The following is a 57,671-nucleotide window of genomic DNA, read 5'->3' as shown; positions in this document are numbered from 1 at the left end:
ACTGGCCGGGCTGCTGGACCGGATCGTGGCCCGCGACTTTCCGTTTCTGGGCGCCTGCTACGGCGTGGGGACTCTGGGCAGGCACCAGGGCGCCGTGATCGACAGGACCTTCGGCGAACAGCTGGGCGGGGTGGAAATCGAGCTGACGGAGGCGGGGCTCGCGGATCCGCTCCTGCACGGGATGCCACGGCGTTTCACCGCCTTCACCGGGCATAAGGAGGCTTGCACCAGTTTGCCCTCCCACGCGGTGCTGCTGGCATCCTCCCAGGCCTGCCCCGTCCACATGTTCCGCATCAAGCAGAACCTGTACGCCACACAGTTTCACCCGGAACTGGACGCGGAGGGGCTGGTCACACGGATCGATATCTACCGGCATGCCGGATATTTCCCGCCGGAGTCCGCCGAGGAGCTCATGGCTGACGCGCGGACGTACACCGCCACGGAGCCCATGAAGCTCCTCCGGAACTTCGTGGCCCGCTACGCCGGCTGAGCTCCCCGCAATAACGGGGAACACGCCGGGCAGTTCTGTCAGCAACCGGGCTGGAACGCCCGACGGCGGGGCGTCAGGCTACGTTGTTCTCGTAGTCCAGGTCGCGGGTTTCCTTGCTCACGAACAGCGCGATCAGCGTCAGCACCGACATCGCGGTCAGGTAGACACCCACCAGGACCGGGCTGCCGTCAGCCAGCTCCCAGAGCGCGACGGCGATGAACGGAGCCACCGCAGCGCCCAGGATGCTGGACACGTTGTAGCTGATGGCGGAGCCGGTGTAGCGGACGTTGGTGGGGAACAGTTCCGGCAGCAGCGCACCCATGGGACCGAACGTGAGCCCCATCAGCGAGAAGCCGATGACCAGCAGGGCCATGGTGCCCACGAAGCCGCCGCTGAACAGCGGGACGAACAGCAGGCCGAAGACGAAGATGCCACCGGTGACGGTCAGCAGCATCTTGCGGCGGCCGTATTTCTCTGCCAGCGGTCCGGAAACCAGGGTGAAGATGCCGAAGAAGACGACGCCGGCAATCAGCATCCAGAGGAAGTCGTTGCGGGTGAAGCCCAGACCGGGAACAAACGCTGCCGCGGCGGCCTCGGACATCGGCTTGCCGGCCTTCTCGGCGGCAGCCTTGGCGGTATCCAGGCTGGAGGCGCGGGTGCCGTAGGTCAGTGTGAACGTGGTCATCAGGTAGAAGAGCACGTAGGTGGCGAGCATGATAAACGTGCCCAGGATGAGCGGACGCGAGCTGGTCTTGAAGACCCGGGCCAGCGGCAGCTTGGCCACCTCTTTGGATTCGAGCACCTTGGTGAAGGCCGGCGTTTCGATCAGCTTCAGGCGGACGTACAGGCCGATGATCACCATGACGGCGCTGAGCAGGAACGGCACGCGCCAGCCCCAGGCCAGGAAGTCGGCCGGTGTCAGCGCATAGCTGGCCACCAGGAAGATCACGTTGGCGATGATGAAGCCGATGGGTGCACCGAGCTGCGGGAACGTGCCGTAGATGGCGCGCTTGTTGGCGGGGGCGTTTTCGGTGGCCAGCAGGGCAGCGCCGCTCCATTCGCCGCCGAGGGCGAGGCCCTGGGCGAAGCGCATGACAACGAGCAGCGCCGGAGCCCAGAATTGCCAGCCCGGGACCAGCGCAGTGGGCAGACAGCCGATCAGGAAGGTGGCAATGCCCATGGTCAGCAGCGAGGCCACCAGGGTGCCCTTGCGGCCGAACTTGTCGCCGAAGTGGCCAAAGACGATGGATCCCAGGGGGCGGGCAACGAAGGCCACGCCGAAGACAGCGAAGGAGCTGAGCAGCTGGGTGGTCTCGTTCTGATTGGGGAAGAACAGCGCCGGGAAGACCAGTACGGCGGCGGTGGCGTAGACGTAGAAATCGTAGAACTCAACGGTGGTGCCGATCAGGCTGGCCACAATCACGCGGCCGCGTGAGTTCACCGCCTTGGGGGATCCTGGCTCCACGGTGGTTTGTATGGATGACATAGGAACTCTTTCCTGAGAACCGGCCGGACCTTGTGAGACCCGGCGCGCAGTAGTTAGAGTCCGATAGTAGTTCCAGCCGTCCATTCAATGGACAAAAGGTCCGCCATGTGGACTTGTGGCCCATGTCTCATCCTTCGGCCGTTAACGCTCCTCACGCCGCCGGCCGGCTGCCGATAGGCAAATGTCACAGCACGTTAACAAACCGCGACTGTCCGCGAAACGCGCCTTCTCTACCGTGGAAGAACAACATCCCCCATGAGGAGGTCCACCGTGACTGTTGACCGCAACGCAGATGCCGGCACCGGCAATTCCGTAGATATAATAGACACCGATCCGCTGCACGGAGGCGTGTCCTCATCCGCCAGCGCCCAGCCCTCCACCCGTACAACCGACGCCCCCGCCCTTGAATTCCGTCCTGGCCGCTGGATCGCCAACTGGAACGCCGAGAACAAAGAGCAGTGGGAGTCCGCCGGCCGAACCATCGCCCGCCGCAACCTGAACTGGTCCATCTTCGCCGAGTTCCTCGGCTTTGTGGTCTGGCAGCTCTGGTCCATCGTGGTGGTCCAGCTCCCGGCAGCCGGCTTCACGTTCACCACCTCGGAAATCTTCTGGCTGATCTCGATGCCCAGCCTGGTAGGCGCCACGCTCCGGATCCCCTACACCTTTATGGTTCCCCGCTTCGGCGGCCGGAACTGGACCATCGTGTCCGCGCTCCTCCTTCTGATTCCCGCCGTCGGCCTGGGACTCTGCGTCTCCAATCCGGAAACCCCGTTCGGTGTGATGCTGCTGGTGGCTGCACTTGCAGGCTTCGGCGGCGGCAACTTCGCCAGTTCCATGGCCAACATCACGTTCTTCTACCCGGCACGGGAGAAGGGCTGGGCCCTCGGCCTGAACGCCGCCGGCGGCAACATGGGTGCCGCCGTCGCGCAGCTCGCCGTCCCGATTGCGATCACCCTGCTCGCCGTCGGCAGCGCCAACCTGCCGATGGCCGGCTGGATGTGGATCCCCTTCATCCTGATCGCCGCCTTCGGTGCCTGGAAGTACATGGACAACCTCACCAGCGCCAAGGGTGACGTGGCCGGCTCGGTCGCAGCACTGAAGGAACCGCACCTGTGGATCATGGCGCTGCTGTACATCGGCACCTTCGGTTCGTTCATCGGCTTCGCCGGTGTGTTCCCCAAGCTCATCAAGGACTACTTCCCGGCCTTCTCTTCCATCGGAGTCGGCACCGTGGCACTGTCCCTCGCGTTCCTCGGCCCGCTGGTCGGTTCACTCGCCCGTCCCTACGGCGGACGCATGGCTGACCGTATGGGCGGGGCACGGATGACTGTTGCAGCGTTTGCCGCCATGGCCGTGATCACCCTGACCATGATCTGGACCCTGCCGCTGAAGAACTTCTGGCTCTTCCTGGTCCTGTTCCTGATGCTCTTCACCGCCAGCGGCTTCGGCAACGGCGCAACCTACCGGATGATCCCCATCATCTTCGCCACGTCCAGCCGGGCGGCGAAGTCCGGCGCCAGCACGGTGCAAACCCAGCGGCTCGCGTCCTCGGCCCTCGGACTCATCTCGGCCATCGGCGCCTACGGCGGCTTCGTTATCCCGCAGGTGCTGAACGCCTCCAACACCGCCAGCGGATCCTACACACCGGCCTTCTACGGTTTCGTGGGAGCCTACGTAGTAATGCTGGCCGTCTGCTGGTTCTGCTACATCCGCAACGCCAACCGAAACGCGATGGGACACGTCTAACATGACCAAAAGCGCCGACACGCACTGCCCTTACTGCGCCCTGCAGTGCGCCATGACGCTCACATCCCCTGCGGTACTGACCCCGGCTTTCGAGCCGGGGTCAGTCCCCGTGCCGGCTGAATCCGCGGCACTGGCCGCTGCGGAAGCCCCTCTGAAAGCCCCCCTCCTCGAAGTGAGCGGCCGGGACTTCCCCACCAACAGGGGCGGGCTGTGCCGCAAAGGCTGGACCTCAGCCACGCTCCTCAACCACCCCGGCCGGGTCACCGAACCCCTTCTTAAAGGGGCCGACGGCGTCCACCGCCCCATCGGCTGGGACCAGGCCCTGGCGCTGGTCACCACCGCCGTGAAGGACACGCAGGCACGCTACGGAAAGGACGCCGTCGGGGTCTTCGGCGGCGGTGGCCTCACCAACGAAAAGGCCTACATGCTGGGCAAGTTCGCCCGCCTGGCCCTTGGCACCTCACGCATCGACTACAACGGCCGGTTCTGCATGTCCTCCGCCGCGGCCGCCGGGATGCGCGCCTTCGGCCTGGACCGCGGCCTCCCGTTCCCGCTGACAGACCTGGACTCCGCCAGCACCATCCTGATGCTCGGCTCCAACGTCGCCGAAACCATGCCGCCGTTTGTGCAGCACCTCCAGGGCGCCCGCGACGCCGGCGGGCTGATCGTGGTGGATCCCCGCCGTTCAGCCACAGCAAAGTTCACGGCCGACGGCGGCGGCCTCCACCTCCAGCCCCTGCCGGGCACGGACCTCACCCTCCTGCTGGGCCTCTCGCACGTGATCATCCACGAGGGCCTGGCAGACGACGACTTCATCGCGGCGCGCACCACCGGCTACGAGGCCGTGGTACGCAGCGTCAACGCGTTCTGGCCCGAACGCGTCCAGTCCCTCACTGGCGTCCCGGCGGAGCTCATCCGGGAAACGGCCCGCAGGCTCGCCGACGGCGCGGGCAAGGGCGGCAGCTACATCCTTACCGGACGCGGTGTGGAGCAGCACGTGGACGGCACGGACACCGCAACCGCCGCGATCAACCTCAGCCTCCTCCTGGGCCTGCCCGGCTCGCGCCGCAGCGGCTACGGCACCCTCACCGGCCAGGGCAATGGCCAGGGCGGCCGCGAGCACGGCCAGAAGGCCGACCAGCTCCCCGGCTACCGGAAGATCACCGACCCCGCCGCCCGCGCCCACATGGCCGGCGTCTGGGGCGTCCCCGAAGAAACCATTCCCGGGCCGGGACTCCCAGCCGTCCAGCTGCTGAAGTCGCTGGGACAGCCCGACGGCGTCCGGTGCCTTTTTGTGCACGCCTCCAACATCGCGGTGGCCTCCCCCGACGCGAACGCCGTCATCGCCGGGCTCCGCAGCCTGGACTTCCTGGTGGTCTGCGACTTCTTTATGTCCGAAACCGCCGCCGAAGCCGACCTCATCCTCCCGGTCCTGCAGTGGGCCGAGGAGGAGGGCACGCTCACCAACCTCGAGGGCCGCGTCCTCCGCCGCCGCCGGGCCCTGCAGCCGCCCGCCGGCGCACGCAGCGAACTGTGGATCATGGCCCGGCTCGCCGAAGCGCTTGAGGCTCCGTCCACATACAGCGAAGATCCCGAAACGGTCTTTGAGGAACTGCGCCTGGCCTCGGCCGGCGGGCACGCCGACTACTCCGGCATTGATTACGCCATGCTGGATCGCGGCGAAGCCGCCTACTGGCCCTACCCCGTGGGGAGCACAGGGACGCCCCGGCTGTTCCTGGACGCGTTCGCCCACGCCGGCGGCAAGGCGGTCATGACCCCGGTGACGCCCCGCCGTCGTCGTACGCCGGCGGCCAACCCGGACCCGGACGCGAAAACCATGACCCTGATCACCGGCCGCCTCCTGGAGCACTACCAGTCCGGCGCGCAGACCCGGCGGGTGTCCGAGTTGCTGGCCACCCAGCCCGAAGCAAAAATGCAGATCCACCCTGCTGCCGCGGCCGCCATGGGCATCACCGAAGGCGCTTTCGTCTCGGTGGCCAATGAACGCGGCGAGGTGGTCTGCCGGGCCGAACTCAGCACCGCGATCCGTCCCGAGACGGTCTTCCTGCCGTTCCATTTCCCCGAACTCGAAAGCGCCAACCGCCTCACCGAGGCGGCAACGGATCCCATTTCCGGGATGCCCGAATTCAAGTTCAACAAGGTATGGGTCCGTGCGGTCGCAACCGGACTTCAGAACAGTGTTCTTCAGACATCGGAGGCCTCATGAGTGAGCAGATTGTCGTTGTTGGTTTCGGTCCGGTGGCTGCCCGCCTGATCGATGAACTGCTGCCCGCGGTCCGCGACGGGCACGTCAGCCTCACTGTCGTGGGCGAGGAAGCCGAGGCCGCGTACAACCGTGTGCTGGTGGCCGACCTCGGCGTCGGACGCACCACTGCCGATGCCCTGGCCCTCTCCGACACCGCAGCCCTGGCCGCGGATGGCGTGGACGTCCGGCTCGGCGTGCGGGTCCGCCGCGTGGACCGCGCCCGCCAGCAGGTGATCCTCACCGACGGCACCTCCGCCCACTATGCGCGGCTGGTCTTCGCCACGGGTTCCCGGCCCGTCATCCCCAACCTGACCGGCATCAACCCGGATCCGGCCTCCCCCGTCCTCCCTGCGGGCGTCACGGCGCTCCGGGATCTCCGCGACGCTTCGGTTCTGCGCGCAGCGGTCGACGGCGGCAAGCGTGTTGTGGTGCTGGGCGGCGGCGTCCTGGGCCTCGAGACAGCCCTCGCGGCGGCGGAAGAAGGCGCCACCGTCACGGTGGTGCACAACGGGCCGCACCCGCTGGGACGCAACATCGACCGCGGCGGCGGGGCGGTCCTCGCGGCCAGCCTGCGCCGGTGCGGCGTCCGGATGGCCGGCAACGCCCGGTCCACGGGTGTGGAGCACAACGCGCCCGACGGCGGGTTCTCGGCGCTGCTGCTCAATGACGGTTCGGCGATCGACGGCGACCTCCTGGTCATCTCGTGCGGTGTCCGTCCCCGGACCGAACTGGCCGAAGGATGCGGACTGTCCACCGGCACCGGCATCCTGGTGGACCACCGGCTGCGGGCCCACCACGAGCCGCACATCTTCGCGATCGGCGACTGTGCCGAGGTCCGCTGCCCGGACCCCGCCTGCGGCGAATGCCGCACGGCGAAGGGCCCGTCCGGCCTGGTGGGACCCGGGTGGCGGCAGGCAGAATGGCTGGCCGAATACCTGACGCTGCTGGCCACCGGCACGCAGGAGGAGGCCGACGCGTTGCAGGAGCTGCCGCAGGAACAGGCCGCCGTGATTGTGCTGAAGGCCCGTGGCATGAACATGGCTGTGGCCGGCGACAACGGTGCCGAGCCGTGGGATGAAGAAGTGCTCACCGCAGGCGCCGTGAACGGCCGGCCGCGCCTTCAGATCGCCCAGTGGGCCGATCCGGAACACGGCCGCTACGTCAAGATGACCACCCGCGGCGGAGTACTGGAAGGTCTGGTGGCCGTGGGCATGCCGCGGACCGCCGCCGAGCTTGTTGGACTGTTCGAACGCGGCGCGGAACTGCCGGCCGACAGGTCACTGCTCCTGCGCCTGGATGGCCCGGACCAGCTGGCCGCGTCCCGTCCCGCGGATCCGGCTGGCACCGTGTGCCGCTGTGCCGGAGTCAGCGGGGCCAAGATCCAGGGTGCCGTGGCGGATGGCTGCTCCACCGTGGCCGAGGTGTCGAAGGCAACCCGCGCCGGCACCGGCTGCGGCGGCTGCCACGAGGACATCAAGGGGCTCATCGAAAAACACTTCCAGGCGGCTCCCGCCGCCTGAAATAGCCGGTGGTTGAGCCTGTCGAAACCCCCGGCAGGCCGGACATGTGCGCGTCACGGAATCGAACTCGGATCTGATGGCAGGTAGCATCGGGGCCATGAATGCCGACGAAGAAGACGACATCACCGAAGAACTGCTGGCCGACGCCGGGAAGCTGACCGGACTGAGCCTGGAACTCTTGGGCCTTGATCCGCACCCGGATGACATGACGCCGGAACAGAGGCTGCAGTTCGAGCCGGAAGACCTGGACGAAATGGCGGCTGTCTCGCCGGAAGACCGGAAAATCGCTGTGAGCCAGACACTCCTGCTGGCAGGCCTTCTGTGGAACTCGTCGGGCCTGCTCGTGGACCAGCTCTTCCGCGATCTGGGGACCCTGACCGCACTGGATGCCGTCACTTCGTCTGACGTCGCCGGTTCCGCTGTGCTGTCCTCGCTGCCGCCCCAGTTCGCCGCCAGCTACGACGCGACGTTTACCCGGAAGTTCATCGTCGTCGCTTCCGATGTGACGGCGTCTCTGGTCCGCGGCTGGACAGCCCCCGGATGCCTCGCAGCCGAACTCGCCGTCCGCTGCCTGCTCGATCAGGCGGAAATCACCGAGGACATCTATGAACTCGACCTCCCGGAAGACTGGCGTGCTCAGGTCGAGGAAGTCCTGTTGGAGGAGGCGGAGAGTCCAGCCCTCTACTCGGACAGCCCCGACATCCCGGAAATAGACGCCGGGAAGCAGCGTATCGAGGGCTGGTTCACCCCCTTTACTTCCGGCAGCACCGTGCCGCCCTACGCCCTGGCCTAGGCGTCGAGGCCGGGAATCCGGGCGGTCTTTAGGCCGGGGCCTTGGGGATCATGATCCACAGCGCGATGTAGACCAGCTCGCCGATCCCCACCAGGCCAAAGATCACAAAGCCGAGCCTGACCAGGAACTTCGGGATCCCGAATCGGGCTGAAAGCGCGGCGCACACGCCGCCGATGATTTTTCCGCGGCGTGGCCGCTCAAGTGCTGTAGTCATGCGGCCACGCTACCCGAGAATGCCGGTGGTTGGGCCTGTCGAGTTCCCTCGGGTTTCGGTTTCGACAGGCTCAACCACCGGGCAGACGGGTTTCGACAAGCTCAACCACCGGGACCTGCTACATGCGGACGTGCAGGCGGCGCGCAGCTTCCGAGATGGAACCGCTTAGTGACGGGTACACGGTGAAGGTGCTGGCGACGTCGTCCACGTGGAGCTTCTGCTTCACGGCGATGGAAATCGCGAAGATCAGCTCGGAGGCGTTCGGACCCACCACAACGCCGCCGATGACCGTGCCTGAGCCCTTGCGCGCGAAGATCTTGACGAAGCCGTCCTTGTGGTTGCGCATCTTGGCGCGGGCATTGCTCTTGAGCGAGAGCTTGATGATGTCGCCCTGGTACTTGCCGGACTCGATCTCGGCTTCGGAAACGCCAACCGAGGCGATCTCCGGTGAGGTGAAGATGTTGGACGCCACCTGGTGCAGCTTGATGGGTGTCACGGCGTCGCCCAGGAAGTGGGCAATCGCGATCCTGCCCTGCATGGCGGCCACCGAGGCCAAGGCCAGCACCCCGGTGCAGTCGCCGGCGGCGTAGATGTTCGGCGCGGTGGTGCGGGAGACGCCGTCGACCTTGACATGGCCGCTCTCGGTGAGGGCCACGCCGGCAGCTTCCAGGCCGATGCCCGCGGTGTTCGGGATGGAGCCCACGCAGACCAGGCAGTGGCTGCCGGTGACTTTCGATCCGTCACCCAAGGTGACCACCACGCCGTCGTCGGTCCGCTCCACGGTCTCAGCTCGGGCGCGGGACAGGACGCGGACGCCGCGGCGCTCGAAGACTTCCTCCAGCACCTCCGCGGCATCCGTGTCCGAACCGGGCAACACCCGGTCGCGGCTGGAGATCAGGGTGACTTTGGATCCCAGGCCGTTGTAGGCGGAGGCGAACTCGGCACCGGTCACACCGGACCCCACCACAATCAGTTCCTCGGGAAGCTCGTCAAGGTTGTAGATCTGGGCCCAGTTCAGGATGCGTTCCCCGTCCGGCCGCGCGGTGGGCAACTCACGAGGGTGCGCGCCGACGGCCAGCAGGATAGTGTCCGCTTCCACGATTTCGGTGCCGTCAGCGGTCACGACTTCGATGGTGTGGCTGTCCAGGAGCTTGCCCGAACCCAGCAGGATGCGGACGTTCTGGTGTTCCAGACCGGTGGTGATGTCTCGGGACTGCTGACGGGCAAGGCCCAGGAGACGGTCGTTGATGTGCTTGAGATCTGCCCGCATCACGGGCACAAAGTCGCCGCCGTCGACGTCGAACTTCACTCCCAGCTCCCCGGCCTCACCGACGCGGGTCATCAGGTCCGCGGTGGCGATCAGGGTTTTGGAAGGCACGACGTCGGTCAGCACGGCGGAGCCGCCCATGCCCGCGCGTTCGATGATGGTGACCTGAGCCCCCAGCGAGGCAGCGACCATAGCGGCTTCGTATCCGCCGGGGCCACCTCCGAGGATTGCGATCCGGGGTGAGCTGAAATCAGGGTGCGTAGTCACAATCAACCATTCTCGCGCATCTGCGCAGGGACCACCAATAAAGAGTGCCCCGTCACGGTGCCGTCCGCGGCCCGGCGCGACGCTGCTGCCACTGTGCACAGCGGCACCAGCACGATAACTTGTACCAGTGAGTAATACAGACTTCCAGACCACGGACCCTTTCGCCGCCGCGCGCTCCGCCGCTGAGTACATCGCCCAGCAGACCGGGGTGGACCGCCACGACGTCGCCCTCGTCCTGGGCTCAGGCTGGGCCGAAGCCGCCGACCTCATCGGCGAGACCACCGCCACCCTGACCGCCGACACCGTCCCGGGCTTCCATGCCCCCGCTGTCGAAGGGCATGTGGGCACCATCCGCTCCGTCCTGACCAAAGAGGGCAAACGCGCGCTGGTCCTGGGCGCACGAACGCACTACTACGAGGGCAAAGGCGTCCGCGCCGTGGTCCACGGCATCCGCACCGCTGCCGCTGCCGGCTGCAAAACCCTGGTCCTCACCAACGGCTGCGGAGGGCTGAACGAAAGCTGGACGCCGGGCACCCCGGTGCTGATCAAAGATCACATCAACCTCACCGCCACCTCCCCGCTCGAAGGCGCAACGTTCGTTGACCTGACAGATCTTTACAGCTCGCGCATCCGTGCCCTCGCCCGCGAAGTGGACGCCTCGCTGGAGGAAGGCGTCTACGCCCAGTTCAGCGGGCCGCACTACGAAACGCCGGCCGAGGTCCAGTACGCCAAGCGGATCGGTGCCGATCTGGTGGGCATGTCCACCGCATTGGAAGCGATCGCCGGCCGCCACGCAGGCATGGAAGTGTTCGGAATCTCGCTGGTCACCAACCTTGCGGCCGGCATCAGCGCCATGCCGCTGAGCCACCAGGAAGTCATCGAGTCCGGCCAGGCCGCCGGACCGCGCATCTCCAAACTGCTTGCGGGCATCATCGCCAAACTCTAGGACAACGCGGGGTCACTTAGCGCCCATCCGAGGCTTTCCCATGGGCGTTTAGTGACCCCGCGTTGCTGTGGGGCTGGTCAGGTTCGCGGACCGACGAGCTGCAGGACGGTGGACTCCCGGGCATCGGGAAAGCGGCGCTCGATGGACTGGGCGATCCCGGCAATGCTCTGCCGGGACAGCTCAGTCCGCCAGGTGACTTCGGCGTGGCGCATAGTCTGCGAAATGAGGCACGTGCGGGCGTAGTCGGCGTCCATGCTCCCGCCCGGGGCGTCCTTGGCGATGCCTTCGCACCGGAAGGCATGGTCATTTCCTTCGATGGCGAGGACCACGTCAAGGACGGAAATCCGGTCCGGACGCCTGGCCAGCGAGAAGCCGCCCCGAGGCCCGGACACCGAGGTCAGGATCCCGGCCCGCACCAGGGCCTGGAGCTGTTTGTTCAGGTACGCGGCGGGAAGCTTGTAGAACTCGGCCAGCCGTGCGCTGCTGACGGCCTCCCCTGGTGCGGTCCAGGACATATTGACGCAGCTATGCAGTCCCCACTCAACACCCTGCCCCAATTTCATATTCGCGACATTACTTGTCCAGAAAATTTACTGCAAGGATTTCGCTGCTTTCCGCTGTCACGGGCGAGTGTTCAGGCACATTTCCTGAAGCAATGACGATAGCGTTGACCGCATGACGTCCTCCGATGCCGCTTCCTTGTTCCCCCACGCCCGTGAATGGGCGGCCAAAGATCCGGATCCCGCCACAGCCGCAGAGCTCACAGAGCTGCTGCAACTCGCGGAGGAGGGCTCCCCGGCAGCATCACAGGAGCTGGCCGACAGCTTCAGCGGCACCCTGCAGTTCGGCACCGCAGGCCTCCGCGCCGCCCTGGGCGCCGGGCCGAACCGGATGAACCGCGTGGTGGTGCGCCGCGCCGCCGCCGGCCTCGCCGACTTTCTGGTTGATGCGGTGGGTGAGGCCGCGCCCGGGACCCGGCCACGCGCCGTCGTCGGCTATGACGCCCGCTATAACTCCGACATCTTCGCCGAGGAAACGGCGGCCATCTTTACGGCCGCCGGGATCGAAACGTTCCTGATGCCGTCCGCGCTGCCCACCCCGCTGCTCGCATTCGCCGTGCGGGCCCTCGATTGCGACGGCGGCGTGATGGTGACCGCCAGCCACAATCCCCCGCAGGACAACGGTTACAAGGTGTACCTGGGCCGCCATGCCGTGGAGGACAGCGGCCGCGGTGCGCAGATCGTGGCGCCCTACGACGCCCGGATCGCCGCGCGGATCGATGCCGTGGGCGCCCTGGAAACCATCACCCTTGCCGCGGACGGCTGGACGGTACTGGATCCGTCGGTTGCGGCGGATTATGAACGCGCGACGGCGGCACTCGCCGATGCGGCCCGCTTCCCGTCCCGTGACCTGCGGATTGTCCTGACCCCCATGCATGGCGTCGGCGGCGAGACTGCCGTGGCGGTGCTGAATGCTGCCGGCTTTGCCGATGTGACCCTCGTGGCCGAACAGGCTGAGCCGGATCCCGACTTTCCCACGGTGAACTTTCCCAATCCGGAAGAACCGGGCGCGCTGGACCTGGCCCTGGAGACCGCCGCCCGCGTCGACGCCGATATTGTCCTGGCCAACGATCCGGACGCGGACCGCGCTGCAGTGGCGGCGAAGGATCCTGACACCGGCGCGTGGCGCATGCTGCGTGGCGACGAGGTGGGCGCGCTGCTGGGGGCACACATTGTGGCCCGGCTGGCGGCCGGCATTGACGGCGCATCGGGCAATGCTGACGAAGCCGCCAGTGGTGAAGGGGCCGGCCTCTTCGCCAATTCGATTGTCTCCTCGCGCCTGCTCTCGCGCATCGCCGCCGCGGCGGGATACGAGCATGAGGAAACGCTGACCGGGTTCAAATGGATTTCCCGGGTGCCCGGGCTGGTCTACGGCTACGAGGAAGCCCTGGGCTATTGCGTTGCACCGGAACTGGTCCGGGACAAGGACGGGATCTCTGCCGCTGTCCTCATCGCGGAAATGGCAGCCGCCGCAAAGGCAGACGCAAAAACCATCTTCGACACCCTGGACGAGCTCTACCTTCAGCACGGGCTGCACGCCAGCGACCAGCTGAGCATCCGGGTGGCGGATCTGGGCCTGCTGGACGCCATGATGAACCGGCTCCGGGTCAGCCCGCCCGATTCGTTCGGTTCGTCCGCTGTTGAAACCTTCGTGGACCTGGCCGAAGGGAGCGAGCACCTGCCGCCCACCGATGGCCTGCTGTATCTGACCCGGGACGAGACCCGGGTCATCATCCGGCCCAGCGGCACCGAGCCCAAACTCAAGTGCTACGTGGAAGTCATCCTCCCGGTTGAGTCAGCGGCCGAACTGCCCGAAGTCCGCCAGTTGGCCCGAACCGCCCTCGATAATGTGCTCGACGACGTCCGCGAGGCCCTCGGACTCTGACGTTTCAGCCCGCCCTTCGCGTAAGGACGGCCCCGCCCCGCATGACCGTTGCCGGCCCACACCGCTTATGCGGGGCAGGGCAGCTCAAGACCGTTCGGCCTCGCGCTAGACCTCGACTTCGATGAAACCGTCGGAAATGCGAGTGCTGAACGTTTCCAGGCGCACCGCGGCGGTTGCAAAGCATTCGCCGGTTTCCAGATCGTAGACCTCTTTGTGCAGCGGCGAAGCGATGGTGGGGCGCGTGCCGCGTGAGCCCAGAATGCCGCGGGCCATTACGTGGGCGCCGGTGGCCGGATCTTCGTGGGCCACCGCAAAAACCTCACTGGGCCCGGTCCGGAAGAGTGCCACCTGGCGGCCCGCAATGAGTGCGGCTTCGCCCCAGGCAAGCTCAAGCTCGTCCACGGCGCAGACCCGGTGCCAGGTAACGGTATCGGCGGCGAGCGCCCCAAGTTCCAGTGTTGCCGTCATGTCCGGCTCCTCTCCCCGTGCTTGATTGGCCACGTCTATGGCCATACGAAACAACTTAGGCAACGGGTGTTTCAAAGGCGTGCAGTGAATGTGTCCGGCGCGTAAAAGAGACCTCACCCGATCGGAAACGCGTTCGTGATGCAGAAGTTAAGCCTACGAAACATAAGGGAAACTGAAGCGAAACTGCGGCTACCTAGTCTGAATGGACACCTCGTCAGAGAAAGTCGCAGAACACCGTCTGCGGCACATGCGAAAGGCCCACAGTGACCGAACAGACTTCACGCCAGGACACAGAGAGCCGGGCACCGCGCCGGATCGTCGTCGCCGGTGGCGGCCCTGCTGCCCACCGCTTCGCCGATGCCATGCACACCCGGGGCCTTGAGGGCTGGGACGTCACGGTCCTCACGGAAGAAGCCCACCTCCCCTACGACCGCGTGGCGCTCTCCAAGGCACTGACGGACAGCAGCGTGGACCTGACCCTGGGCTCTGCCTCCATGTGGGACCACGCTTCCCTGTCATTGAAGACCGGCGAGCGCGTGGTCAAGATCAATGCCGGGGCGAAGACGGTCGAGACCGCTGCCGGCAGCATCTTTGAATACGACGACCTGGTGGTCGCCACCGGCTCCGATGCCATGCGGCTGCCCATCCCCGGCGCCGAGCACGTGCATGTCTACCGCACGCTCGAAGACGTCTGGGCCATCAACAAGGCCATCGCGGAGCTCACGGAAAAGCTGGGCCGCAAGATCAATGCCGTGACAATCGGCGGCGGGCTCCTGGGACTCGAGTCAGCTGCCGGCACGGAACAGCTCGGCGCCACACCCGTGGTTATCAACGGCGCACCGTGGCTCATGAACACCCAGCTGGATGAAGGCGCGGGCCAGTCACTGGGCCGCCTCATCGAAGCCAAGGGCTTCACCGTCCACGGCGGCGTGTTCCCCTCGCAGGTCCTCTCCGACGACGACGGCCAGGTCACCGGCGTCCTCATGGCAGATGAACGGATCATCCCCGCCGACCTCGTCATCGTGGCCATCGGCGTCAAGCCACGCGACGAGCTCTTCCGCGCAGCCGAAGGCGAGGAGCCGCAGTTCAGCCTCGGCCCGCGCGGCGGCGTCGTCATCAACGACTTCTGCGCCACGGAAGTACCCGGTATCTGGGCCATCGGTGAAGTGGCCAACTTTGAGGGCATGTGCCTGGGCCTGGTTGCCCCCGCCAACACCATGGCCGAGATCGTCGCGGACCGCCTCCACGGCGGCGAAGCGACCTTCCCTGGCTTTGACACCGCCACGAAGCTCAAGCTCTCCGGCGTGGACGTTGCCAGCTTCGGTGACGCGTTCGCCCGGACCGAGCACTCCCTCGAGATCGTCTATGCCGACCCCGCCCGCGGCGTCTACCAGAAGATCGTCACCACCGATGATGCCAAGACCCTGCTCGGCGGCATCTTCGTCGGCGACGCATCCCCCTACATGAGCCTGCGTCCCCTCCTGGGCCGCGAGCTGTCCGCCGAACCGGGCGCTTACCTCACGGCGGCCGGCGGCGGCGACGCCCCGGACACCGAACTCCCGGACGACGCCATCCTGTGTTCCTGCAACAACGTGGCCGCCGGCACCATCCGCGACACCATCAACGGCTGCGGCGCCTGCGACGGCAACGCCCCCGTCCAGGAACTTGGCGAGCTCAAGGGCTGCACCCGCGCCGGCACCAGCTGCGGTTCCTGCGTCCCGATGCTCAAGAAGCTGCTGGAATCCGAACTCACCAAGTCCGGCGTCGAGGTCTCCAAGGCACTCTGCGAGCACATCGAGCTGTCCCGCCAGGAACTCTTCGACGCCATCCGCGTCCTGGAACTGACCTCCTTCGAGGAGATCATGGCCAAGTACGGCACCGGCGCCGGCTGCGACATCTGCAAGCCCACCATCGCCAACATCCTGGCCAGCCAGAACAGCGCCTACGTCCTGGACGCCGGCCGCGGCACCCTGCAGGACACCAACGACCGCGCCCTCGCCAACATGCAGAAGGACGGCACCTACTCGGTGGTCCCCCGCATCGCCGGCGGTGAAATCACCCCCAAGAAGCTCGGCGTCATTGCCGCCGTGGCCGAGAAGTACAACCTGTACACCAAGATCACCGGCGGCCAGCGGATCGACATGTTCGGTGCCCGGCTGGAAGAGCTTCCCGAAATCTGGAAGGAACTGGTGGACGCCGGCTTCGAATCCGGCCAGGCGTACGGCAAGAGCCTGCGCACCGTGAAGTCCTGTGTTGGTTCCACCTGGTGCCGCTTCGGTGTCCAGGATTCGGTGGCCATGGCCATCCAGCTGGAGCTCCGCTACCGCGGCCTCCGCAGCCCGCACAAGCTCAAGATGGGCGTCTCCGGCTGCGCCCGCGAATGCGCCGAGGCCCGCGGCAAGGACGTCGGCGTGATCGCCACGGCCGACGGCTGGAACCTCTACGTCGGTGGCAACGGCGGCGCCACCCCTGCCCACGCCCAACTGCTGGCCAAGGACCTCGACGACGAAACCCTGCTCAAGTACATCGACCGCTACTTCATGTACTACATCCGCACGGCGGACCGCCTGCAGCGCACCGCGCGCTGGCAGGAAGAGCTCGACGGCGGCATCAAGCACGTCGAGGACGTGGTGGTGAAGGACACCCTGGGCATCGCCGAGGAACTTGAAGCAGCCATGGCCAAGCACGTTGACACCTACGTGGACGAGTGGGCCGACACCCTCAAGGATCCCGAGCGCCTGCGCCGGTTCCGTTCCTTCGTCAACGCGCCCGACCAGAAGGATGACTCCATCACCTTCGTCTCCGACGAGCGTGGCCAGATGCGCCCTGCCACTGCGGAGGAAAAGAGCCGCGCCAGCCAACAGCCGGTCCTGATCGGCGCCTCCATCCCCATGCGGCCCCGCGCCGAGAACGAGGTATAGCCATGCAGCTCAGCATCGATCTCACCGGCCGCGACGTCCTGGTCACCGGCTCCGACCACGCCGCCCGCCAGGCGGTCCGCCGCTACGAGGCCGCGGGCGCCGTCGTCTACCGCCTCAGCACCCCTGCGGGTGCAACGCATGACGGCCCGCTTCCCGAGCGCCCCTTCCTGGTCGCAGCGGTCGACGACGGCCAGCCGGGCTGGGAGGCCCTGCTCGAGCGGTGCCGTATCACTGGCATTCCGGTGGCGGCCGAGCCGGCCGCCGGTCCCGTCGGCCACGTCACGCTTGTGGGTGGCGGTCCGGGCACCACCGAGCTGCTGACTGTCGCCGCCGTGAAGGCCCTCCGCGATGCGGACGTGGTGTTCTTCGACCGGCTGGCTCCCTGCCAGGACCTGCCGGACCTGACCTCCGCCGAACTGGTGGATGTGGGCAAGAAGCCCGGCCACCACAAGGTGGGCCAGGCCGACATCGAGAAGCTGATGGTCGCCGCCGCCCTGGAAGGCAATAACGTCGTCCGGCTCAAAGGCGGCGATCCGTACGTCTTTGGCCGCGGCGGCGAAGAAGTCGCCGCCTGCGTCGCGGCCGGCGTCAAGGTCCGCGTCATCTCGGGCGTCACCAGCGCGATCTCCGTGCCGGCGGCCGCCGGCATCCCCGTCACGCACCGCGAGGTCAGCCACATGTTCACCGTGGTCTCCGGCCACGCGCCGCTGACCGAAAAGGAACACACGCACCTGGCCGGACTGGGCGGCACCATTGTTGTCCTGATGGGCATCGGCACCCTGCACCAGCTCGCGGCCGGTCTCCGCAAAGCCGGTATGCGCCCCGATATGCCCATGGCCGTCGTCGAACGCGGTTACCGCCCCGGCCAGCGCACCACCATCGCGGACCTGGGCACCATCACCTCCGCCGCTGCCGGGTGCAGCAATCCCGCTGTGCTGGTCATCGGCGAGGTGGTTCGCGTGGCGGAAGCCAACCGCGGGCATGCTGAGGCCGCCGCCGACCTCGACCGGCTGGCGGCCTCGCTGCTCGGTTCGTGAAAGGATTGACCCCCATGACCGCACTGGCACCCGCTGAACCTGCCCAGCTTGAAGAGACCTCCGGGCCGGAGGCTGCGGACTCTCCGCTGGAGGGCTTCCGCATCGGAGTCACCTCGCACCGGCGCTCCCGGGACCTCATCGAGGCCCTGGAACGCCGGGGCGCGGAAGTACTGCACGCGCCGGCCCTCAAGATCGCCCCGGTGCAGGAGGACATCCGCCTCATCGAGGACACCAAGGCCATCATCGCCGCACGCCCGGACTTGTGCATCGCCACTACGGCGTACGGCATGCGCCGCTGGTGCGAAGCTGCCGATTCCTTTGGGATCGGTGAGCAGCTGCTGGAAACCCTCGGGGCGTGCCGGATGTTCGTCCGGGGCCCCAAAGCCCGCGGCGCCGTCCGCGCGGCCGGACTCGCCGACGTCGGAATCAGCAGCGACGAAACCACCGCAACGCTGGTGGATATGCTGCTCGCCGAAGGCGTGCGCGGCAAGACCGTGGCCGTGCAGCTGCACGGCTACACGGACGTCCGGCAGCTGGAACGCCTGCGTATGTCCGGCGCCACGGTCCTGACAGTCACCCCGTACCGCTGGGTAAAGCCCGACGGCGAAGACCGGCTTCCGCGCCTCATCGAGGCTGTGTGCAGCGGCAACCTGGACGTCCTCACCTTCACCAGCGCCCCCGCCGTCGATGCCGTGTGGAGCACCGCCCACGAGATGGGCGTCTACAAGCAGCTCATCGAAAGCCTGAAAACCAACGTCACCACAGCAGTGGTGGGGCCTGTCACGGCCCAGCCCCTGCTCGACGCCGGTATCTCGCCGCTCATTCCGGAGCGGTTCCGGATGGGTGCCCTCATCCGGCTGGTGTGCGAGCACCTCGCCCTGAACCACGTGCGGCGGCTGGACACCGCATCCGGCAACCTTGAGCTGCGCGGGCGCAGCCTCCGGGTCGACGGAGCGCACGTTGAGTTGGCGCCTGCGCCGCTGCTCCTGCTGCGTGCCCTCTTGGGGGCCGGTGGGGCCGTGCTTTCCCGGGAATCGCTGTCGGAGCTGCTCGAACTGAAGGGCTCAGTCCACGCCCTGGACATGACTGTCAGCCGCCTGCGGTCATCGCTGCCGGACGGCCGCCTGGTGGAGACGGTGGTCAAGCGGGGTTACCGGATCCGCGTCTAGGGACGCGGACTCCGGCCGCCTTTGTGTCATTCCGGAGCGCAGTGAGAGGTGCGTCACGGGTTCTGTTACCGGCCGGTAAACGTTGGCGAACAAAGGGCATTCTCACAGCAACAGCAGGGAAACACGCCTGAAAAGCCCGCCGCCTACGCTGGGATTCATCACGAAGTCCCGGCCGCTCCAGCGGCCGCCAGCGAAAGGGCCAGCACATGTCCGCTCCGGCACCGTCCACCTCAGTTTCCCCGGCTCCGCGCATCGTCATTGCCGGGGCCGGGCCCGCCGCACAGGCGCTGGTCCGCCAGCTGGACGGTGCCCGCTTCCGCGGCACCGTCACCATCCTCAGCAACCGGGACGACGCTCCCGCCGAACTCCTGGAGCTCGCAGAGCTGCCGCAGGTTTCCGTCCGCTTCGGCCAGCCAGCCAGCTTCATCGACGCGGAGAACCGCTCCGTCACCACCGCCGACGGCATGGAACTCAGGTACGACGAACTGGTCATCGCCACCGGATCAGCGCCCGTCGCGTCCCCCGTGGCGGGCGCCGGCCGCTGCCTGAGCTACTCCACGATCGACGACGCCGCCAGGATCGACGACGCCGCCAGGATCGGCGACGCCGTCAAGGAAGTGACGCGGGAACTGGGTAGGCGGCCATTGGGGATCCTCGTGGGAACCGGCGCGGCAGCGGGCCAGGCCGAAGCAGTGCTGCGTGCCCGCGGAGTCCGGCCCATCCGCACAACGGTCCGGCCGGCCGCCGTGGTGCACTCCATCGCCGGCGCAGGCCTGACCGCCTCCGGGGTTGTCTTCGAGGACGGCAGCAGCATGAACGGCGACCTGGTTGTCCTGGCCGAAGAGCGGGTTTCCCGCGATGGACTCGCCCTCAGCGCCGGACTCGCTACAGCCCCAAACGGCGGAATCGCCATCAGCAAGGACTTCAGGACATCGGTCTCCGGCATCTGGGCCATCGGTGACGCCGCAGCGTTCGACGGCGTCCGGCTGGGACTGCTGGTCGCCGCGGCTTCTGCCGCCGGTGCCTGCGCCGCACAGCTGATGACCGCTACATCAGCGGCGGAAGGCCTGGCAGCCTGCGTTGCGGAAGGCGTGGCCGCGGGTGTGGCGGAGCGCGTGCCTGCGGCCGCGTAAGCGTCCGCCCGCCGCGACACCCGCTGTGACAAGATGGTCACCTGAACAGCCACGCACTGCGTGGCTCCGGCGGCCCACAAGGCCACATGGAAAGGACCATCATGAGTAACGCAGCCACTCCTACCGACCAAACTGGAGCCGGTACGGTCTCAGCGTCGGGCAACATCGCTTCCTACATCGACCACACGCTGCTCAAGCCCGAGGCCAGCGAGGCGGAGATCCTCAAGGTGTGCGCCGAGGCTGCTGAGTACCGCTTCAAGTCAGTCTGCGTTAATCCCGTCTGGGTCAAGACGGTCAAAACCGCGCTCAAGGGGTCCGGCGTACTGACGTGCTCGGTGATCGGCTTTCCCATGGGTGCCACGCCCAGCGACGTGAAGGCTTTCGAAGCCCGCGGCGCGGTGCTGGACGGCGCTGACGAAATCGACATGGTCATCAACATCGCAGCCGCCCGCGCCGGTGACAAGGGTGCGCTGGTGGACGATATCTCCGCTGTCGCGGACGCAGTCCACGCGGGCGGAGCCATCCTGAAGGTCATCATCGAAACCGCATTGCTCAGCGATGACCAGAAGGTCCTTGCCTGCCAGGCATCCGTTGAAGCGGGGGCGGACTTCGTCAAGACGTCCACGGGGTTCAACGGCGGGGGCGCCACGGCCGAGGACATCGCCCTGATGCGCCGTACTGTAGGCCCCGATCTCGGCGTCAAGGCGTCCGGCGGCGTACGTTCGCTGGCTGACGCGCAGGCTATGATTGCTGCAGGTGCAACACGTATTGGTGCCAGCTCCGGCATTGCCATCGTCAAGGGTGAACAGGGTTCATCCAGCTACTGACGCCGGCCCGGAGCCGCCACAGTTTGAGCCCCGCGGGGCCGAGGAGGAAAGAATGTCCAGCAAGATCACAGAGTCCGGCAACGCCACGGTACAGACCCCCCAGAACGAGAACAGCCTCCTGGGCAGCATCCTTCTGTTTGTACCCATGATGGCGCTGTTCCTGGGCTCCATCTACTCCCTGTCCTTCCTCACTCTCGGCAACCCGTGGCCGATGGCCGTCTGCCTTGGCCTGTTTTTCCTGGCGTTCTGGATCCCGCAGACCATCACCGGCCGTTCCGATTCAGCCGGCGGGAAGTAAGACTCCATAACTCAAAAGGCGGGGGCCCCGGATCATTTCCGGGGCCCCCGCCTTTTAAGTCCTGGACGCCTGGATACTGGCCGCTCGAGGACCGGCCGCGTCAGCCCGCGCCAAGCAGGCGGCTGACCGTGGTCTTTCCGATCGCCATGGCGGCCGGGAAATGTGCTTTCGCCAACGACCAGGCCGCTACGCACATGCCCACCATCGCATAGGCGCTCACCGGGATCAGCACCAGCCACTCGCGCCGGGAACCTGCGCGGCCCAGCAGCGGCAGGGAAAAGGCGCCGTTGGCTTTCCAGACGTCGTTAAGGACCGGCAGCTTCCGGAGGAACTTCGGTGGCTTGATGACGATCGGCCAGAGCAGCGGCACGCCCCCGGTGGTGATCATGTCCCCCACGATGTGGACCACTACCCCGGTCAGCATCGAGACGGGCAGCCAGGTCCACTGCTCCGGCGCGAACCAGGTCACCAGTCCGGCCATGGCCAGGGCAAAGATCCAGTTGCTGATAAATCCGGACTTGGGAAACAGCTTCAGCGCCTTGGCCGCAATGTTGATCATGAACATGCACAGCAGGCCGGCACCCACGGACAGCAGGCCCCAGTCCGTCCGCAGCTGGAACTGCCCGGCCATCATGGCCAGCAGCACAAAGCACGCCGCCCCGAGCACCGAGTGGGTGCCTTGCCGGTGCCCGCCGCTGGCGTTCTCAATACCCACGGCAATCAGGTTGGACAGCGGCGGCAGCGAGTTGGCCACGGTGCTGTGGCGGTGGTCCCAGTCGCACACGAGCGCCGTCCCCGCCGTCGCCATCCCGCCGATGAGGATTCCCGTGGCGTCCAGCGGATACCAGCCCAGCGTGTACGGTCCCGTCGAGGCAATGGCTACCCACGCCGCGGCTCCCGACGCGGCGTGATGTCCTCCCATCAAGCTCTAACCCCTTACTGCCGGAGCGGCAAGTGGTGCGTCGGAGAAGATGTTGCGGATGACTCCATTGGCCCATTCCAGGATTTCGGCGTCCTGCAGGTCGCGGCCGCCGATCCTCGCCGTCTTGGGCTTCGGAATCAGCACCGCGTCCAGGGCCGGCTTTGACTGCGAACCCGGGTACATCCGGGTCAGCCGCATCAGTTTCGACTCCGGCAGCTGCGCCGGGGAGAACTTGATGAAGTTCCCCTGGAGCGCGACGTCGGACAGGCCGGCTTCGCGGGCACCCACCCGGAAGCGGGCCACGGCAATGAGGTTCTGGACCGGCAGCGGCGGCTCACCGTAGCGGTCCACAAGCTCGGCAAGGACCTCCTCGATGGCCTCATAGGTCAACGCGGAGGCCAGCTTCCGGTAGGCCTCCAGACGGAGCCGCTCCCCCGGTACATAATCGTGCGGGAGGTGGGCGTTGACCGGCAGCTCGATCTTCATTTCGGCGGCCTTTTCCTCGGCGTCGCCGCGGAAGTCGGCCACCGCCTCACCCACCAGGCGGATGTAGAGGTCGAAGCCGACGCCCTGGATGTGGCCGGACTGCTCGCCGCCCAGCAGGTTGCCGGCGCCGCGGATTTCGAGGTCCTTCATGGCCAGCTGCATGCCGGCTCCGAGCTCGTTGTGGGTGGCCACGGCCTTGAGGCGTTCCAGGGCCACCTCGCCCAGGGGCTTCTCGGACGGGTACAGGAAGTAGGCATAGGCGCGTTCACGGCCGCGGCCCACCCGGCCGCGGAGCTGGTGCAGCTGGGAGAGGCCGTACTTGTCGGCCCCGTCCACGATCAGGGTGTTGGCGTTGGAGATGTCCAGTCCGGTTTCGATGATGGTGGTACACACCAGGACGTCGAAACGCTTTTCCCAGAAGTCCACGATGATCTGCTCCAGCCGGCTCTCGGACATCTGCCCGTGCGCCACCTCAACACGTGCTTCCGGAACCAGTTCACGGATCTTCGCGGCCGTCCGGTCGATGGTGGACACCCGGTTGTGCACAAAGAACATCTGGCCTTCGCGCATCAGCTCACGCCGGATGGCCGCCGAGGTCTGCTTGTCCGTGTACGGGCCCACGTATGTGAGGACGGGATGGCGTTCCTCCGGCGGGGTGGCCAGCGTGGAGGTTTCCCGGATGCCGGTCAACGACATCTCCAGGGTCCGCGGAATGGGTGTGGCGCTCATGGCCAGCACGTCCACGTTGGTCCGCATTTTCTTCAGTGCTTCCTTATGCTCCACACCGAAGCGCTGCTCCTCGTCCACGATCACCAGGCCCAGATCCTTGAACGCGAAGTCCTTGGACAGCAGGCGGTGGGTGCCGATGACGACGTCAACGGAGCCGCTCTTGACGCCCTCAACGGTCTCTTTGGTTTCCTTGGTTCCCTGGAACCGCGACAGGGCTTTGACCCGCAGGGGGAACCCGGAGAAGCGCTCGGTGAACGTTTCGAAGTGCTGCTGGGCGAGCAGGGTGGTGGGCACCAGGATCGCCACCTGCTTCCCGTCCTGGACCGCCTTGAACGCGGCCCGGACGGCGATCTCGGTTTTGCCGTAGCCCACGTCGCCGGACACCAGGCGGTCCATGGGGATCTCGCGCTCCATGTCCGCCTTGACCTCATTGATGGTGGTCAGCTGGTCCGGCGTCTCCACGTAGGCGAAGGCCTCCTCCAGCTCACGCTGCCACGGAGTGTCCGGCCCGAAGGCATGGCCCTTTGAGGCCATCCGCGCGGAGTACAGCCGGATGAGCTCGCCGGCGATCTCCTTGACGGCCTTGCGTGCCTTGGACTTGGTGCTGGCCCAGTCGGAGCCGCCCATCTTGCTGAGCACAGGGGTATCGCCGCCAACGTAGCGGGTCACCTGGTCCAGCTGGTCGGTGGGGACAAACAGGCGGTCCCCGGGGGCGCCGCGCTTGGACGGGGCGTATTCCAGGACCAGGTACTCGCGGACGCCGTCTCCGCCGCCGGCCACCTTGCGCTGGATGAGTTCGATGAAGCGGCCAATGCCGTGCTGTTCGTGCACCACGGAATCGCCGTTGACCAGCTGCAACGGGTCCACGGCGTTCCGCCGCTTGGACGGCATGCGCCGCATGTCCTTGGTGGAGCCCGCGGAGGTCCGTCCCAACAGGTCCGCTTCGGTGAGCAGCCCCAGCTTGAGGCTGTCCAGGACAAAACCGCGTCCGACGGCGGCAGTGGTCACCTCGATGATGCCCGCCTGCGGCTCCTTCTCAAGGGTGTCCACCCTGGCGCAGGGGATGTCGGCGTCGTGGAAAAGTTCCGCCAGGCGCTGCGCCGGGCCGGGACCCTCCGTGGCCACTACGATCCGCCACTGGTCCCGGACGTGGGAGCCGATGAAGTCCATCATCTCGGCCACATCACCCTGGTACCCGCGCGGTTCGCGGGCGCGGAGGTTCAGGACGTCAATCTCGGGCAGCAGCTCCTCGTCAGTGGCCAGCGACGTGATGGACCACCAGGACACCTCGTGCTCCAGCGAGAAGCTCCGGGTTTCGGCCAAGGAACGGAAGCTGGCTGAGTGCAAAGCTGCCGACGCCTGCGAACTGAGGTCCAGTGGAGCCGTGCCGCCATCCGAGGCCGTGGACCAGGCTGCTTCCAGGAACTCCTCGTTGGTGGCCGCAAGATCATGTGCGCGCCTGCGGACCTTTTCCGGTTCAATGATCACCGAGATGGACCCGGCGGGCAGCTGCTCCACGAACGGGACCATGGCGTCCACCAGCACCGGGGCCAGGGATTCCATCCCTTCCACGGCGATGCCGCCGGCGATCTTCTCCAGCATGTCCGCGGCCGCGGGAAGCTGCGCCTTCAGGGTGGCCGCGCGCGACATCACCGACGGCGTGATGAGGATTTCGCGGCAAGGAGGGGCGTGGAGCTCGGTGGGGTGGTGCACCCCGGGCGCCGACAGCGAGCGCTGGTCGGCCACCGCGAACCAGCGCATCTGGTCCACCTCGTCGCCGAAGAACTCCACACGGATGGGATGGTCCTCGGTGGGCGGGAAGACGTCGATGATGCCGCCGCGGACGGCAAACTCGCCACGGCGGGTGACCATGTCCACGCGTGCGTAGGCGGCATCGGCAAGGCTCCGCACCACGCTGGAGAACGGCATGTCCTGTCCCACCTTCAGGGTGACCGGAACCAGGTCACCCAGCCCGGCGACGATCGGCTGGACCACCGCGCGGACCGGTGCCACCACTACACGCAACCGGCCCGCCGTCGAACTTTCCGGGTGCGCCAGGCGGCGCAGGACGGACAGCCGGCGGCCCACGGTGTCCGAGCGGGGCGAGAGCCGTTCGTGCGGCAGGGTTTCCCAACTGGGGAACTCGGCCACTGAATCGGCCGGCAGGTAAGCGCGCAGGGCCGCTGTCAGATCCTCCGCTTCGCGTCCCGTAGCGGTGACCGCCAGAACTACAGGAGGGAGCCCGCCGTCGGGAGTTCCTTCGTCGGAGCCGGCGTCCAGGCCGTCTGCCATTTCCGCCAGCAGGACGGCGCGGAGTCCGGCTGGCGCGCTGATCTGGTAGTCCTGGCCCCGGACGTCAAAACCCCTGGCCGCCTCCGCCTGGACCCGCGCGAACGTCTGGTCTTCTGCCAGGACACGGCGCAGTCCGGTCAGCGAGGGACCACCGTTGGACGGGCCAGGATGGGACGGGCCAGTGGGGCTCATGGCGGAAACTCCTGTGGGTTCAAGGAAAAAGCAGGCAACACGAAAGCCCGAAATTCATTTCGAATCCCGGGTCATCCCAGCCTACCCCTGCCCAGGGGCCCGCCGGGCACCCCGTTGCTAAGCTTGCTGAGGAAGCGCGCCTGTTGCGCGCCTCCGCCTGCCTGCCTGCCTGCCTGCCTGAGGAGCTTTCAGTGAGCGATAGCAATAGTCCGAGCGACGCTCCCCCCACCGTGGCGCCGGGGACGGCACGAACCGTCCTGGTGACCGGCGCCACCGGCTACATCGGCGGCCGCATGGTCCCCCGGCTGCTGGAGGCCGGGCACACCGTCAAGGTCCTGGTCAGGACCCCGGCAAAGATCGCCGGCGTGCCGTGGCTGGGCAAGGTTGAGGTCATCGAGAGCAGTCTCGACGACGGCGGAGCCCTGGAGCAGGCGCTGGCCGGCGTCGACGTGCTCTACTACCTCGTCCACTCCATGGCCTCCGGCGCCGGCTTCGAGTCCAAGGAAAAGGCCATGGCGGAAACGGCGGCCAGAGCCGCTGCCGCCGCCGGCGTAGGCCGGATCGTCTACCTGGGCGGCCTGCACCCGGCCAACGTGGAACTGTCCACTCACATGCGGTCCCGGGAAGCCGTGGGAAAGGTGTTCCTGGACAGCACGGTGGACGCGGTGGTCTTCCAGGCCGGGGTGGTGATCGGTTCCGGGTCCGCGTCCTTCGAAATGATCCGCCACCTGTCCGAAGCGCTTCCGCTGATGCCGGCCCCGAGCTGGGTGCGCAACAAGATCGAGGCAATCGCCGTCCGGGACGTGCTGCACTACCTTGTGGGCGCCGCATCCTTGGACGGGCCCGTCAACCGCACCTTCGACATCGGCTGCCGGCAGGTCCTGAGCTACGCGGGCATGATGAAGGAATACGCCGCCGAGGCCGGGCTGCCGTACCGGGTGGTGCTGGCTCTGCCCATTCCCGCCCCGAGGCTCGCCGGCGTGTGGGTGGCCCTGACCACGCCCATCCCGCTGTCCATGTCGCTCCCGCTCGTCGAGTCGCTGCAGCACGATGCCGTGTCCCGCGAACACGACATCGACGCCCATATCCCGGTGCCGGCGGGCGGCCTGACCCCGTACCGGCGGGCCGTTGCCCTCGCCCTGGGCAAGGAGCGTGACGGCCAAGTGGAAACCACATGGTCAAATGCCGGGGCCGACGCCGATCCGCTGCCCAGCGATCCGGACTGGGCAGGCCACACGGTCTACGTGGATGAACGGACCTTCCACGGCGAAGTTGATCCCGCCGACGTGTGGACCATCATCGAAGGAATCGGCGGCCGGAACGGCTGGTATTCCCTGCCGCTGGCATGGCGGGTACGTGGCTGGCTGGACAAGCTCACCGGCGGCGCGGGCCTGCTGCGGGGACGAAGGCACCCCGGCACCCTGGCCTCGGGCGAAGTGGTGGACTGGTGGCGCGTGGAACGGATCGATCGCGGAAAACAGTTGCGCCTCCGCGCGGAGATGCGCGCCCCCGGACGTGCTTGGCTTGAACTGTCCGTAGAACCTGACGGGACGGGCAGCCGCTACCGGCAGCGGGCCATTTTCTTCCCCAAGGGCCTCAGCGGAAAGCTCTACTGGCTTGCCGTGCTGCCCTTCCACAGCCTCATATTTCCGGCGATGGCACGGAACATCACCACGGCGGCGCAGAAAATCGCCAGCGCCGACAGCGCGGAGGCCGGTTCCAACAACACGCAAGGCTCCCCGTAGGATGTGGGGAGCAAAAAGCGTTCTGACCTACACATCACTGGAGGACCCATGGCACTGAGTGCAACCACTACCCTTCCGCACGCCGTCGACAGCGTCGCTGCCGTCTTTATCAACGAGGACTTCCAGCGGCACACGAGCCAATTCGTTGGCGGCACACTTGAATCCTTCGAGGTGGCCGGAGACGTTGACGGAGTATTCAGCACCACCTCGGTCCGTACGCTGCCCACCACCCGGCTGCCGGAGATCGCCCGCAAGTTCGTGGGCGAGAAGCTCACGGTGACGCAGGTGGAGAACTGGGACGCCCCGGCGGCCGACGGCTCCCGCCAGAGCAACATCACGCTGAAGATCGCCGGCGCCCCCCTTGATGTGACCGCGGTCCAGCGGCTCGTCGCGGAGGGCGGCAGCACGCGCATTGAACTCGAAGGCAACGTGACCTCCTCCGTTCCGTTCCTGGGCGGCAAGATCGCCGAGGCAGCTGAGCCCATGGTGGCCAAGGCCCTGAACATCCAGTCACAGCAGGCCCAGGCCTGGCTCGAAAGCCACTAAGGCCATGCAGCTCCCCCTGTTTGCGGGCGTGGTCCTGATCATCGCCGGCCTCTGGTCCCTGGTGGTCTGGCCGCAGTTCCTGCGCCGCGTGATGAAGGATCCCAGGGCGCAGGACGCCGCCGGCAAGGCCACAAAGTTCCTCACCGTCCACGTGGTGCTGGTCAGCATCTCGATGGTGCTGGGCGCTGCCACGGCCGTGATCGGGGTTATGGGCCTGCTCGGGTAGGCTGGTCACAGGTGCGCCGGGAAGTCTGGTCGGCAATAGTTTTGCCGACCCCTTAATTCCAGGAGCCACCCATGGCCAAGCACCCTTCCCGCCCCGCCTTCGCTGCTAAGGTCCTCAGCCGCTCAAGCTACCCTGAATTCCTGCGGATCTCAGAGATCCTCAGGCTGGAAACAGCCGGCGGTGCCCTCCTGTTGCTGGCCACAGCCGCGGCCCTCATCTGGGCCAACTCGCCGGCGGCTGAGGGCTACTTTACGCTGCGGGACCTGAAATTCGGTTACGAACCCTGGCACCTCCGGCTCTCCCTGGGGCAATGGGCCTCCGACGGTCTCCTGGCCATATTCTTCTTCCTGGCCGGCCTGGAACTCAAGCGGGAGTTTGTCTCCGGTGAACTCCGCAAAGTGTCCAAGGCGGTGGTTCCGGTGGCCGCGGCCGTGGGCGGCGTGGCAGTTCCGGCTCTGATCTACACGCTGGTCAATCTCGGCTCGGGAACGGAGGCGCTCAGGGGCTGGGCCATTCCCACAGCCACCGATATCGCCTTTGCCCTGGCCGTGCTGGCCGTCATCAACACCCACCTGCCTGCGGCCCTCCGGACCTTCCTGCTCACCTTGGCCGTAGTGGATGACTTGCTGGCCATCGGCATCATCGCCTTCTTCTACTCGTCCGGACTGCAGCCGCTCTTCCTGTTGGCGGCACTGGTTCCGCTGGGGCTGTTTACCCTGCTGGCCCAGAGGAGGGTCCGTAGCTGGTACCTGTTGCTGCCGCTGGCCGCCGCCACTTGGGGACTCGTGCACGCTTCCGGTATCCACGCCACAGTGGCCGGTGTACTCCTGGCGTTTGCCGTGCCGGTGCTGGCGTCGCGGAAACGCGGTGAGGCGGGTTCCGGTATGGCTGAGTCCTTTGAACACCGGCTCCGCCCGCTTTCGGCAGGTTTTGCCGTCCCGGTCTTCGCCTTCTTTTCCGCCGGAGTTGCCGTGGGCGGCCTCGACGGTTTCCGGTCGGCCCTGGCGGATCCGGTGGCGCTGGGAATTGTGGCTGCGTTGGTGGTCGGCAAAACGATTGGCGTGTTCGGTACTACCTACCTGATCACTAAGACCACCAGGGCAAAGCTCGACGACGGCCTCGCCTGGATCGATGTTGCCGGCCTTGCGCTGTTGGCCGGGGTGGGCTTCACTGTGTCGCTGCTGATCGCCGAGCTGAGCTTCGGTGCGGGCTCCGCCCACGATGACCACGCGAAGGTTGCCATCCTCACCGGGTCACTGGTGGCCGCCCTGCTCGCCGCCATGGTGCTCCGGCTGCGGAACCGGCATTACCGCGCAGTGGAACTTGCGGAACGGCATGATGCTGACGGTGACGGCATCCCGGACGTTTTCGAGCACCGGGGCTGACAGCGGCGCGGACCGGCCTCGGCCCGGCCTCGGCCCGTGCGGGCCTAGGCTGCCTGGTTCAGGGCGTCCTCGGCGGCCACCCAGGAAATCATGGCGCACTTAACGCGCGCGGCGTAGCGGGCCACACCCTCGAAAGCCGCGGCGTCGCCCAGAATCTCGGGATCGGCGTGGATCTTCCCGCGCGAGCGGAGCACTTCGCGGAAGGTGCCGATGACGGCGTGGAGCTCGTCCACGGTCATTCCCTCCGCGAGTTCGCTGAGGACCGACGCCGATGCCATCGAGATGGAACACCCTTCGCCGTCCCAGGAAATCTGCGCCACCTTGCCGTCTTCCACAGCCACCCGCAGCGTGACTTCGTCGCCGCAGACCGGGTTGAGTTGGTGGGACTGGCCCGTGGACGCCCCCGCCGGCGCGGCGATGCCTGCCAGTCCGCTGCCGTGACGGGTTTTGGAATGGTCAAGGATGATCTGCTGATACAGCTGGTCAAGGCTCATGGTGGTGTACCTTCGGTGATCGCGCTAGACGCGGAAGTAGGAGCGGACCCCGGCGACGGCTTCCAGGAAGGCATCGACGTCGTCGGTGGTGTTGTACAAGTAGGCGCTTGCCCTGGTGGTTGCGGTCAGGCCCAAGCGGCGGTGCAGCGGCTGGGCGCAATGGTGACCCACGCGGACGGCGATGCCCCGGGAATCCAGGAACTGCCCGACGTCGTGCGCGTGCACGCCGTCGACGTGGAACGCGGCAAGGCCGATCCGTTCCTGTCCGGCGGCGGGGCCCAGCACGCGGATGCCGGGAATGGACTCCAGCCCCGCCACCATCCGCTGGCCGAGCTCCGCTTCCCAGCGGTGCACGCGGTCCAGGCCGGTTTCCGTGAGGTAGTTGGCTGCGGCGGCCAGGGCAACGGCCTGCGAGATGCGCTGGGTGCCGGCCTCGAAGCGCTGCGGCGCGGGCAGGTACTCGGCCCGTTCCATGGTCACCGTGGTGATCATGGAACCGCCCGTGAGGAACGGTGGCAGCACGTCCAGGAGGTCCTGCTTGCCGTAGAGGACCCCGATTCCGGTAGGCGCCAGCATCTTGTGGCCGGAGAACACGGCGAAGTCGACGTCAAGCCCCTTGACGTCCAACGGCAGGTGCGGTGCCGACTGGCAGGCGTCCAGGACCACGAGGGCTCCGGCCTGCCGCCCCAGCGCAACCAGTTCCTGTACGGGATTAATTGTGCCCAACACGTTAGAGGCGTGGGTGAACGCGAGGACCTTAGTCCTGCTTCCCAGGATCTCGGCCGCAATATCCAGCCGCAGGGCACCGGCGTCGTCGATGGGGATGTAACACAGCGTGGCGCCGGTGCGGAACGCCAGTTCCTGCCAAGGGATCAGGTTGGCGTGGTGCTCCATTTCGGTCACCACGATCTGGTCACCCGGGCCCACTGCGAGGTCTTTCAGCCGGGCGTCGCCGCGCCCCTGCGCCGCCCACAGCGCGGCGTTGGACAGGGCGTAGCTGAGCAGGTTCAGGCCTTCGGTGGCGTTGGAGGTCCACACCGTTTCCGTGTAGCCGGCACCGATGAAGTCCGCTATGGTCTCGCGGGCACCTTCGAACACCTCTGTTGCTTCCACGGCAAGGTAGTGGGCCCCGCGGTGCACGGCAGCGTTGCGCTGTTCGTAAAACTCCTGCTCAGCTTCGATGACACTGCGCGGGTTTTGCGAGGTGGCGCCCGAATCGAGGTACACCAGGCGCTGGCCGTTCACCAGCTGGCCAAGTACGGGGAAGTCGTTTCGAATCCTGAGGACTTCGGCGTTATCCATGGCCGGCACTGCGCGTTCCAGCGTGGCAGGCGTTGATACTAGGGCCAAAGCTAACTCCTTGAGATGCCAATGGATTGACACTCAATTGTCCCACAACACCACTATGGCGGTGGCCCGGTGGGCAACCGCCACAGCAGCTCCGGGCTTCAGCCCGCGGAAGTGAGGGCCGGCGACGGCTGGGGGGAGAGTCTCGGTCTCAGAAGACTCTGACGTCGCCGGCCCCGCTTCGATCCAGCCCCAGGGGCCGGAAGTTTGCTTCAAAATGAGGCCTGAAAGTCTGTTGGCCGGTCCGCGGTTTTGGTGGCTCCGTGTTTTCCTGCCGCACTAAGTCAATCGCATGCTGAAGCTCAGCACACGAGTAGGCAGTACTCTACTTTTTTGCGCCGGGGCTACGCGTTTCCGGACGTCCGTACGCAAGGTCCCGGACGCATGGCGTCCGTACGCAGGCCTAGTTAGGAAGGGCTGAAGCCAGTTCGTCGCGGCTCCGCACGCCGAGTTTGACGTACGTGCGGTAGAGGTGCCCCTCCACAGTACGCACGGACACCATGAGCCTTTGTGCGATCTCCCGGTCGGTGAGACCTTTCACGGCGAGCTCTACGATGTCCTGTTCCCGGCGGGTGAGGTGCACGCTGGGTGCTGCGGCGATGAAGTGGCCTTCCCGGAACCGCTCGCCCAGTTCGTGGTCGCACTTCTCCCGCAGGGCCACCGCCTGACGGGCCCGCCGGCGCTCACCGGAGATCTCAAGGACGGTGCTCGACCGCGCGTAGGCTTCCCGGGCAAGGTTAACGAATCCCGCGCCTTCAAGCATGGCTGCCGTTTCCATGATGGAATCGGCGTCCTCGGACTCCCAATGCCCCGCCAGGGTGAGCATTGCCGCGGCCCACCGGCCTTCGACGCTCCCCGCCAGTGAGTGGACCAGCGGGATCACGGAATGGTCTCCCAGGTCCCAGCAGAGAGCCAAGAGTTCCAGAAGTGTGCCGGCCCGGGTGGTCACCTCGGGCGTGGTGGCCAGTGTGTGGAGGCGCGCCAGGCCTTTTCCGTCATGCGCCACATACTCCGATGCCGCTGCCGCGTACGCCCTCGCAAGGAGTCCGTAGCCGGTGGAGCCCTGCGGTGAATCCTTGTAATCCAGCTCAAGCCGGCCGGCCTGGGCGGCGTCGCCGAGCCTCGCCGCTACATAAAACGCCAGCCCGGAACCAAACCGGAACATCTGCAGCGGATCGTTGAGCCTCAGGGTCTCCACCGCCGGCAGCAGCGTTTGGTAGGCGCGTTCCATCCGCCCCTGCCGCAGGAGCGAGTAGCCACGGAGCACCTCGAGGCTGCCGCCGAAATAGGCGACACCCCGCGGCTGCCCGGCAGCATAGTTCGCCAACTCCCGTTCCGCCGAGTCCCACTCCCCCATGGCCAGGTAATCTGCCACCAGGCGGCCCAGGACAAATTCATTGAAGAAGAACACCCCACCCTGCAGTGAGGGAAGTTCCGAGACTGCCAGCAATGCGGCATCCAGCCCCTGGACGGCCCGTCCGGCCGGGGCGAGCGAATGGGCCAGCAGCGCCAGGCCCACCGCACGCAGGGCGTCGTCCGTGGCATCGCCGGCGCGGCTGCTCCGAAGTTCCTGGACCTCGGCCTCCAAGGCCTGGTGGTTGCCTGCTTCGCAAAGTTCCAGCAGGCGAAGCAAGCGCTCCTGCCAGGGCCCGGCCGGCGCACCGGCGGTCTCTTGGGAATCCGGCGGCACAGCATCCGGGCCAGCCGTCATGGCGCCTGCGCCCTGAAGCGCTTCACGGGAATCGGCCGCGAATACTGACAGCGGCGTTCCCAGAGCCTGGTGTGCCATGGCCCTGAGCATCAGGACCGGAACAGCCCAGGCACCGTTCCCCAGTTGCAGCCAGCATCCGTCCAGGAGCTTGGCCGCACCCGCAAAGTCGCCTTCATTGAATAAGGCGCGTCCCTGGACTGCCTGTGCCTGCGGCACGAGGTCCGGGTCCGCGACCTTCGCCGCCATCATCCGGCTGCTCCGGTTCCGGGAGTGGACCAAGGCAGTGCCGGCCGCCTCAAGCAGCTCGGGATCGGATATTTTCAATCCACATTCAAGGGCCCATTCCACGGCCCTCATCCTGCCTTCAGACCCTTCGGGAGCGGTTCCCAGCTGATCCCGGATCTTTTCAAGCAGCTGTAGGCTCCGGGACACCGAGATACTTGTGCGGAGCGCCTCGCCGAACACGGAGTTCCAGATCCGGAGATCGGCTGGAATGCCGGAACTTTCCACCATCATCTGCTGGTCCAGCAGCGTGCGAACTACTTCAGCGCCAAAAATATCCTCGATCACCTTCCGGCTCACGGGCCCGGCGAGGGCGACAAGTTTCAGGACTTCCTGCTCTTCCGGGCTGCGGCGGAGCATGTCCTTCACCACCACCTCGGCGAGCCTGGGTCCGTCGGCAGGCAACGGGCCCAGCAGCATCCAGATCCCGTTCCGCTTTGCGAGTTCGCCCCGCTCTGCGGCATCATGCAGCAAGGCATCAAGAATCCGCGGATTTCCGCCAGACGCGCTCCAGATTGTGTCAATGGTTCCGGAGGGGATTGTTCCATCAAGTGCGTGGGAGAGGACTTCCTCGACCTGCTCCCGGTTCATGGGTCGGAGATCCACACGGTCAGCCAGGCCGTCATACCAGAGCTGAGCGAGCGGCTGGGGCAGCCCGGGCCGCGGCCTTCCGGCAGCAAGCACTGTGGCCCATCCAGCGGAGATCATGTCGGCCACGATGCTGGCCGTTGCCTCGTCCAGGTGATGGGCGTCATCCATCATCAGAAGCAACGGGGTATCCCTGCCGGCTTTCAGCTTCTCAAAGTACCTCCACACGGACCGCAGCACAGCCACCGAAGACACGGAGTCTTCGGCCGTCAGCTCCGCCGTGTAGGGCGCCAAAACTCCAAAGGGAACGCCGGACAGCGACGAACTTCCATGGATCTGAACAATGATCATCTCCTGGGAAAGCCGCTCGGTGATGGCCTCGGTCAGCGTTGATTTCCCGATGCCCGGGCCAGCCATGAGGAACACGGCCTGGCTCGTGCGGCTGCGAATGATGTTGCAGATCCGGTCCAGCGGCTCACGCCGGCCCGTGAGCAGTCGATATGGCGTTCCCTGTTTGGCAGCGTGGCCGTTAGACGAGTCCAGTCAGATCACCCCTGGATGTAACTCCGAGCTTGGTAAAGACCTGGTAAAGGTGCCCTTCCACAGTGCGCACGGACACGCCCATCTCCACGGCGATATCGCGGTTGGACGCGCCCCGGCCGGCCAGCCGCGCGATCTGCCTCTCCCTGGCGGTCAGCAGCGGGCTGCCGCTGCTCGGCACGATCGGCAGGCTTGCCACGGTGGCTGCGAGGATGTCCAGTCGGGCCTGTGCAGTCCTGGCGGAAACCGAGTCACCGGCCTGCCGGGCGTAGTCAACGGCCAGCGCCATGCACCGGGCCTCAACGGCATCCAGTTCCAGGGTGGCCGCCAGTTCCCCGCCGGCAAGCAACGTCTTGGCGTCGTGGGTGCGGCTGCCCACGGCGACAAGCCGCGAAATTTCCGCCAAGGGGCCCTGGCGTTGCCCGGCCACTTGTTCCATCAGCCGGAAGTCCGCTTCCGTGCCGTTGACGGTGGCTCCGAGCAGGCTGATCCCGGCCAGGGTGAACCTGCCTGCTGCGATGTCACGGCGGGCTGACTGCTTGAGGCGGGTGGCTGCGTCATTGTCCCCCAGCCATCGGGCGGCCATGTCAGCGCAGAATTCAGTGCGGCTCCGGGTGGCATGGTCAGCGGCACCTGCCGTCCGCTGCAGCCGGTCAAGATACTGCCGGGACTGCCCGGCATTGCCGATCTGCGCATACGCGAAGGCGATGGCGGCGTAGGCGGCGCGGAGCAGGCTCCGGACGGGCCGCAGTTCCAGCTGTGCAGCGGCCGAGAGCAGCGAATCAAGGGCAACGGCGCCGCGGCCCGAGTACACGTAGGCGATGCCGGCCGCTAGCTCCGCGGCGGCGCTCCGGTAAGGGAGCCGGTGGAACTCGCGCGCGGAAGGCGGATCCAGGAGGTCGATGCACCGGCGCCATTGCCCTGCCATCAGGAGCACGTTGTACGCCCGGCCGGCGAACCTCTCGCGCAGCCCCACGATCTCGGCGGCGTCCGAGATCTGCCCGCCCAGCTGCCTCATCAGGCTCAGGGCGTCCATTTCCCGCCCGGCCATGGACAGGGCGCTCATGAGGATCACCGCTGAGTTCATCCTGAACCAGGTGTCGGGATTCTGCCCGGGGTCCGCAGCGGCTTCCAGTGCGGGCAAGGCGGAGGCGTAGTCCCCCACAAAAGCCTGGTACTCGAATTCGCTGAGGCTGATCCGGTTGGCCGCAGCAGCCAGCGGCTCCGGCCAGCCCTTCGCGATTCCTGGCTCCACGCCCAGCCGCTCCCGTGCCGTCTGCAGCAGCGCCGGCACCCGGGCGGTGTGTTCGGGGAGCCAGACCATGACCCGAGATTTGGCCTCGACCACCCGGGCGAACTCCTCAACGTCCAGGTTGTCCAGCTGGGGCTGGGAAATATCGTCCAGTGCTGCCATGGCCTGCACCGGGAGGTCCATGAGCAGGTACGCTGCCGCTTTCTGCCGCTGGGCAGGCACCCACTGAGGGTCATTCCGCTTCAGCGTGTCGGCATACTTGAGGGCAAAATGAGGGTCAAAGAGCTGCACTGCGGCTTCGGCGGCGGCCAGCGCCATGGCCGGACTCAGCTCGGCCTCGCATTCCTGGGTCCAGGCGCCGAACGCCATCAGTTCTTCCACCGTCATCGTGGCAGGGTCAGGTTCCTTGCCGCCCAGGAGCAGGCTCCGCAGTTCCCTTCGCCGAGTGATGCTGAGCCAGGAGCGGACAACGTCGCCGAGGTACTTTTCACGCAGTGAAACCCATCGGTTGTCCGAGGAATCGATCTCCAGCAGGCCCGAATCCTCCATGTCCGCCACCACACCGGCACCGTACACTTTGGTCAGCCTGGACAGTTCCACGCTGCGGGCGCACGAGAGCATCTCGATGACATCCCGTTCCTCCGGAGACTTCCGGGTCCACTGGGACCGGACGATGTCGTCGAGGCTGGCCGCGCCGTCGAGCACCACCTTGTCCCGAAGAGTCCAGACGGAGTCCGACAGAACCAGGTTCCCCGAATGCTGCTGCTCGGTTACAAGCGCTTTCAGGAGCAGGGGGTTGCCGCCAACCATGGTGTGGAAAGTGCTGACCAGGGAGGCCGAAACGCGGTGGCCCAGCAGGGAAAGCAGCACCTGGCGGGTCTGCAGCTCATTGAGGTTGTCCAGCCTGACCTCGGTGAGCCGGCGGTCGTTGAGGAGCCAGTGGAAGTCGGCCGGAAGATCACTGACCATGGGTGCCACGGCCACCATGCGGGCGGTCCCGGTCAGGAGGATGTTGAGCAGGACGCCAGCGCTCATATCATCAAAGCTGCCGGCGGTGTCCAGGGTGATGACACACTGGCGCCCCGCGGCATCGCTTTTGATGAGGGACGTAATGCCACGGAGGATGGCTGTGGGCGACCCCATGTACGCCTGGGGAAGACGCGCCAGCAGGAAAGCCAGGCAACCGTAGGGTGTTGTGCCGGACGACGGTCCGCTGCGCAGCTGCAACGTCCAGATATCCGGGCCAAGCTCGGCGACGGCTGTCCTGGCCAAGGATGACTTACCTACACCGCGTCCGCCGGTGATGACGACTCCCAGGGAGTCGAGGCTGGTCAGGGCGGTACGGACCGCTTCGAGGTTGGCGCTCCGCGCGGGCACGGACCATCGCTGCGGCTCTGACACGCCTGCAGTGTCGGTGCGCAGCTCAAGGTCGTTGAGCGGTGACCCACGTCCCCAGCTGAGTGGCTCGATTGACATGAACTTGTCCCCTACATCCCACTAAAGCGGGATAAGCCCCATCGCTCCCCCACTTAAGAAGAAGACTACCCCTTGGCACACGCAGGTAAACAGGGACAGGCGGTTTTAAGTTTTATTGCTGAACGTCTGACCTGGCCGGATGGAACTTCTGCTGGGCCGCAGTCAGTCCTTCCCTGACCAGCATCTCCACCGCATCAGCCGCCTCATCGAGCAGGAACGGAAGGTCCTTGCGCTCTGCAGTGCCAAAATCGCGCAGGACATAGTCTGCAGTGTCCATCCGCCCTGGAGGGCGGCCCACGCCCACCCGTACCCGCAGGTAATCCTTGGTGGCCAGCGCCTTGGACATGTCCCTGAGGCCGTTGTGGCCGCCCTCACCGCCGCCGCATTTCAGCTTTATCGTGTTGAACGGAATATCAATCTCATCGTGCACCGCGACAACATGGTCAGGATCAATGCCGTAAAAATTTGCCAGGCCGGCCACCGGGCCGCCGGAAACATTCATGTAGCTCATCGGCTTGGACAGCACCACCCGGGGGCCGCCGATCCCCAGCCGTCCTTCGAGCACCTGGGCGCGTGCCTTGTGGGTTTTGAACTTGCCACCCATCCGGCCCGCGAGTTCGTCCAGGACCATCTGGCCGACATTGTGCCGGTTGCCCTTGTATTCGGCCCCGGGGTTTCCGAGGCCAACGATCAGCCAGGTGTCAGTCATTATTCAATCCTAAGGTGGTCCGGACATGGCTGTGGCCGGACCCCGACAGGGCCCGGCCACAAATCAAACGGTGCCGTTACTACTCGCCTGCGACTGCGGCTGCGGAGTCAGCCTGTGCCTCTTCCTCAGAGACCTCAGTGGCCTCGGAGATGTGGACAACCAGTGCGTCGGCGTCGGCCAGCAGGACCGAACCCTTCGGCAGGACCAGGTCGGAAGCGTGGATGTGCTGTCCGGCGGAGCGGCCTTCGATGTCGACCTCGATGGCGGTGGGCAGGTGGGTTGCCTCGGCCTCAAGGGAGATGACGGTGAGTTCCTGGTTGAAGACGCTGCCCGGAGCCAGTTCGCCAACGATGTGAACCGGGATGTCCACGGTGACTTTCTCGCCCTTGATGACGGTCAGCAGGTCGATGTGCTCGATGATCTGCTTGATGGGGTCGCGCTGGACGTCCTTGACCAGGGCCAGGTGCTCTTCGCCGTTGACGTCCAGGGACAGGAGGGCGTTGGCTTTGCGGACTGCCAGCGTGGTGGCCTTGGCCGGAAGCGTGATGTGGATCGGCTCGGCGCCGTGGCCGTAGATGACGGCGGGGATCAGGTTGGCCATGCGCGCGCGGCGGGCGAAGCCCTTGCCGAATTCGGTGCGTACTTCTGCTGCGAGCTTCTGCTCAGACATGTGTATCTCCTCGGAAGACTAAAAGGTGTTCAGCAAGGGCGGAGGTCTGTTACGACCTTCAACGCCGGGCGGCCGTGAGGCGGCCCTTCCAGAAGGGAGATTCAGACCCAGTCGATAACGGAGACCTGCAGTCCGGTTTCCCGGATGCTCTCCCTCGCCAAGGTATCGTGAAAAAGCTTACCAGCGCCGGGCCAAATTACTGAAAACGGCGGTGGTTGAGCCTGATTGCAGTAGTTGAGCCTGTCGGGTTTCGACGGTCCCCACCAGCCCCCTAAGCTCGCAAGCTCGCTCAGGGAACCCTGCTGGCGTGGGCCCATCCCAGTGTCGTCAGGCGTTGCCGTCGAACAGGCTGGTGACCGAACCGTCGTCGAACACTTCGCGGATGGCGCGGGCGATCAGCGGTGCGATGGACAGCACCGTCAGCTGCGGGAACTGCTGATTCGCAGTGAGGGGCAACGTGTTGGTGACCACCACTTCGCGGGCGCCGGACTCGGATAGCCGCTGGGCCGCGGGCTCGGAGAAGACAGCGTGCGTCGCGGCGATGATGACGTCCTTCGCCCCGGCGTTCTTCAGGACCTGGACCGCTCCGGAAATGGTGCCGCCGGTGTCGATCATGTCGTCGATCAGGACGCAGGTCCGGCCCTCGATCTGGCCAACAACGGTCTTGGAGACGGCCTGGTTGGGAACGGTGAGGTCACGGCTCTTGTGCACAAACGCCAGCGGCGCTCCGCCCAGGCGTTCGGCCCACTGCTCCGCGACGCGCACGCGGCCCGTGTCCGGGGACACCACCGTGACGTTGTCGGCGGCGACGCGGGTACGGATGTAATCGGCCAGGAGCGGGATGGCCATGAGGTGGTCCACAGGCCCGTCGAAGAAACCCTGGATCTGCGAGGTGTGCAGGTCAACGCTCATGATGCGGTCAGCGCCGGCGGTCTTGTACAGGTCCGCCACCAGGCGGGCGGAAATAGGCTCGCGTCCGCGACCCTTCTTGTCCTGCCGCGCATACGGGTAGAACGGGGACACCACGGTGATGCGCTTGGCGGAGGCCCGCTTCAGCGAATCGATCATGATCAGCTGTTCCATGAGGTGGTTGTTCAGCGGAGCCGGGTGGGCCTGGATGACGAACGCGTCGGTTCCCCGGACGCTTTCGCCGGCGCGGACGTAAATCTCCCCGTTGGCGAAGTCGTAGGCATCCACGGGCAGCAGCTCGGTACCCAGCTCCTTGGCGATTTCCCGCGCCAGTTCGGGGTGCGCCCGCCCAGCGGCAAGCACTAGCTTCTTCTCGCCGCGTGCCGTAATTTCGCTCATTATCGCTGGTCCTCTTCTGTCGATGCTGGGGTATGTGAGGAATCTGAGGCGGCGGCCTGCGCCAGTTCCGCCGAGCGTGAGCCGGGGCGGTTGGCCACAACCCAGCCCTCGTCGTTGCGCTGCGCTGCAACGGACACGACGAGCGCCCCTGCCGGGACGTCCTTGCGGATCACCGCGCCGGCGCCGCTGTAGGCACCGTCCCCCACGGTGACCGGTGCAACAAAGACTGTGTTGGAACCTGTGCGGACGCCCGAGCCGATCACCGTGCGGTGCTTCTTCTCGCCGTCGTAATTGGCCGTGATGTTGCCGCAGCCAATGTTGGTGTCCTCGCCGATTTCTGCGTCGCCGGCGTAGCCGAGGTGGGAAAGTTTAGAGCCGCGGCCAATCGTGACGTTCTTGGTTTCGTAGAACGCACCGATCTTGCCGGTGTCGCCAAGCACTGTGCCGGGACGCAAGTATGTGAAAGGGCCGACGGCGGCGTCCGCGCCGATCACAGCACCGGAACCGTGAGTGCGGGTCACTTTGGCGCCCTCGCCGATGCGGACATCGGTCAGGGTGGAGTCGGGGCCGACGACGGCGTCCCTCGCCACGGTGGTGGCGCCGTGCAGCTGCGTGTTCGGCAGGATGCGGACGTCCTCATCCAGGGCGACGGTGGAATCGATCCAGGTGGTGGCGGGGTCAACCACTGTGACGCCGGCGCGCATCCAGGCTTCAACGGTGCGGCGGTTCAGTTCCGCGCCGAGGGCGGAGAGCTGCACACGGTCGTTGGCGCCCTCCACCTGCCAGCGGTCTTCGGTGACCACGGCGGCAACCCGACCGCCCGACTGCCGCGCGAGGCCCAGCACGTCGGTGAGGTACTTTTCGCCCTGCGAATTGTCGGTGGTGATGTGGACCAGCGCGTCACGTAGGACATCAGCGTCGAAGGCGTAGATCCCGGAATTGACCTCGCGGATCAGGCGTTCGGTTTCCGTTGCATCCTTGTGCTCGCGGATGCCGGTCACGGAGCTGTCATCACCGCGGAGAATGCGTCCGTAGCCTGTGGCATCATCCAGCAGCGCGGTGAGCACGGTGACGGCATTGGCCTCCCGCTCATGTGTGGCCACCAGGTCCGCCAACAGGCTGCCGGTCAGGAGCGGAACATCACCGTAAGTGACCACGACGGTGCCTGCGAGTTTTTCCTGGGCGTCCAGTGCCTGCACGGCCACCTCAACGGCGCGGCCGGTGCCGGGGACGTCGTCCTGGTCCACGATCAGGGCTTCGGGGTCCAGCTGGTTCAGGTGGCGGGCAACCAGATCCCGCTCGTGGCGGACCACCAGGGCCAGCCGTCCGGGGTTAATGCTGCGGGCTGCCAGCAGGGCGTGGCCCACCATGGACCGGCCGCCGATTTCGTGCAGGATCTTCGGGGTACGGGATTTCATCCGGGTACCGGCGCCTGCTGCCAGAACAATGACGGCGGCTGGGCCGGTATTCTCGGGGATCACGTACGGGTTCTCCTTGCTTGGTTGCGCGTTGCGCTGGGCGCGGTGCCTGTCCGGCCAAAATTCACGGCGGGGCACCGAGTTCATCCTACTGGACGGTCTTCGCACAGCAGTTCCGCCCATAGGATTCGAACCTATACTCCACGGCTCCAAAGGCCGGGGTGCTGCCATTACACCAGGGCGGACCATGCCACAGGCGCAAAGGCCAAGGCACAAGTATTTATTTTGCCATGGCTTCAGGGCAGCCCGCGACATTGGCAGGAATCACGGCAGCCAGGCCAGTGCACCGCCACCGGTTCCAACTGTTTCAGCAGCGCTAGGGCATGATGGAAATGTGAGCAACAACCCACCCCGGACACGGATGACAGGCGTACAGCGGCGCAGCCAGCTGGTCGACGTCGGCCGTGGCCTTTTTGCCGCTCGCGGGCTCGACGGGACCACCATTGAGGAAATCGCGGCCTGCGCCGGCGTTTCCAAGCCCGTGATCTACGAACATTTCGGTTCCAAGGAGGGCCTGTACACGCGAGTGGTGGACTTCGAGTTCCACATCCTGCTGGACTCGATCACCGCTGCCCTGACCGAAGAAGGCAAACCGCGCGTCCTGGTGGAACGCGCCGCCCTGGCCCTCCTCACCTACATCGAGGACCGGGCGGAGGGCTTCCGGATCCTCATGCGCGACGCACCGCCATCGCAGCCCGAAGGCGCTTTCTCCACCCTGCTGTCCCAGGTCACCGCCCGCGTGGAACACATCCTGTCCGACGAATTCCACCGCCGCGGCTTCAGCGCCCAGGACGGCGCGATGTACGCCCAGATGCTCGTAGGCATGGTGGCCATGACCGGCCAATGGTGGCAGGACAGCCGCCAGCCCGACAAACAAACCGTCGCCGCCCACCTGGTCAACCTCGCCTGGAACGGCCTCACCGGCCTCCAAAAAGACCCAGAGCTGAAGTCCGAGGGTTAGCCTGGTCAGCTCTGTTGTGGTCACCTTCGCGGCGCAGTGGCCCTTCGCCGTCGCTTAGCGCGTTGGTCCCTTCCCAACACTCGCAAGCTCGCGTCGGGGCCCTCGGGACGACGCTTCGAGCCATAGGGGCTCACCGGTCGCTGAGCGACCTTGTGTGCCCGATGGCCCGCGATGCGCGACTACGCGAAGGTCCCCCGCACCGCTATTGCCGACAGTTCCGTTCAGGCGGACTCCACCGCGCTGCAATAGCCGACATCTGCGTTGGGGCGCCCTCCACGAGTACCCCCTGTCGAAGGTTCCGAGCGCGAACTGTTCCACGGCGGGGGTGACGTTCTTTGCCCGAGGCGATCCTTCGGGAAGGTGACCTACCTCGCCGGAGGCGGTCCTTCCGAAAGGAGCGCATCGCGGCGCATCGGGACGGGAGCTCGCTCAGCGAGCGAGTGGCCCCTTTGCGTCGTGTCTAAGCGACGCGGAAGGGCCGGCTGCGGCACCCACGGCGAGCGGACGTCGAAAGGCTGGATCCGGCACCTAAGCCAGACCCGGCACGCCGCAAACAGGGTTACTCGCCGAGGACTTCCAGGGCTTCCATCCATTCGAGTTCCAGGGCTTCGCGGTCGGTGGCGAGGTCCTTGAGTTTTTTGTTCTGGTCGGCGAGGGCGTCGAAGTCGGATGCTGCGGTGCTCTTGACCATTTGGTCGTGAATCTTCTTTTCCTGCTGCTCCAGTTTGCCCAGCTGGCGCTCGATCCGGTTTTTGGCCTTCCGGGCGTCGCGCTTTTCGGCTTCGGAGGAACCGGAGGCTGCGGGGGCGGAGCTGCCGCTCGGACCGGTGACGGGGTTGCCGCCGCCGGTGATCGTGGAGCCGGCCAGGGCGGATTCGCGGAGTTCCAGATACTGGTCCACGCCGCGCGGCAGGGCTCGGATCTTGCCGTCGCCAAGCAGCGCCATCTGGTGGTCCGTCACGCGTTCCAGCAGGTAGCGGTCGTGGCTGACCACAATGAGCGTGCCAGGCCAGCCGTCAAGGACGTCTTCGACGGCGGCGAGGGTGTCGGTGTCGAGGTCGTTGGTGGGCTCATCGAGCATCAGCACGTTCGGCTCCCCCACCAGCAGGCGCAGGAGCTGGAGGCGCCGGCGCTCACCACCGGACAGATCCCTGACCGGGGTCCACTGCTTTTCGTTGGTGAAGCCGAGCTGCTCCACGAGCTGGCCCGCCGTGAATTCCTTGCCGCCCACGTTAAAGGACCGCTTTTCGCGCTCGATGACTTCGATCACGCGCAGGTCCGAGACGTCGTCGAGCTCTTTGACCTCCTGGGTCAGCACGGCGGTGACCACGGTCTTGCCGCGCTTGACCTTGCCGGATGACGGCTCAATCTCGCCGTTGAGGAGTTTCAGCAGGGTGGTCTTGCCGGCGCCGTTGACGCCCACGAGGCCAAGCCGCTCACCGGGGGCAAGCCGCAGCGTGATGTTGTCGAAGAGTTTCTGTCGGGGGTCGCCGCCGAGGAAGTTCAGTGAGACGTTCTCGAGGTCCAGGACGTCCTTGCCGAGCCGGGCGGTGGCCATCTTGCTCAGGGCTGTGGAGTCACGCGGCTCGGGGACGTCGGCGATGAGGGCGTTGGCGGCCTCGATGCGGAATTTCGGCTTGGCCGTGCGGGCCGGAGCGCCGCGGCGCAGCCAGGCGAGCTCCTTTTTCACGAGCATCTGGCGCTTGCCTTCCATAACATTCGCCGCGCGGTCACGCTCGGCACGGGCCAGGACGTAGGCCGCGTAGCCGCCGTCGAACGGGTCCATGATGCCGTCGTGGATTTCCCAGGTCTTGGTGCAGACTTCGTCCAGGAACCAGCGGTCGTGGGTGACCACCAGGAAGGCGCCCTGGTTGGCCCGCCACCGGGTCTTCAGGTGCCGGGACAGCCAGGCGACTCCTTCGACGTCGAGGTGGTTGGTCGGTTCGTCGAGCATGATGACGTCATGGTCCTCGATCAGCAGCTTGGCCAGCGCCACCCGCCGCTTCTGACCGCCGGAGAGGGCGTGGACGTTGGCATGCCAGTCGACGTCGGACACCAGGCCGCCCATGACTTCGCGGATCTGGGGGTTGCGGGCCCATTCATAGTCGGCCTGGTCGCCGACGATCGCAGCGCCCACTGTGAGGTCGCCGTCGAGCACGTCGCTCTGGTCCAGGTAGCCGATGTTGACTTCGCTTCGCTTGGTCACCCGGCCCGAGTCCGGGGTGGAGCGCATGGCCAGGAGGCGCATCAGCGTGGACTTGCCGTCGCCGTTCCGGCCCACCATGCCGATCCTGTCACCTTCCTCGAGTCCGAGGGTGATGCCGTCCAGGACGGTGCGCGTTGCGTACGAAACCGTAAGGTTTTCGCCGCCAAGAAGGTGTGCCAAGGGGACTGCTTTCTGCTGCTCAGTAAGGAAGGGGGCTCTTAAAGGAGAGTATCGGAGATGATGCGCGCGCCATGCACGGGCCCGTGGACAGGGAATGCCGTCAGCCCGTAGTGCCGCAGGTCCTCCGCCAGGTTTTCGGCTGCGGCGGGATTATGGGTCAACAGCGCCACGGTGGGTCCGGAGCCGGATACGATTCCGGCCAGGGCGCCGAGCGCTTCACCTCGTCCCAGCGTATCGCGGAGCGCGGGGGAAAGTTCAATGGAGGCCCGCTGCAGATCGTTCACCAGGACCCTGCTCAGGGCATCGGCGTCTCCGCTCCGCAGCGCCTGCAGGATCTTGGGATCCACGGCCGTGGGCTCGGCAACGTCCAGTCCTTCTGCCTCCCGGAGCCGGTCCAGGGTGCGGAAGACCTCGGGGGTGGGCAGCCCATAGTCCGCCGCCACGAGGACCCAGTCCGTTTGGGCTTTGGCCAGTGCCGGCGAAAGGTCGTCGCCAACGCCAAGCCCGACGGCGGTTCCGCCGAGGAGGGAGAACGGGACGTCGGCACCCAATTCGGCGGCCAGATGTGCCAACTCATCCCGCGACAGCCCGCTGTTCCAGAGCGCGTCGCAGGCCAGCAGTGTGGCTGCGGCATCGGCTGAGCCGCCGCCCATGCCCCCGGCCACGGGGACCCGCTTGGTGATTTCAAGGTGCACCCCGGTGGAATGCTCGGAGACATCGGCCATGATCGCTGCGGCCTTGTAGGCCAGGTTCTTCTCATCCAGCGGAATATCCACGTCGTCCAGGTCCAGCGTGCTGTCAGGGCTGATGCTGACGGTGATCCCCGGCGTCTCCGTGCTGGTGGCAGCCACTTCCTCATAGAGGGAAACGGCCAGGTACACGCTGGCAACTGAGTGGTAGCCGTCAGCGCGCAAGGGTCCCACGTCCAGGGAAACATTGACCTTGCCGGGCGCCTTCACGCGGACCGTCCGTGCGGGAAACTTCCCGGCGGCTGCCTTCACGACCCGGCCTCGCGGGCTTCGGCAATCCGGGCGAAGGCGTGGATGTCGATGACTTCGCCCCGGGCCGATGGAGCCACTCCTGCGGCGATGAGGCAGCGCTCGGCCTCGGCTGCGCCGCCGGCCCAGCCGGCCAGGGCGGCCCGCAGCGTCTTCCGGCGCTGGGCGAAGGCGGCGTCGATCACGGCGAACACCTGCTCGCGCGTGGCGGTTGTTTCAGGCGGTTCCCGCCGGGTGAAGGCCACAAGCCCGGATTGGATCTTCGGCGCAGGCCAGAAGACGTTCATGCCGATCACCCCGGCCTTGCGCATGCTGCTGTACCAGGCCGCCTTGACCGAGGGCACCCCGTAGGTCTTTGATCCCGGCCCCGCGGCCAACCGGTCAGCCACCTCGTCCTGGACCATCACCAGACCGTGCTGCAGGCTGGGGAAATGCTGGAGCAGGTGCAGGACCACCGGCACCGCCACGTTGTACGGCAGGTTCGCCACAATGGCGGTGGGCTCAACGGGAAGCGATGTGACCTTCATGGCGTCCGCCTGGACCAGGTGGAAAGCGCCCGCCGCGTCCGGCCGCCATGCTTTGACGGTTTCCGGCAGCTTTGCCGCCAGGACCGGATCGATTTCGACGGCGACGACCGTCTGCGCGGCGTCCAGCAGGCCCAGCGTGAGGGAACCAAGACCGGGCCCGACTTCCAGCACCGTCTCGGTTGGCCCGATGTTGGCAACGGAGACGATCCGGCGGATGGTGTTGCCATCGATTACGAAGTTCTGTCCCAGTGTCTTGGTGGGCCGGATACCGATTTCTTCCGCCAGCCGGCGTATGTCGGAAGCACCGAAGAGGGGTGCGGGCGCGGCGGCAGTCGGTTCAGTCACCTAGGCATCCTATCCCGGCCGCAGTGACGGGCCATCCGCTTTCCGCGCGGATCATGCGTGTTACGCGGTGTGTGTTTCCGCTTAACGGCAGCGGCCGGCCCCGGGACAATCCGGGGCCGGCCGCTGTCTTCTGCTTGCCTGGCGGCTGTGGTCAGCTGCCGCCAGCGCAGGTGCTCATTGGTGCCTAGCTCGTAGCGGCCCAGCCACAGCCCCACGGCTGCAGGCCACGCTGTGCGTACACGCGGTTGGCGATGTCGATCTGCTGTGCCTTGGTGGCGAGGCTGGCGTTGGGGGCGTAGGCGCCGCCGCCGGAGCCGATCCAGGTCTGGATGTCGAACTGGAGGCCGCCGTAGTAGCCGTTGCCCGAGTTGATGGACCAGTTTCCGGTGGACTCACACTGGGCGATCTTGTCCCACATGGCCTCGTTCATCATGGCCGGGGCCGAGGCGCCGGTGTTCGTTCCGGCGGCGGCTGCGGGCTTTGCCTTGGTGCCTACCGTGACCTTTTCCGTCACGGGCTGGACGGAAACAGTTTCGGAGACCAGCGTCCGCGAGGCTTCACGGCCGTCAACCATCACCAGCTTGAAGCTCTTATCCACCTTGCCGGCCACGCCGGCCTGGGTGACCTCTTTCTCGCCCTTGAGAAGCTCAGCGCTCTCAGTGGTCATGCTGTCGAAAGCAACATCTTCAGTGGTGGCCGCGGTCTGGCTGGTATCCACCCGGGAGACCTTAACCACCATGTTGTTGACCACGTGCGCGTTGCCCGGCTGGGAAGTACGGTCGTCGACGCCGAGGGTGATGCCGGCGTCCTCCAGCACCTGGGCGACGGTCCCCGCGGTGGTGGTGGCCGTGGAGGCCTTGCCGTCGGCAACGATGCTGACGGTCTTGGGCGTGGAGATGGAGACAAACGATCCGGCCACGGCGAGCTGGGCGTCCTTCGGGACGGAAACGGAGGAGGAGCTGGCCACTCCCAGTTCGGTGACGAGGCCCGCAACATCCGGCGCCGTGGTGTTGATGGTCTTTTCAGAGCCGTCCAGGCTGACCTTCACGGCCTTGGCCATGTTGACGTTGATCACGGTGCCGTTCTCCACTTTGGCGTCCGCCGAGGGCGAGACGCGGTCAGCCGGCTTCAGTTCTACGTTGGCGCTTTTTACGACCTGGCCCACGGTGCCGCCGAAGGACTGTACCGAAGTCACTTTTCCGTCGACGTTGAGGGTAACGGTTTTGTTATTTCCGACGAAGGCCACAAGGCCCAACACCAGCGCACACAGCACCACCAGTTGGGTGCCCACCTTGATAAAACTGAACTTGCCGTCCGTTGTGAAGAGCTTGACCACGATTGCCCGTAACTTTAGATCCATCCGGGCACGGGGAAAAACGCAGTGAAATAGCCGGCGCATGACCCTGGGGACAAGCTCCGGGCACCGTTGCGCCGCCACACTCCGCGCGGCAGGCAGGGGGCATCAAAGCCCTGCCTGGTCCTGCTGCGAATGAAGTGAAATTATCCGAAGGCCTTCCCCGACCCCGGCTAATAGTTCTCCACTGTAACCGTAGCGTTATAAAGCGGCCAAGAATTTTACATACGAGGTATGTGTAACAAGCAATGTGACGAGGCCCAGATCAGTCCCACGATCCGTATGCCCGCACGGTATTTTGGCTGATCCGGGTGCAGAGCTCGGCGAGGTCAGTTCCTGTCAATTCGGCCATGGCGCGGACGGTGTACGGCACCACATAACTGGCGTTGGGACGGCCGCGGTGCGGATGCGGAGTCAGGAACGGGGCATCCGTTTCCACCAGCACCAGGTCCGGGTCTGCCACCGCCAGCGCGGCGCGGAGGTTAGCCGCATTCTTAAAGGTCAGCGTGCCGGCAAAGGACATGTTCCAGCCCGCGGCATTGCAGATCCTGGCGAGCGCCTCATCACCCGAGAAGCAATGAAACACCACCCGCTCCGGAGCCCCCTCCTCGCGCAGGACCTGCACGACGTCGTCGTGCGCGTCGCGGTCATGGATCTGCAGCGTCAGGTCCAGGCGCTTGGCAATATCGATATGCCGCCGGAACGAATAGCGCTGGTGGGCCAGGCCCTCCCCTTCGGTGCGGAAGAAATCAAGGCCGGTCTCGCCGATAGCCCGGATCCGGGGGTGGGCGGCCAGTTGCTCAATCTCCGTCAGCGCATCCTCCAGCTCGCCGCGCCTGGCATAGTCCGGGGCGTCGTTGGGGTGCAATGCCACGGCCCCCAGCAACCTGCTGTCCAGGTCAACGGCGCGGACAGTGAACCGGGAGGACTCCAGGTCGCAGCCCACCTGGACGGCCCCCAGCACTCCGACGGCCTGGGCCGCATCCAACGCCGCGGCGATGCCCACCGGGCTCTCGCCGTCGGGGAAATCCAGGTGCGTATGGTTGTCCATCACGGGGACCGGCAGCGGCTCCGGCGCCGGCGGATAGTCCTGCCGCGCCTGCCGGCCGGCGTCTGCAGGGTCCGCCCCGGCGGCACGGTAAGCGGCGGGAATCAGCGAATTGCACATCCCTCAAGCCTAGCGGCGGCGGATCGCGGCAGAATTCCCGGAACTCTCTGTCAGCCAGGGCAGTTGTGTTAGTAGGCTGGTACGAACAGATGCGAACGCCCACCGCCGGGCGAAGGCAGGCCTGCTGTCCCGTTCCGGGTGATCCCCGGGCTGAAAGGTTGCAGATGGACTCCCACCGCCGCACCGCCGTCAACGAGGTAACCCCTGCCAGCCGGAACTTTACCGCCGTGACGGAGCAGGTGGGCCATCTCAACGGTTACAAGGCAGCAGCCATGGACGCGGACTCATTCCACGCGGCCAGCCAGCGGATCCTGGCCTCGATCAACACCGTCATTGACGGAAAGTCGGATGCGGCCAGGCTTGCCCTGACGGTGTTGCTGGCCCAGGGCCATCTGCTCCTGGAGGACGTGCCAGGTGTGGGCAAGACCCTCCTGGCCAAAACCCTCGCCCGGAGCATTGACTGCACGGTCAGCCGCATTCAGTTCACTCCTGATCTGCTGCCTTCGGACGTGACGGGCGTGTCCATCTATAACCAGGCGTCGCGGCTGTTCGAGTTCCGCCCGGGTGCCGTCTTCGCCAACATTGTTATTGGCGATGAAATCAACCGCGCGTCCGCCAAGACCCAATCCGCCCTCCTGGAGTGTATGGAGGAACACCAGGTGACCGTGGACGGGGACTCGTACAAACTCGACGAACCGTTCATGGTGGTGGCCACCCAGAACCCGATCGAGATGGAAGGCACCTATCCACTCCCCGAGGCCCAGCGCGACCGCTTTATGGCGCGGATTTCCATGGGCTATCCGGACAAGGACTCCGAAATCGAAATGCTGGAGACCCATCAGGCAACCTCCCCGTTGGCCAAGGTCTCCGCTGTGGTCACCGCGGCGGACGTCGCAGCGATGATCGCCACGGTCCAACAGGTTTACGTCTCCCAAGCCGTCAAGGAATACACCGTCTCAGTAGGCCGCGCAACGCGCGAAAGCCCCCTGCTCCGGCTGGGCGCCAGCCCACGCTCCATGCTCCAGCTGCTCCGGGCCGCGAAGGCCACGGCGGCGCTGGACGGCCGTGATTTTGTGCTGCCAGACGACGTCGTCAGCGTGGCGGAATCCGTGCTGGCCCACCGGATCATCCTGGACCGGAAGGCGGCCGGCGCCGGCGAGACCCCGCACAGCGTCATCCGGGGCATCCTCTCCCGGCTCCCGGTGAACCAGGACCCGGTGAACAACCCGGCCCGGTCATCGGCCCCGCCGGCCGGACTGCGCCGGAACCACTAGGCAGGGCCGGCACATGGCGCTGCGTGACCGACTACCCCGGCACCTGTTCAGCCAGCGTGGCTGGGGGCTCCTGGCCGCCGGCACCGTCTGCCTGTTGTCTGCGCAGATCATGGGGCGGCGAGATCTGCTGAGCCTGAGTGTCCTGCTCATCGTCCTTCCCCTGGTTTCGCTGGCCGGGATCAGGCTCCTCAAGCCCCGGTTCCAGGTTTACCGCGAGTTCAACCCGTCCCCGGTGGAGACCTCCGCCGCCACCATAGTGCGGCTCGCCGTGGCGCGGACCGGTTACGGGGGCGGCCGGGCGATCATGGAGGAACGGCTGCCGCCACGGTTCGGCGAGTCCCCGGCCTTCCACTTCCCCGCCCGCTCGGCCAAGGGCGGGACCAGCAGGTACGAATACCATTTGCGTTCCACCAAACGCGGACAGTACCTGATCGGTCCGGTAACCGCCGTGTTCACGGATCCGTTCGGTTTGTCCCTGCACCGGCGGTCAATTGACGACGGCGACACACTCACCGTGACGCCCGCCGCCGTCGAGCTTCCCGTGACGGGCCTCGCGGGAGCCCGCGGCAACGACGGCATCACAGCAACCCGTACCCGCGCCAACCCCAGCGACGACGACGTCATGACCCGCGAATACCGCCCGGGCGATCCCATGCGCCGGGTGCACTGGGCAGCCACCGCGCACCACGGCGCCCTGATGGTGCGCCAGGAGGAATCCGTCACAACGCCGGAGGCCACCATCATCCTGGACCAACGGTTCGCGGCATTTTCCGGCGGGCACGGCTCTGGTTTCGGGGGCAATGAGGCCGTGGACGGCCACGAGATGATCACCAGCGGCACGTTCGAGTGGGCCGTGGTGGCCGCGATCTCCATCTGCACGCACCTGTCGGAGCGGAACTACGCCCTCCGCCTCCTGGACCCCCGCGGCGAACCCGCGTTCCTCCGCTCCCCGTCCGCACCGGAACCGAAAGCGGAAGAGTTCAGCGGAGTGTCCGGGCTCCAGTCGATCGCCGAAAGCCTCGCCGCCATCCAGCTGTCCGGTCCGCACCACGCTGCCCGGGACCACGGTGGCCAGGATGCCGTACCGGCCGTTTTCGACGATCACCTGATGGACAAACTCTCCGCCCACCGGATGCGGGGGCCCCTTATTGCCGTGCTCGGCAGGATCTCTCCGAGCGAGGCCAGAGCCCTCGCTCCGGCGGCGGGTTATGGCGCGAATGCCTTCGCCATCATCGTTTCCGAGAGGCCCGCGGATTCCGAGGACTCTTTGGAGGCCCTCCGCCGGGGCGGCTGGCGGGCAGTGGCGGTGCCAACCTCGGTTCCGGTCCCGGACGCCTGGACGCACTTCGACCAGGGTGGTGCTGCGCCGGCCACGGCAGCGGCAGACGTACGCCGCGGAGCGGGGGTGGGACGGTGACACTGGCACCGGAACGCAACGCGTCCCGCGGGCAGGCAGCCACAGGTGCCCCGGGCCAGGTTCCGGCACGGACGCGGGTCGGGGCGTACCCCTGGGCCATGGCCGGCGCCGTCGCCCTGTCCGTGGCCGGCGCCGCGATTTCCCTCAACGGTGTCCTGCGGGGTTGGGCCTGGTACTTGCCCATCTTGACCACGGTGGTGGTGGTCTGCCTGACCATCGCCACGCTCCGCGTGCTGCGGGCCCATCCTCTCGTGGTGGCTGCCGGCGGCTTTGCCTCCCTGATCGCGGTTCTCACCCTGACGTTCTTCCGAAGCACGGGCATTGCCGGTTTCATCCCGTCCGGGGCAACCCTGGCTGAAGTGGACAGGTTCGTCCGCCGGGCGAGCGAGACGGTACTTGCGGAAAGTGCTCCGGTGGCTCCGAACGCCGGAATCGTTATGGTCAGCTGCGCAGCCCTGGGCCTGACAGTCATCCTCATCGATGCGCTGGCCGTGCCGCTTGGCATGCCGGCAACAACCGGACTGGGCCTGCTGGCCATCCTGGTAGTCCCCGCCACCGTGAAGCCCCAGAGCGTGGGGGTTTGGGGCTTCACTGCCACGGCGGCCGGGTACCTCCTGATCCTCGCGTGCAGCCAGTGGTTTGCACCGGATTCCCGCACTGCGGCCGACAGCGGCCGGAATGCCGGCCAGTTCCGGCGGGCCATGCTGACCGGAACCGTGGCACTGGTGGCAACACTGGCGGTGCCGGCGGCCATCCCCGGATTCGACCACGGCACGTTTCCGCAGGGCGCCCGGCTGAACCCGTGGGGCGCCGGGACCGGCTTGAACCCCATGATTACCTTGGGAAACAGCCTGCGAGCACCGGCCGGAAGCGGGCGGATCACCTATGCCACCAACGCGGCCGGGCCGCTGTATCTGCGGTCCGTCACTGTTGACAATTTCGACGGCGAGTCGTGGGGACCTGATGACCGCGACGCAGAGCGCCGCCCCGTGGCCGGACAGCTTGAGACGGGCCACGAGATCGTCGCCGAGGAGCAGCTCCGCCAGGTGACTGCCGTGGATACGGGCACGTTCACCAGCCCGTACCTGCCGTTGCCGTACGCGCCGGAAACAATCCGCGGGCTCAATGGCGCCTGGACATGGGACCCGGCCACCCTGGCCGTCAAGGGTGCCAACACCAACACGCGGGCACAGCAATACGTTGTGGTGTCCACGGCGCCTAAGCTCACGGCCACCCTCCTTCAACAGTCGTCGCAGGCCGTGCAGGGAATCCCTGCTGACTTCACCAGGGTTCCCGGCAACGTCCCGGACATCGTCCGCAGCACGGCTGACACGGTGACAGCTTCGAGTGACACACCATTCGCCAAGGCCATGGCCATCCAGAAATACCTTCGCTCAGGGGAGTTCACCTACTCGCTCCAGTCACCTGTCCAGGGCGGCTACGACGGTAACGGGCTCTCGGTGCTGGCCGATTTCCTGACCCAGAAGAGCGGATACTGCATCCATTACTCGTCCGCGATGGCCGTGATGGCCCGGCTGGAAGGTATCCCCAGCCGCATCGCGGTTGGCTACGCGCCGGGCCGAAGCACTGGTTCCACGGTTTCAGTGGCCGGGCAAGATGCGCTGCCGGAGTATGAGGTGGACGCCCGGGACGCCCACGCCTGGCCCGAGCTCTACTTCCAGGGATTGGGGTGGGTGCCCTTCGAACCCACGCCGTCGCGTGGTGTTATACCCGCGTACGCCACGGAAACCAGCACACCCGGCATCCCCGGTTCGCTGGGTAATAACGACGACCTCCTTCCCGGCGCAACCGCCCCGACCCCCACGCCAAGCGCCACGGCCGTGCCTCTCCCCGGCGCAGGTGGCGGCGCAGGGGACCTCGGGCAGTTGCTCCTGCCATGGCTGCTGGGGACGGCGGCCGCGCTGGGCTTGGTCCTCCTGGCGGCCTCGCCGCGGCTGGTGAGGATGGGGCGGCGTGCCCGGCGGCTCCGCACCGAGGACCGGGCGCGGGAGGACGTGATTCCGCTGGCGTGGGCCGAAATCCGTGATCTCGGAACCGACTACGGACTGCCACCGGACTCCAGCGAAACAGCCCGGACGTATTCCGCACGGCTCCGCCATTCATCGCTGCTCGGCGAACATGGCGGCATGGACGACGCCGCGCACCAAGCCATCCGCAGCCTCACCTCCGACTTCGAACGCCGGCACTACGGCCCGCCTGTCCATGACACAGCCGGCCGCGGCAGGACAGGGGCCATTGCCCCACGCATCGCGGCGGTGCAGCATTCCCTGCGTGCCAACGCCTCGCTCCCTCGACGCCTCCGTGCCGACTGGCTCCCGCCGTCGGTTCTGGGCCGGTGGGCCTGGCTCCTGGCCGCCCCGTTCAGAGGGCTCAACAGGTTGGCGCGCCGGACGGCAAAAGCCGCCGCACGCTCCTGGTCGAGGGCGCGCGGCGGCTTGTTCCGGCCGCGTGGTAGCCAATAGCGGCCCGCCGCAACGGCTACCTACAGGCGGTGGAGGAAGCGGCTGACCGGAGGATAATCCTGTCAGCCGGAGGAAAATCCGTTCAGCCGGAGGAAAATCCGTTCAGCCGGCGTAGGGGTCCGCGATGCCGATGTACTGGGTGTAGAGGTATTCCTCGATGCCTTCGAGGCCGCCTTCACGTCCCAGCCCGGACTGCTTGACGCCGCCGAACGGTGCCGCGGCATTGGAGATAACACCGGCGTTCAGGCCGAGCATCCCGGTCTCGAGCCGTTCGCCCATCCGGATGCCGCGGTTCAGGTCGCGCGTGAAGACGTACGCCACCAGACCGTACTCGGTGTTGTTGGCCAGGCGGACGGCTTCGTCCTCGGTGCCGAAAGTGATGATCGGGGCGACGGGGCCGAAGATTTCCTCGGACAGGATCCGCGTGCCTTCGGTGACGCCGGTGAGGATGGTGGGCGGGTAGAAGTAGCCCGGGCCCTCGGCCGGGGCGCCGCCCAGGACAGCCTTGGCGCCGGAGGCCACGGCATCGGACACGAGCTCATGAACCTTATCCCGGCTCTTGGCATCGATCAGCGGACCCACTTTGGACTCCGGTTCGGTGCCCCGGGCGGTGGTCATCTCACCCATTTTCGCGGCGAACTTTTGGGCGAATTCGTCGGCGACGGACTCGTGGACGATGAACCGGTTCGCCGCGGTGCAGGCCTCGCCCATGTTCCGCAGCTTCGCCAGCATGGCACCGGCGACGGCGGCGTCCAGGTCCGCGTCCTCGAACACCACAAACGGGGCGTTGCCACCGAGTTCCATGGAGGTCCGCAGGACGGTCTCGGACGCGTCGGCGAGCAGGCGCCGGCCCACCTCCGTCGAGCCCGTGAATGAGAGTTTGCGCAGGCGCTGGTCCTTGATCAGCGGGCCGGTGGTGGCTCCTGCCGTGGACGTGGGGATGACGTTCAGGACTCCGGCCGGCAGGCCGGCCTCCTGCATGACTGCGGCGAACAGCTGCGAGGTCAGCGGCGTGAGGTTGGCCGACTTCAGCACCATGGTGCAGCCGGCCGCGACAGCAGGGGCGATCTTGCGCGTGGCCATGGCCAGCGGGAAGTTCCACGGCGTGATCAGCAGGCACGGGCCCACCGGCTTCTTGGTGACCAGCAGGCGGGACTTGCCATCGGGCGAGACCGAGTAGCGGCCAAACGCGCGGACGGCTTCCTCGGAGAACCAACGCAGGAACTCGGCGCCATACGTGACCTCGCCCCGGGCCTCCGCCAGCGGCTTGCCCATTTCCATGGTCATCAGCAGCGCGAAGTCCTCGGCACGGGCCGTAACCATCTCAAAGGCACGGCGGAGGATTTCGCCGCGTTCACGGGCCGGGACCTTCGCCCACGATTCCTGCGCCGCGGCGGCCGCATCCAAAGCAGCCTTGCCGTCTTCGGGGCCGGCGTCAGCGATGCTGAGGAGCACCTTGCCCGTGGCAGGGTCCTCGACGTCGAACGTCTTGCCTGACGCCGCCGGGCGCCATTCGCCGTTGATCAGCAATCCGGTGGGAACAGAGGCCAGCAGTGCGATTTCGCGCTCCGCGGTAACAGCTGGCTGTGCGGTGACAGTCACGGTGACTCCCTCGTCAGTAAGGTTTGGTTCAGCCTTGACGCAGGGCCTGGGTGGCCTTGCCGTATTGGCTGATTTACTGTCACACTACTGCCGCGGCCGCCAGAGGGTCTACGCCTGGACGCACTGCTGAAGCGAGATTTCGTTGTGCAGCTGCACAGCTGGCCTTTTTGTACGCTCAGCGTGCCGCGAGGACCGCCGAGTACAGCTCCCGCTTGCTGACGCGGACGTCCTCGGCTACGGCGGCCACGGCTTCCTTGAGCCGGATTCCCTGGGCCACCAGCTCGTTGACAGCCGCCACGTGGTCCTCGGGGGTGCCCGGCGCCTGCTCAGGGGCGCCGCCCAGCACCACGGCAATCTCGCCGCGGACCTCGTTGCCTTCGGCCCACAGCAACAGTTCCCCGACCGACCCGCGGATGACTTCCTCGTAGGTCTTGGTCAGTTCCCGGCAGACAGCGATCCGCCGCTCGGCACCGAAACGCTCGCGCAGGGCCCGCAGCATCGATTCCAGCCGGTGCGGGGCCTCAAAAAACACCATGGTCCGGCGTTCGGCCGAAAGGTCCGCCAACCGCGACGCCCGTTCGCCGGCTTTCCGGGGCAGGAATCCCTCAAAACAGAAGCGGTCGGTGGGCAGACCGGACAGTGCCAGGGCGGTCAGTACCGCGGACGGGCCCGGGACGGCGGTCACGGTGAGTCCGGCTGCCACAGCGCCTTCCACCAGCCTGAACCCCGGGTCCGAGACCGAAGGCATGCCGGCGTCTGTGACCATGACCAGGGTTTTGCCGGACCGGACGTGCTCCAGCAGTTCCGCGGTCTTGGTGGCCTCGTTGTGCTCGTGGTAGCTGATGACCCGCCCGGCGACGGTGACTCCGAGGCTCTGGACAAGGCGGTGCAGGCGCCTGGTGTCTTCGGCGGCCACGATGTCCGCCGTCCCCAGGAGCGCGATCAGGCGGGCCGACGCGTCTCCCATATTCCCGATGGGCGTTGCCGCCAGTACGATCCGGCCCGGCCCCGTGGCGACCGGTGCCGCTGCAGCCGGGTCCGCTGCCACGTGAACCTCTGTCTCTGGCTCCTCCCCGGCGGCAACGGAAGGTTCTGCGGGGCGGGAATCGGCGAAGGTGCTGGGGTTAGGGTCCACTCCCCCAGCGTACTGCTGGCCGGCGGCCCAAGCTGCAAAAGGTAGCATGGGGCTCGTGACGCAGACCTCCATGCGGCCTGCCGAGGCCGGCCAGACCATCCCGCCGGCACGGGGCCCGTGGATCGCCCGTCCGGCGGAGGCCTTCTCTGCCACAGCCCTCCGCGATCGCCTGATTGGCAGCACCCGCAGCTGGCGGGATTACCCGCCGTCGCTGCGTCTCTGGTTCTGGCTGGTGCCCGCCCTGACCTCCGTGATCGGCGGCGTCCTCCGCTTTGTCCGGCTGGACACGCCGCACAGCCTGGTCTTCGATGAAACGTATTACGTCAAGGACGCCTACTCCTACGTGGTCA

General features: G+C 66.5%; 44 protein-coding genes and 1 tRNA gene (2 of these 45 cut by a window edge). 22 read left to right on the top strand and 23 right to left on the bottom strand.

Going from position 1 to position 57,671, the window contains the following annotated elements; genetic code table 11:
* Window positions 1-490, top strand: the 3' portion of a protein-coding gene (locus ACVWY0_RS03935) for a glutamine amidotransferase (protein WP_485835512.1). It extends 242 nt beyond the left edge of the window; only the last 490 of its 732 coding nucleotides appear in the window; its start codon lies beyond the left edge, outside the window; its stop codon occupies window positions 488-490.
* A 73-nt stretch (window positions 491-563) separates the two neighbouring features.
* Here ACVWY0_RS03935 and ACVWY0_RS03930 read toward each other — a convergent pair whose 3' ends face one another.
* Window positions 564-1,976, bottom strand: coding sequence for an MFS transporter (locus ACVWY0_RS03930; RefSeq protein WP_485835511.1), 1,413 nt, complete (start codon window positions 1,974-1,976; stop codon window positions 564-566).
* 270 nt (window positions 1,977-2,246) lie between these two features.
* Between ACVWY0_RS03930 and ACVWY0_RS03925 the strand changes: the two genes are divergently transcribed.
* The 4 genes from ACVWY0_RS03925 (at window position 2,247) to ACVWY0_RS03910 (ending at window position 8,301) form a co-directional block, all read left to right on the top strand.
* Entirely contained in the window at window positions 2,247-3,722 is a 1,476-nt protein-coding gene (locus tag ACVWY0_RS03925) for an MFS transporter (RefSeq protein WP_485835510.1), read from the top strand.
* A gap of 1 nt (window position 3,723) precedes the next feature.
* Complete coding sequence (locus tag ACVWY0_RS03920; RefSeq protein ID WP_485835509.1) at window positions 3,724-5,949, top strand: molybdopterin oxidoreductase family protein; 2,226 nt, start codon at window positions 3,724-3,726, stop codon at window positions 5,947-5,949.
* Window positions 5,946-7,508, top strand: a complete 1,563-nt coding sequence (locus ACVWY0_RS03915) for an FAD-dependent oxidoreductase (protein WP_485835508.1) — start codon at window positions 5,946-5,948, stop codon at window positions 7,506-7,508. The genes ACVWY0_RS03920 and ACVWY0_RS03915 overlap by 4 nt, the downstream gene beginning before the upstream one ends.
* Window positions 7,509-7,605: 97 nt before the next feature.
* Entirely contained in the window at window positions 7,606-8,301 is a 696-nt protein-coding gene (locus ACVWY0_RS03910) for a hypothetical protein (RefSeq protein WP_485835507.1), read from the top strand.
* A 28-nt stretch (window positions 8,302-8,329) separates the two neighbouring features.
* Here ACVWY0_RS03910 and ACVWY0_RS03905 read toward each other — a convergent pair whose 3' ends face one another.
* Complete coding sequence (locus ACVWY0_RS03905) at window positions 8,330-8,515, bottom strand: PspC domain-containing protein (RefSeq protein ID WP_056348113.1); 186 nt, start codon at window positions 8,513-8,515, stop codon at window positions 8,330-8,332.
* Window positions 8,516-8,633: 118 nt separating this feature from the next.
* Window positions 8,634-10,049: an NAD(P)H-quinone dehydrogenase gene (locus tag ACVWY0_RS03900; protein WP_485835506.1), complete on the bottom strand. Its 1,416-nt coding sequence runs from the start codon at window positions 10,047-10,049 to the stop codon at window positions 8,634-8,636.
* A gap of 127 nt (window positions 10,050-10,176) precedes the next feature.
* Between ACVWY0_RS03900 and ACVWY0_RS03895 the strand changes: the two genes are divergently transcribed.
* Window positions 10,177-10,995 carry a purine-nucleoside phosphorylase gene (locus ACVWY0_RS03895; RefSeq protein ID WP_485835505.1) on the top strand — a complete coding sequence of 273 codons (819 nt, stop codon included), beginning with the start codon at window positions 10,177-10,179 and terminating at the stop codon, window positions 10,993-10,995.
* 77 nt (window positions 10,996-11,072) lie between these two features.
* Here ACVWY0_RS03895 and ACVWY0_RS03890 read toward each other — a convergent pair whose 3' ends face one another.
* The gene (locus ACVWY0_RS03890; protein WP_485835504.1) at window positions 11,073-11,558 is read right to left on the bottom strand and encodes an RrF2 family transcriptional regulator; all 486 of its coding nucleotides are present in this window, start codon (window positions 11,556-11,558) and stop codon (window positions 11,073-11,075) included.
* A gap of 112 nt (window positions 11,559-11,670) precedes the next feature.
* Between ACVWY0_RS03890 and ACVWY0_RS03885 the strand changes: the two genes are divergently transcribed.
* Entirely contained in the window at window positions 11,671-13,440 is a 1,770-nt protein-coding gene (locus ACVWY0_RS03885) for a phospho-sugar mutase (RefSeq protein WP_485835503.1), read from the top strand.
* A gap of 105 nt (window positions 13,441-13,545) precedes the next feature.
* On the opposite strand, the gene nirD is transcribed toward ACVWY0_RS03885, so the two are convergent.
* On the bottom strand, window positions 13,546-13,908 hold the full coding sequence (nirD, locus tag ACVWY0_RS03880) for a nitrite reductase small subunit NirD (protein ID WP_485835502.1): 363 nt from the start codon (window positions 13,906-13,908) through the stop codon (window positions 13,546-13,548).
* Between the two features lie 263 nt (window positions 13,909-14,171).
* Here nirD and nirB point away from each other — a divergent pair, with 263 nt between their 5' ends.
* The 6 genes from nirB to ACVWY0_RS03850 all read left to right on the top strand — a co-directional run bounded on the left by nirB (window position 14,172) and on the right by ACVWY0_RS03850 (window position 21,293).
* Window positions 14,172-16,829 carry a nitrite reductase large subunit NirB gene (gene nirB, locus ACVWY0_RS03875; RefSeq protein WP_485835501.1) on the top strand — a complete coding sequence of 886 codons (2,658 nt, stop codon included), beginning with the start codon at window positions 14,172-14,174 and terminating at the stop codon, window positions 16,827-16,829.
* Between the two features lie 2 nt (window positions 16,830-16,831).
* Window positions 16,832-17,866, top strand: a complete 1,035-nt coding sequence (gene cobA, locus ACVWY0_RS03870) for a uroporphyrinogen-III C-methyltransferase (protein WP_485835500.1) — start codon at window positions 16,832-16,834, stop codon at window positions 17,864-17,866.
* Window positions 17,867-17,880: 14 nt separating this feature from the next.
* Entirely contained in the window at window positions 17,881-19,035 is a 1,155-nt protein-coding gene (locus tag ACVWY0_RS03865; RefSeq protein ID WP_485835499.1) for a uroporphyrinogen-III synthase, read from the top strand.
* A gap of 206 nt (window positions 19,036-19,241) precedes the next feature.
* On the top strand, window positions 19,242-20,168 hold the full coding sequence (locus ACVWY0_RS03860; RefSeq protein ID WP_485835498.1) for an FAD-dependent oxidoreductase: 927 nt from the start codon (window positions 19,242-19,244) through the stop codon (window positions 20,166-20,168).
* A 101-nt stretch (window positions 20,169-20,269) separates the two neighbouring features.
* Window positions 20,270-20,995, top strand: a complete 726-nt coding sequence (gene deoC, locus ACVWY0_RS03855; protein WP_485835497.1) for a deoxyribose-phosphate aldolase — start codon at window positions 20,270-20,272, stop codon at window positions 20,993-20,995.
* Window positions 20,996-21,047: 52 nt separating this feature from the next.
* Window positions 21,048-21,293 (top strand): hypothetical protein, encoded by a 246-nt coding sequence (locus tag ACVWY0_RS03850; protein ID WP_485835496.1) that lies wholly within the window; start codon window positions 21,048-21,050, stop codon window positions 21,291-21,293.
* Between the two features lie 100 nt (window positions 21,294-21,393).
* On the opposite strand, the gene ACVWY0_RS03845 is transcribed toward ACVWY0_RS03850, so the two are convergent.
* Together ACVWY0_RS03845 and mfd are read right to left on the bottom strand one after the other, a co-directional pair.
* Entirely contained in the window at window positions 21,394-22,215 is an 822-nt protein-coding gene (locus tag ACVWY0_RS03845) for a metal-dependent hydrolase (RefSeq protein WP_485835495.1), read from the bottom strand.
* Between the two features lie 6 nt (window positions 22,216-22,221).
* On the bottom strand, window positions 22,222-25,914 hold the full coding sequence (mfd, locus tag ACVWY0_RS03840; protein ID WP_485835494.1) for a transcription-repair coupling factor: 3,693 nt from the start codon (window positions 25,912-25,914) through the stop codon (window positions 22,222-22,224).
* Window positions 25,915-26,105: 191 nt separating this feature from the next.
* On the opposite strand from mfd, the gene ACVWY0_RS03835 reads away from it, so the two are divergent.
* From ACVWY0_RS03835 to nhaA, 4 genes are all read left to right on the top strand, one after another.
* A complete protein-coding gene (locus tag ACVWY0_RS03835; protein ID WP_485835493.1) occupies window positions 26,106-27,659 on the top strand; it encodes an SDR family oxidoreductase in 1,554 nt (517 codons plus the stop codon).
* A gap of 48 nt (window positions 27,660-27,707) precedes the next feature.
* Window positions 27,708-28,205: a DUF2505 domain-containing protein gene (locus ACVWY0_RS03830; protein ID WP_056348089.1), complete on the top strand. Its 498-nt coding sequence runs from the start codon at window positions 27,708-27,710 to the stop codon at window positions 28,203-28,205.
* A 4-nt stretch (window positions 28,206-28,209) separates the two neighbouring features.
* The gene (locus tag ACVWY0_RS03825) at window positions 28,210-28,431 is read left to right on the top strand and encodes an SCO4848 family membrane protein (RefSeq protein WP_485835492.1); all 222 of its coding nucleotides are present in this window, start codon (window positions 28,210-28,212) and stop codon (window positions 28,429-28,431) included.
* A 71-nt stretch (window positions 28,432-28,502) separates the two neighbouring features.
* The gene (gene nhaA, locus ACVWY0_RS03820) at window positions 28,503-29,816 is read left to right on the top strand and encodes a Na+/H+ antiporter NhaA (RefSeq protein ID WP_485835491.1); all 1,314 of its coding nucleotides are present in this window, start codon (window positions 28,503-28,505) and stop codon (window positions 29,814-29,816) included.
* 44 nt (window positions 29,817-29,860) lie between these two features.
* Here the strand turns inward: nhaA and sufU are convergent, their stop codons facing one another.
* From sufU to ACVWY0_RS03775, 9 genes are all read right to left on the bottom strand, one after another.
* Window positions 29,861-30,310: a Fe-S cluster assembly sulfur transfer protein SufU gene (gene sufU, locus ACVWY0_RS03815; RefSeq protein WP_485835490.1), complete on the bottom strand. Its 450-nt coding sequence runs from the start codon at window positions 30,308-30,310 to the stop codon at window positions 29,861-29,863.
* A 24-nt stretch (window positions 30,311-30,334) separates the two neighbouring features.
* On the bottom strand, window positions 30,335-31,660 hold the full coding sequence (locus ACVWY0_RS03810) for a SufS family cysteine desulfurase (RefSeq protein WP_485835489.1): 1,326 nt from the start codon (window positions 31,658-31,660) through the stop codon (window positions 30,335-30,337).
* 400 nt (window positions 31,661-32,060) lie between these two features.
* The gene (locus tag ACVWY0_RS03805) at window positions 32,061-34,733 is read right to left on the bottom strand and encodes a LuxR C-terminal-related transcriptional regulator (RefSeq protein WP_485835549.1); all 2,673 of its coding nucleotides are present in this window, start codon (window positions 34,731-34,733) and stop codon (window positions 32,061-32,063) included.
* 34 nt (window positions 34,734-34,767) lie between these two features.
* Window positions 34,768-37,506 carry a LuxR C-terminal-related transcriptional regulator gene (locus ACVWY0_RS03800; RefSeq protein WP_485835488.1) on the bottom strand — a complete coding sequence of 913 codons (2,739 nt, stop codon included), beginning with the start codon at window positions 37,504-37,506 and terminating at the stop codon, window positions 34,768-34,770.
* A 112-nt stretch (window positions 37,507-37,618) separates the two neighbouring features.
* Complete coding sequence (gene pth / locus ACVWY0_RS03795) at window positions 37,619-38,215, bottom strand: aminoacyl-tRNA hydrolase (protein WP_252566312.1); 597 nt, start codon at window positions 38,213-38,215, stop codon at window positions 37,619-37,621.
* 79 nt (window positions 38,216-38,294) lie between these two features.
* A complete protein-coding gene (locus ACVWY0_RS03790; RefSeq protein ID WP_058929619.1) occupies window positions 38,295-38,885 on the bottom strand; it encodes a 50S ribosomal protein L25/general stress protein Ctc in 591 nt (196 codons plus the stop codon).
* Window positions 38,886-39,212: 327 nt separating this feature from the next.
* The gene (locus ACVWY0_RS03785; RefSeq protein WP_056348072.1) at window positions 39,213-40,193 is read right to left on the bottom strand and encodes a ribose-phosphate diphosphokinase; all 981 of its coding nucleotides are present in this window, start codon (window positions 40,191-40,193) and stop codon (window positions 39,213-39,215) included.
* The gene (gene glmU / locus ACVWY0_RS03780; protein WP_056348070.1) at window positions 40,193-41,674 is read right to left on the bottom strand and encodes a bifunctional UDP-N-acetylglucosamine diphosphorylase/glucosamine-1-phosphate N-acetyltransferase GlmU; all 1,482 of its coding nucleotides are present in this window, start codon (window positions 41,672-41,674) and stop codon (window positions 40,193-40,195) included. The genes ACVWY0_RS03785 and glmU overlap by 1 nt, the downstream gene beginning before the upstream one ends.
* A 110-nt stretch (window positions 41,675-41,784) precedes the next feature.
* Window positions 41,785-41,856: transfer RNA gene (locus ACVWY0_RS03775), tRNA-Gln, on the bottom strand.
* A 149-nt stretch (window positions 41,857-42,005) separates the two neighbouring features.
* Here ACVWY0_RS03775 and ACVWY0_RS03770 point away from each other — a divergent pair.
* Window positions 42,006-42,632 (top strand): TetR/AcrR family transcriptional regulator, encoded by a 627-nt coding sequence (locus ACVWY0_RS03770; RefSeq protein WP_485835487.1) that lies wholly within the window; start codon window positions 42,006-42,008, stop codon window positions 42,630-42,632.
* A 559-nt stretch (window positions 42,633-43,191) separates the two neighbouring features.
* Here ACVWY0_RS03770 and ACVWY0_RS03765 read toward each other — a convergent pair.
* From ACVWY0_RS03765 to ACVWY0_RS03745, 5 genes are all read right to left on the bottom strand, one after another.
* Window positions 43,192-45,018 carry an ABC-F family ATP-binding cassette domain-containing protein gene (locus tag ACVWY0_RS03765; RefSeq protein ID WP_485835486.1) on the bottom strand — a complete coding sequence of 609 codons (1,827 nt, stop codon included), beginning with the start codon at window positions 45,016-45,018 and terminating at the stop codon, window positions 43,192-43,194.
* Window positions 45,019-45,056: 38 nt separating this feature from the next.
* Window positions 45,057-46,019, bottom strand: a complete 963-nt coding sequence (locus ACVWY0_RS03760) for a 4-(cytidine 5'-diphospho)-2-C-methyl-D-erythritol kinase (RefSeq protein ID WP_485835485.1) — start codon at window positions 46,017-46,019, stop codon at window positions 45,057-45,059.
* Entirely contained in the window at window positions 46,016-46,888 is an 873-nt protein-coding gene (gene rsmA, locus ACVWY0_RS03755) for a 16S rRNA (adenine(1518)-N(6)/adenine(1519)-N(6))-dimethyltransferase RsmA (protein WP_058929623.1), read from the bottom strand. Before rsmA ends, ACVWY0_RS03760 begins: the two co-directional genes overlap by 4 nt.
* A 184-nt stretch (window positions 46,889-47,072) precedes the next feature.
* Complete coding sequence (locus ACVWY0_RS03750) at window positions 47,073-48,248, bottom strand: resuscitation-promoting factor (protein WP_205630631.1); 1,176 nt, start codon at window positions 48,246-48,248, stop codon at window positions 47,073-47,075.
* A 259-nt stretch (window positions 48,249-48,507) separates the two neighbouring features.
* Window positions 48,508-49,410: a TatD family hydrolase gene (locus ACVWY0_RS03745; RefSeq protein ID WP_485835484.1), complete on the bottom strand. Its 903-nt coding sequence runs from the start codon at window positions 49,408-49,410 to the stop codon at window positions 48,508-48,510.
* A 164-nt stretch (window positions 49,411-49,574) separates the two neighbouring features.
* On the opposite strand from ACVWY0_RS03745, the gene ACVWY0_RS03740 reads away from it, so the two are divergent.
* Genes ACVWY0_RS03740 through ACVWY0_RS03730 form a run of 3 tightly spaced genes read left to right on the top strand, consistent with a single transcriptional unit; the run spans window position 49,575 to window position 54,584 of the window.
* Entirely contained in the window at window positions 49,575-50,684 is a 1,110-nt protein-coding gene (locus ACVWY0_RS03740; protein WP_485835483.1) for an AAA family ATPase, read from the top strand.
* 13 nt (window positions 50,685-50,697) lie between these two features.
* The gene (locus tag ACVWY0_RS03735) at window positions 50,698-52,101 is read left to right on the top strand and encodes a DUF58 domain-containing protein (protein WP_485835482.1); all 1,404 of its coding nucleotides are present in this window, start codon (window positions 50,698-50,700) and stop codon (window positions 52,099-52,101) included.
* A complete protein-coding gene (locus ACVWY0_RS03730) occupies window positions 52,098-54,584 on the top strand; it encodes a transglutaminase TgpA family protein (protein WP_485835481.1) in 2,487 nt (828 codons plus the stop codon). The genes ACVWY0_RS03735 and ACVWY0_RS03730 overlap by 4 nt, the downstream gene beginning before the upstream one ends.
* 102 nt (window positions 54,585-54,686) lie before the next feature.
* On the opposite strand, the gene ACVWY0_RS03725 is transcribed toward ACVWY0_RS03730, so the two are convergent.
* A complete protein-coding gene (locus ACVWY0_RS03725; RefSeq protein ID WP_485835480.1) occupies window positions 54,687-56,186 on the bottom strand; it encodes an NAD-dependent succinate-semialdehyde dehydrogenase in 1,500 nt (499 codons plus the stop codon).
* Window positions 56,187-56,361: 175 nt separating this feature from the next.
* On the bottom strand, window positions 56,362-57,321 hold the full coding sequence (gene rsmI, locus ACVWY0_RS03720) for a 16S rRNA (cytidine(1402)-2'-O)-methyltransferase (RefSeq protein WP_485835479.1): 960 nt from the start codon (window positions 57,319-57,321) through the stop codon (window positions 56,362-56,364).
* A 46-nt stretch (window positions 57,322-57,367) separates the two neighbouring features.
* Between rsmI and ACVWY0_RS03715 the strand changes: the two genes are divergently transcribed.
* A protein-coding gene (locus tag ACVWY0_RS03715; RefSeq protein ID WP_485835478.1) for a dolichyl-phosphate-mannose--protein mannosyltransferase crosses the window boundary here: on the top strand, window positions 57,368-57,671 show its 5' end (the start). 1,379 nt of this gene lie beyond the right edge of the window; only the first 304 of its 1,683 coding nucleotides appear in the window; its start codon is at window positions 57,368-57,370; its stop codon lies off the right edge, out of view.

The organism is Arthrobacter sp. UYNi723 (assembly GCF_054057635.1).
This window is presented reverse-complemented; position numbering and strand designations above follow the sequence as displayed.

Bases quoted from the DNA above. Each gene is read 5' to 3' on its own strand.
- ACVWY0_RS03930 (WP_485835511.1), bottom strand. From the start codon at position 1,976: ATGTCATCCATACAAACCACCGTGGAGCCAGGATCCCCCAAGGCGGTG.
- ACVWY0_RS03920 (WP_485835509.1), top strand. From the start codon at position 3,724: ATGACCAAAAGCGCCGACACGCACTGCCCTTACTGCGCCCTGCAGTGC.
- ACVWY0_RS03915 (WP_485835508.1), top strand. From the start codon at position 5,946: ATGAGTGAGCAGATTGTCGTTGTTGGTTTCGGTCCGGTGGCTGCCCGC.
- ACVWY0_RS03910 (WP_485835507.1), top strand. From the start codon at position 7,606: ATGAATGCCGACGAAGAAGACGACATCACCGAAGAACTGCTGGCCGAC.
- ACVWY0_RS03905 (WP_056348113.1), bottom strand. From the start codon at position 8,515: ATGACTACAGCACTTGAGCGGCCACGCCGCGGAAAAATCATCGGCGGC.
- ACVWY0_RS03890 (WP_485835504.1), bottom strand. From the start codon at position 11,558: ATGAAATTGGGGCAGGGTGTTGAGTGGGGACTGCATAGCTGCGTCAAT.
- ACVWY0_RS03885 (WP_485835503.1), top strand. From the start codon at position 11,671: ATGACGTCCTCCGATGCCGCTTCCTTGTTCCCCCACGCCCGTGAATGG.
- nirD (WP_485835502.1), bottom strand. From the start codon at position 13,908: ATGACGGCAACACTGGAACTTGGGGCGCTCGCCGCCGATACCGTTACC.
- cobA (WP_485835500.1), top strand. From the start codon at position 16,832: ATGCAGCTCAGCATCGATCTCACCGGCCGCGACGTCCTGGTCACCGGC.
- ACVWY0_RS03865 (WP_485835499.1), top strand. From the start codon at position 17,881: ATGACCGCACTGGCACCCGCTGAACCTGCCCAGCTTGAAGAGACCTCC.
- ACVWY0_RS03860 (WP_485835498.1), top strand. From the start codon at position 19,242: ATGTCCGCTCCGGCACCGTCCACCTCAGTTTCCCCGGCTCCGCGCATC.
- deoC (WP_485835497.1), top strand. From the start codon at position 20,270: ATGAGTAACGCAGCCACTCCTACCGACCAAACTGGAGCCGGTACGGTC.
- ACVWY0_RS03850 (WP_485835496.1), top strand. From the start codon at position 21,048: ATGTCCAGCAAGATCACAGAGTCCGGCAACGCCACGGTACAGACCCCC.
- ACVWY0_RS03845 (WP_485835495.1), bottom strand. From the start codon at position 22,215: ATGGGAGGACATCACGCCGCGTCGGGAGCCGCGGCGTGGGTAGCCATT.
- mfd (WP_485835494.1), bottom strand. From the start codon at position 25,914: ATGAGCCCCACTGGCCCGTCCCATCCTGGCCCGTCCAACGGTGGTCCC.
- ACVWY0_RS03830 (WP_056348089.1), top strand. From the start codon at position 27,708: ATGGCACTGAGTGCAACCACTACCCTTCCGCACGCCGTCGACAGCGTC.
- ACVWY0_RS03825 (WP_485835492.1), top strand. From the start codon at position 28,210: ATGCAGCTCCCCCTGTTTGCGGGCGTGGTCCTGATCATCGCCGGCCTC.
- nhaA (WP_485835491.1), top strand. From the start codon at position 28,503: ATGGCCAAGCACCCTTCCCGCCCCGCCTTCGCTGCTAAGGTCCTCAGC.
- sufU (WP_485835490.1), bottom strand. From the start codon at position 30,310: ATGAGCCTTGACCAGCTGTATCAGCAGATCATCCTTGACCATTCCAAA.
- ACVWY0_RS03800 (WP_485835488.1), bottom strand. From the start codon at position 37,506: ATGTCAATCGAGCCACTCAGCTGGGGACGTGGGTCACCGCTCAACGAC.
- pth (WP_252566312.1), bottom strand. From the start codon at position 38,215: ATGACTGACACCTGGCTGATCGTTGGCCTCGGAAACCCCGGGGCCGAA.
- ACVWY0_RS03790 (WP_058929619.1), bottom strand. From the start codon at position 38,885: ATGTCTGAGCAGAAGCTCGCAGCAGAAGTACGCACCGAATTCGGCAAG.
- ACVWY0_RS03785 (WP_056348072.1), bottom strand. From the start codon at position 40,193: ATGAGCGAAATTACGGCACGCGGCGAGAAGAAGCTAGTGCTTGCCGCT.
- ACVWY0_RS03750 (WP_205630631.1), bottom strand. From the start codon at position 48,248: ATGGATCTAAAGTTACGGGCAATCGTGGTCAAGCTCTTCACAACGGAC.
- ACVWY0_RS03745 (WP_485835484.1), bottom strand. From the start codon at position 49,410: ATGTGCAATTCGCTGATTCCCGCCGCTTACCGTGCCGCCGGGGCGGAC.
- ACVWY0_RS03740 (WP_485835483.1), top strand. From the start codon at position 49,575: ATGGACTCCCACCGCCGCACCGCCGTCAACGAGGTAACCCCTGCCAGC.
- ACVWY0_RS03735 (WP_485835482.1), top strand. From the start codon at position 50,698: ATGGCGCTGCGTGACCGACTACCCCGGCACCTGTTCAGCCAGCGTGGC.